This is a genomic window from Vibrio sp. CAU 1672, assembly GCF_029223195.1.
Taxonomy (GTDB): domain Bacteria; phylum Pseudomonadota; class Gammaproteobacteria; order Enterobacterales; family Vibrionaceae; genus Vibrio.
Window position 1 is genome coordinate 1 of the sequence record NZ_JARHUF010000010.1, and the last position, 57671, is coordinate 57671.

The 57671-nt window shown below is 49.0% G+C and carries 53 protein-coding genes and 1 other annotated feature (1 of these 54 running past the window's edge); of the genes, 22 read left to right on the plus strand and 31 right to left on the minus strand.

The window, feature by feature from the left end:
* Nucleotides 1–154 precede the first annotated feature (154 nt).
* The 3 genes from P2G85_RS11075 to P2G85_RS11085 all read right to left on the minus strand — a co-directional run bounded on the left by P2G85_RS11075 (nt 155) and on the right by P2G85_RS11085 (nt 2769).
* Entirely contained in the window at nt 155–247 is a 93-nt protein-coding gene (locus P2G85_RS11075) for a MetS family NSS transporter small subunit (protein WP_275864145.1), read from the minus strand.
* Nucleotides 244–1710, minus strand: coding sequence for a sodium-dependent transporter (locus tag P2G85_RS11080; protein ID WP_275864146.1), 1467 nt, complete (start codon nt 1708–1710; stop codon nt 244–246). The genes P2G85_RS11075 and P2G85_RS11080 overlap by 4 nt, the downstream gene beginning before the upstream one ends.
* Before the next feature lie 468 nt (nt 1711–2178).
* Nucleotides 2179–2769, minus strand: a complete 591-nt coding sequence (locus P2G85_RS11085) for an outer membrane beta-barrel protein (RefSeq protein ID WP_275864147.1) — start codon at nt 2767–2769, stop codon at nt 2179–2181.
* A 128-nt stretch (nt 2770–2897) separates the two neighbouring features.
* Between P2G85_RS11085 and P2G85_RS11090 the strand changes: the two genes are divergently transcribed.
* Nucleotides 2898–2990, plus strand: a complete 93-nt coding sequence (locus tag P2G85_RS11090) for a YnhF family membrane protein (RefSeq protein WP_275864148.1) — start codon at nt 2898–2900, stop codon at nt 2988–2990.
* 18 nt (nt 2991–3008) lie between these two features.
* Nucleotides 3009–4154 carry a patatin-like phospholipase family protein gene (locus P2G85_RS11095; protein WP_275864149.1) on the plus strand — a complete coding sequence of 382 codons (1146 nt, stop codon included), beginning with the start codon at nt 3009–3011 and terminating at the stop codon, nt 4152–4154.
* Nucleotides 4155–4280: 126 nt separating this feature from the next.
* On the opposite strand, the gene pyk is transcribed toward P2G85_RS11095, so the two are convergent.
* Complete coding sequence (pyk, locus tag P2G85_RS11100; protein ID WP_275864150.1) at nt 4281–5723, minus strand: pyruvate kinase; 1443 nt, start codon at nt 5721–5723, stop codon at nt 4281–4283.
* A gap of 324 nt (nt 5724–6047) precedes the next feature.
* Between pyk and P2G85_RS11105 the strand changes: the two genes are divergently transcribed.
* Nucleotides 6048–7265: an ROK family protein gene (locus tag P2G85_RS11105; protein ID WP_275864151.1), complete on the plus strand. Its 1218-nt coding sequence runs from the start codon at nt 6048–6050 to the stop codon at nt 7263–7265.
* Between the two features lie 199 nt (nt 7266–7464).
* Nucleotides 7465–8418 (plus strand): chemotaxis protein CheV, encoded by a 954-nt coding sequence (locus P2G85_RS11110; RefSeq protein ID WP_275864152.1) that lies wholly within the window; start codon nt 7465–7467, stop codon nt 8416–8418.
* A gap of 51 nt (nt 8419–8469) precedes the next feature.
* On the opposite strand, the gene P2G85_RS11115 is transcribed toward P2G85_RS11110, so the two are convergent.
* From P2G85_RS11115 to P2G85_RS11130, 4 genes are all read right to left on the minus strand, one after another.
* A complete protein-coding gene (locus tag P2G85_RS11115) occupies nt 8470–11544 on the minus strand; it encodes an error-prone DNA polymerase (protein WP_275864153.1) in 3075 nt (1024 codons plus the stop codon).
* A 6-nt stretch (nt 11545–11550) separates the two neighbouring features.
* On the minus strand, nt 11551–12954 hold the full coding sequence (locus tag P2G85_RS11120; RefSeq protein ID WP_275864154.1) for a DNA polymerase Y family protein: 1404 nt from the start codon (nt 12952–12954) through the stop codon (nt 11551–11553).
* 4 nt (nt 12955–12958) lie between these two features.
* Nucleotides 12959–13651 (minus strand): translesion DNA synthesis-associated protein ImuA, encoded by a 693-nt coding sequence (gene imuA / locus P2G85_RS11125; protein ID WP_275864155.1) that lies wholly within the window; start codon nt 13649–13651, stop codon nt 12959–12961.
* 118 nt (nt 13652–13769) lie between these two features.
* Complete coding sequence (locus P2G85_RS11130; protein ID WP_275864156.1) at nt 13770–14513, minus strand: YciK family oxidoreductase; 744 nt, start codon at nt 14511–14513, stop codon at nt 13770–13772.
* A 272-nt stretch (nt 14514–14785) separates the two neighbouring features.
* Between P2G85_RS11130 and sohB the strand changes: the two genes are divergently transcribed.
* The 8 genes from sohB to P2G85_RS11170 all read left to right on the plus strand — a co-directional run bounded on the left by sohB (nt 14786) and on the right by P2G85_RS11170 (nt 23690).
* Nucleotides 14786–15847, plus strand: coding sequence for a protease SohB (gene sohB / locus P2G85_RS11135; RefSeq protein WP_275864157.1), 1062 nt, complete (start codon nt 14786–14788; stop codon nt 15845–15847).
* Between the two features lie 208 nt (nt 15848–16055).
* Entirely contained in the window at nt 16056–16736 is a 681-nt protein-coding gene (gene cmk, locus P2G85_RS11140) for a (d)CMP kinase (protein WP_275864158.1), read from the plus strand.
* 109 nt (nt 16737–16845) lie between these two features.
* Entirely contained in the window at nt 16846–18516 is a 1671-nt protein-coding gene (gene rpsA / locus P2G85_RS11145; protein WP_275864159.1) for a 30S ribosomal protein S1, read from the plus strand.
* A 212-nt stretch (nt 18517–18728) separates the two neighbouring features.
* Nucleotides 18729–19010, plus strand: a complete 282-nt coding sequence (ihfB, locus tag P2G85_RS11150) for an integration host factor subunit beta (RefSeq protein ID WP_275864160.1) — start codon at nt 18729–18731, stop codon at nt 19008–19010.
* Between the two features lie 177 nt (nt 19011–19187).
* Nucleotides 19188–19472 (plus strand): lipopolysaccharide assembly protein LapA domain-containing protein, encoded by a 285-nt coding sequence (locus P2G85_RS11155; RefSeq protein ID WP_275864161.1) that lies wholly within the window; start codon nt 19188–19190, stop codon nt 19470–19472.
* Nucleotides 19473–19490: 18 nt separating this feature from the next.
* Entirely contained in the window at nt 19491–20666 is a 1176-nt protein-coding gene (lapB, locus tag P2G85_RS11160; protein WP_275864162.1) for a lipopolysaccharide assembly protein LapB, read from the plus strand.
* A 99-nt stretch (nt 20667–20765) separates the two neighbouring features.
* Nucleotides 20766–21464 (plus strand): orotidine-5'-phosphate decarboxylase, encoded by a 699-nt coding sequence (gene pyrF / locus P2G85_RS11165; RefSeq protein WP_275864163.1) that lies wholly within the window; start codon nt 20766–20768, stop codon nt 21462–21464.
* A gap of 387 nt (nt 21465–21851) precedes the next feature.
* The gene (locus P2G85_RS11170; protein ID WP_275864164.1) at nt 21852–23690 is read left to right on the plus strand and encodes an extracellular solute-binding protein; all 1839 of its coding nucleotides are present in this window, start codon (nt 21852–21854) and stop codon (nt 23688–23690) included.
* Between the two features lie 34 nt (nt 23691–23724).
* On the opposite strand, the gene P2G85_RS11175 is transcribed toward P2G85_RS11170, so the two are convergent.
* Nucleotides 23725–24255 (minus strand): hypothetical protein, encoded by a 531-nt coding sequence (locus P2G85_RS11175; RefSeq protein ID WP_275864165.1) that lies wholly within the window; start codon nt 24253–24255, stop codon nt 23725–23727.
* A 437-nt stretch (nt 24256–24692) separates the two neighbouring features.
* Between P2G85_RS11175 and P2G85_RS11180 the strand changes: the two genes are divergently transcribed.
* Together P2G85_RS11180 and P2G85_RS11185 are read left to right on the plus strand one after the other, a co-directional pair.
* Nucleotides 24693–25448, plus strand: a complete 756-nt coding sequence (locus P2G85_RS11180; protein ID WP_275864166.1) for a class I SAM-dependent methyltransferase — start codon at nt 24693–24695, stop codon at nt 25446–25448.
* 99 nt (nt 25449–25547) lie between these two features.
* On the plus strand, nt 25548–26090 hold the full coding sequence (locus tag P2G85_RS11185; protein WP_275864167.1) for an isochorismatase family protein: 543 nt from the start codon (nt 25548–25550) through the stop codon (nt 26088–26090).
* Here the strand turns inward: P2G85_RS11185 and P2G85_RS11190 are convergent, their stop codons facing one another.
* From P2G85_RS11190 to P2G85_RS11200, 3 genes are all read right to left on the minus strand, one after another.
* Nucleotides 26091–26990 (minus strand): 1-aminocyclopropane-1-carboxylate deaminase/D-cysteine desulfhydrase, encoded by a 900-nt coding sequence (locus P2G85_RS11190; protein WP_275864168.1) that lies wholly within the window; start codon nt 26988–26990, stop codon nt 26091–26093. It lies immediately after the preceding gene.
* A gap of 113 nt (nt 26991–27103) precedes the next feature.
* The gene (locus tag P2G85_RS11195) at nt 27104–28378 is read right to left on the minus strand and encodes a HAMP domain-containing sensor histidine kinase (RefSeq protein ID WP_275864169.1); all 1275 of its coding nucleotides are present in this window, start codon (nt 28376–28378) and stop codon (nt 27104–27106) included.
* Nucleotides 28375–29052, minus strand: coding sequence for a response regulator transcription factor (locus P2G85_RS11200; RefSeq protein ID WP_275864170.1), 678 nt, complete (start codon nt 29050–29052; stop codon nt 28375–28377). Before P2G85_RS11200 ends, P2G85_RS11195 begins: the two co-directional genes overlap by 4 nt.
* A 338-nt stretch (nt 29053–29390) precedes the next feature.
* On the opposite strand from P2G85_RS11200, the gene P2G85_RS11205 reads away from it, so the two are divergent.
* Complete coding sequence (locus tag P2G85_RS11205) at nt 29391–29786, plus strand: GtrA family protein (RefSeq protein ID WP_275864171.1); 396 nt, start codon at nt 29391–29393, stop codon at nt 29784–29786.
* Between the two features lie 35 nt (nt 29787–29821).
* Here P2G85_RS11205 and P2G85_RS11210 read toward each other — a convergent pair whose 3' ends face one another.
* Nucleotides 29822–32110 (minus strand): YgiQ family radical SAM protein, encoded by a 2289-nt coding sequence (locus tag P2G85_RS11210; protein ID WP_275864172.1) that lies wholly within the window; start codon nt 32108–32110, stop codon nt 29822–29824.
* A 163-nt stretch (nt 32111–32273) separates the two neighbouring features.
* Here P2G85_RS11210 and P2G85_RS11215 point away from each other — a divergent pair, with 163 nt between their 5' ends.
* The 3 genes from P2G85_RS11215 (at nt 32274) to P2G85_RS11225 (ending at nt 35868) form a co-directional block, all read left to right on the plus strand.
* Nucleotides 32274–34733: an EAL domain-containing protein gene (locus tag P2G85_RS11215; RefSeq protein ID WP_275864173.1), complete on the plus strand. Its 2460-nt coding sequence runs from the start codon at nt 32274–32276 to the stop codon at nt 34731–34733.
* Between the two features lie 100 nt (nt 34734–34833).
* Nucleotides 34834–35520 (plus strand): hypothetical protein, encoded by a 687-nt coding sequence (locus tag P2G85_RS11220; protein ID WP_275864174.1) that lies wholly within the window; start codon nt 34834–34836, stop codon nt 35518–35520.
* A gap of 153 nt (nt 35521–35673) precedes the next feature.
* The gene (locus tag P2G85_RS11225; RefSeq protein ID WP_275864175.1) at nt 35674–35868 is read left to right on the plus strand and encodes a DUF4250 domain-containing protein; all 195 of its coding nucleotides are present in this window, start codon (nt 35674–35676) and stop codon (nt 35866–35868) included.
* Nucleotides 35869–35887: 19 nt separating this feature from the next.
* Here the strand turns inward: P2G85_RS11225 and P2G85_RS11230 are convergent, their stop codons facing one another.
* A complete protein-coding gene (locus tag P2G85_RS11230) occupies nt 35888–36799 on the minus strand; it encodes a LysR substrate-binding domain-containing protein (RefSeq protein WP_275864176.1) in 912 nt (303 codons plus the stop codon).
* A gap of 253 nt (nt 36800–37052) precedes the next feature.
* On the opposite strand from P2G85_RS11230, the gene metE reads away from it, so the two are divergent.
* Nucleotides 37053–39335 (plus strand): 5-methyltetrahydropteroyltriglutamate--homocysteine S-methyltransferase, encoded by a 2283-nt coding sequence (metE, locus tag P2G85_RS11235; protein ID WP_275864177.1) that lies wholly within the window; start codon nt 37053–37055, stop codon nt 39333–39335.
* Nucleotides 39336–39402: 67 nt separating this feature from the next.
* Here metE and P2G85_RS11240 read toward each other — a convergent pair whose 3' ends face one another.
* From P2G85_RS11240 to P2G85_RS11310, 15 genes are all read right to left on the minus strand, one after another.
* Nucleotides 39403–39804, minus strand: coding sequence for a GspS/AspS pilotin family protein (locus tag P2G85_RS11240; protein ID WP_275864178.1), 402 nt, complete (start codon nt 39802–39804; stop codon nt 39403–39405).
* Between the two features lie 2 nt (nt 39805–39806).
* Nucleotides 39807–40103: a YciI family protein gene (locus P2G85_RS11245; RefSeq protein WP_275864179.1), complete on the minus strand. Its 297-nt coding sequence runs from the start codon at nt 40101–40103 to the stop codon at nt 39807–39809.
* 109 nt (nt 40104–40212) lie between these two features.
* Complete coding sequence (gene yciA / locus P2G85_RS11250; RefSeq protein WP_275864180.1) at nt 40213–40608, minus strand: acyl-CoA thioester hydrolase YciA; 396 nt, start codon at nt 40606–40608, stop codon at nt 40213–40215.
* 150 nt (nt 40609–40758) lie between these two features.
* Nucleotides 40759–41322, minus strand: a complete 564-nt coding sequence (locus tag P2G85_RS11255) for a septation protein A (RefSeq protein ID WP_275864181.1) — start codon at nt 41320–41322, stop codon at nt 40759–40761.
* A 123-nt stretch (nt 41323–41445) separates the two neighbouring features.
* The gene (locus P2G85_RS11260) at nt 41446–41688 is read right to left on the minus strand and encodes a hypothetical protein (protein ID WP_275864266.1); all 243 of its coding nucleotides are present in this window, start codon (nt 41686–41688) and stop codon (nt 41446–41448) included.
* A gap of 93 nt (nt 41689–41781) precedes the next feature.
* Nucleotides 41782–44325, minus strand: coding sequence for a hybrid sensor histidine kinase/response regulator (locus tag P2G85_RS11265; protein WP_275864182.1), 2544 nt, complete (start codon nt 44323–44325; stop codon nt 41782–41784).
* On the minus strand, nt 44318–45505 hold the full coding sequence (locus P2G85_RS11270; protein ID WP_275864183.1) for an acyl-homoserine-lactone synthase: 1188 nt from the start codon (nt 45503–45505) through the stop codon (nt 44318–44320). Before P2G85_RS11270 ends, P2G85_RS11265 begins: the two co-directional genes overlap by 8 nt.
* A gap of 223 nt (nt 45506–45728) precedes the next feature.
* Complete coding sequence (locus tag P2G85_RS11275) at nt 45729–46988, minus strand: dicarboxylate/amino acid:cation symporter (RefSeq protein ID WP_275864184.1); 1260 nt, start codon at nt 46986–46988, stop codon at nt 45729–45731.
* A gap of 337 nt (nt 46989–47325) precedes the next feature.
* Nucleotides 47326–48132: a tryptophan synthase subunit alpha gene (gene trpA / locus P2G85_RS11280; protein ID WP_275864185.1), complete on the minus strand. Its 807-nt coding sequence runs from the start codon at nt 48130–48132 to the stop codon at nt 47326–47328.
* A complete protein-coding gene (gene trpB / locus P2G85_RS11285) occupies nt 48132–49322 on the minus strand; it encodes a tryptophan synthase subunit beta (RefSeq protein WP_275864186.1) in 1191 nt (396 codons plus the stop codon). Before trpB ends, trpA begins: the two co-directional genes overlap by 1 nt.
* A 24-nt stretch (nt 49323–49346) precedes the next feature.
* Nucleotides 49347–50786, minus strand: coding sequence for a bifunctional indole-3-glycerol-phosphate synthase TrpC/phosphoribosylanthranilate isomerase TrpF (trpCF, locus tag P2G85_RS11290; protein ID WP_275864187.1), 1440 nt, complete (start codon nt 50784–50786; stop codon nt 49347–49349).
* A gap of 13 nt (nt 50787–50799) precedes the next feature.
* Entirely contained in the window at nt 50800–51798 is a 999-nt protein-coding gene (trpD, locus tag P2G85_RS11295; RefSeq protein WP_275864188.1) for an anthranilate phosphoribosyltransferase, read from the minus strand.
* Between the two features lie 11 nt (nt 51799–51809).
* A complete protein-coding gene (locus P2G85_RS11300) occupies nt 51810–52397 on the minus strand; it encodes an aminodeoxychorismate/anthranilate synthase component II (protein WP_275864189.1) in 588 nt (195 codons plus the stop codon).
* Nucleotides 52398–52403: 6 nt separating this feature from the next.
* Nucleotides 52404–53981, minus strand: coding sequence for an anthranilate synthase component 1 (locus P2G85_RS11305; RefSeq protein ID WP_275864190.1), 1578 nt, complete (start codon nt 53979–53981; stop codon nt 52404–52406).
* 125 nt (nt 53982–54106) lie between these two features.
* Nucleotides 54107–54209: a sequence feature (Trp leader region), on the minus strand.
* Complete coding sequence (locus P2G85_RS11310; RefSeq protein ID WP_275864191.1) at nt 54156–54281, minus strand: Trp operon leader peptide; 126 nt, start codon at nt 54279–54281, stop codon at nt 54156–54158. It overlaps the preceding feature by 54 nt.
* 95 nt (nt 54282–54376) lie before the next feature.
* Here P2G85_RS11310 and P2G85_RS11315 point away from each other — a divergent pair, with 95 nt between their 5' ends.
* From P2G85_RS11315 to rluB, 3 genes are all read left to right on the plus strand, one after another.
* Nucleotides 54377–55249 carry a PHP domain-containing protein gene (locus P2G85_RS11315; protein WP_275864192.1) on the plus strand — a complete coding sequence of 291 codons (873 nt, stop codon included), beginning with the start codon at nt 54377–54379 and terminating at the stop codon, nt 55247–55249.
* A gap of 37 nt (nt 55250–55286) precedes the next feature.
* A complete protein-coding gene (locus P2G85_RS11320) occupies nt 55287–55907 on the plus strand; it encodes an L-threonylcarbamoyladenylate synthase (protein ID WP_275864193.1) in 621 nt (206 codons plus the stop codon).
* Between the two features lie 241 nt (nt 55908–56148).
* Entirely contained in the window at nt 56149–57087 is a 939-nt protein-coding gene (rluB, locus tag P2G85_RS11325; protein ID WP_275864194.1) for a 23S rRNA pseudouridine(2605) synthase RluB, read from the plus strand.
* Between the two features lie 149 nt (nt 57088–57236).
* Here rluB and P2G85_RS11330 read toward each other — a convergent pair whose 3' ends face one another.
* Nucleotides 57237–57557 (minus strand): HI1450 family dsDNA-mimic protein, encoded by a 321-nt coding sequence (locus tag P2G85_RS11330; RefSeq protein WP_074191537.1) that lies wholly within the window; start codon nt 57555–57557, stop codon nt 57237–57239.
* 3 nt (nt 57558–57560) lie between these two features.
* On the minus strand, nt 57561–57671 hold the 3' portion of the coding sequence (gene yeiP, locus P2G85_RS11335) for an elongation factor P-like protein YeiP (RefSeq protein WP_275864195.1). 456 nt of this gene lie beyond the right edge of the window; only the last 111 of its 567 coding nucleotides appear in the window; its start codon lies beyond the right edge, outside the window; it ends in the stop codon at nt 57561–57563.

Genomic DNA, 57671 nt, shown 5'->3' on the forward strand with positions numbered 1-57671 from the left:
AGAGAGTTTTACCCTGCCGGAGAGAAGAGAAAGAAGCTACCCAAGAGCAGTAAAGAAAAGGCCTAGTCGCTATGCGACTAGGCCTCCAAAAAAGCGTTAAGTTATCTTAACTTACATGCATTAGGCAACATGCCGGCATTTTTTTTAGTTTGGGTTATTTGTCTATCGCTCGCTTAATACAGTATGCCGCGCCTCCCCAGGTAATACCCAAGCCGATGATCATCATGATAATTGCGCTAGTTGTCATTTTGCCTGCTCCTCACGGTTGATGGCATTGATGGCGAGGCCGAAAGTAAATAGTGCGCCAATCATGGCCCAGCCGAGGGTTAAGTCATAACCGCCATAGCCTTCGGTGAATAGGGTGGTTAGTTTGGTGGCTAAGATCACCGCCAGTATGGTTGGGGTGATAAAGCGTAAACAGACTTCAAACCATTGGCCAATAGTAAAATCTGACTTGGCGTTAACGTATTCTCTTACTTCCGGTACTTTATTGAGTAGCCATGCCATAAGTACGATTTCTACTAATCCACCGACTACAATGCCAATGTTGTTGGCAAAGTGGTCGACCAAATCAAGCAGTAGCAGGCCTCCGTTGGTGGCAAAGGCCATGGAAATAACCAAGCCGGTACCGATTACTACATTTGCGGCCTTTTTACGGCGCCATTTTAATTTATCAATGATCGCAGATGTGACAGCTTCCATGATGGAAATATGTGAACTTAAGCCGGCAACAACCAGGGCGAAGAAGAACAATGGACCCAAAATGTATGGCGCTGGCAGCAAGTTAATGGCGGCTGGCAGTGTGACAAAGGCGAGCCCGACCCCTGCAGAAACGACTTCTGTCAGTGGTTTGCCTTGTTCTTGTGCCATGTAACCCAGTACCGAGAAGATCATGATGCCGGACAGAATGGAGAAACCACAGTTAATCAATACCGTCATGAAAGCGTTGTTGGTAACATCTGATTTTTCAGGCAGATAGCTGGAATAGGCCAGCATGATCGCAAAACCGATACTTAAGGTGAAAAAGATCTGGCCATAAGCGGCGGCCCAAACTTTTACGTCCCAGATTTTGCTAAAGTCCGGCTCGAACATGTAGTTCACGCCATCCAACGCTCCAGGCAGGAAAGCCATACGTACAATCAAAAATAGCACCATTACAAACAGGATTGGCATCATGACTTTTGACGCGCGCTCAATACCTGAACTGACCCCCTTCGCGATCGCGATATAAGTGATCGCCCATGCGATCAGCATAGAAAGAGCGATTTTCCATTGAATACTACCTAAGTCAGTCGGGGAGTTATCGCCCAATTGAAGGTATTCGCTGAAGAAGAAAGCGTTCGTGTCGGCTCCCCAACCCTGGGTAAACGACAGACCAAAGTAAGAAATGGCCCAGCCGATCACCGCTACGTAATAGACCGCGATGACGGCGGCAACGCCGACCTGAAACCAGCCTAACCACTCAAATTTGGCGTGGATTTTGGCTAGCGTTGTTGGCGCTGAACCTCGGTATTTTTGTCCCATACTGAACTCGAGGATCATAAATGGGATACCTGCGGTGATCATGGCGAAAAGGTAAGGAATAAAAAAGGCACCGCCACCGTTTTCGTAGGCCATATATGGGAAACGCCAAATGTTACCCAGACCGATGGCCGATCCGACGGCGGCTAAGATGAATCCCGCACGGGATCCCCATTGTTCTCGCTTCATACTTGACTCCTATACAACTCCCTGCGGAATGAAGCTCTCTTATGCCCAACTTGTAACAATTCAACTAAAAGAAAAGGCTGCATGGTATCGGTTATAGCTAAACCATCTTCTAAAGTTTTATCTCATTGTAGTTATAAAAGCTGTGACCGAAAGAGTGGTTAGAATAAAATGTTAGTTATTTCGATGTGTGTTTGCGAAAGTTGAAATAATCATCTGCCGCATATCCTCAGACTAACGAGTTATCGGGTGTAACGCAATAGAATGTATATGTTAATCAACGGGGTGGGTGTGGTTTTAATGTTGTTAATTTTGCTCTTGTATGGAGCATTATTATGGTTTGATGACGTTTGGCTCGGCTTAATCTCTGTATAAGGGGTGTTGTATTAGTGATTTAATCTATTTTTTGTTTTCGGGGTGTATGGCTGTAATTCATACACCCGCCAGATGAAATGTCGATGAACCACAAGGTTAGAAGCGAAAGGTAAAACCGATATTGGACTGGAACTGATTCATCCAGTCAGTTTCGAACTTGATCACGCAGTTGGAGCCATCATTGGGTAATACGCACACCCCACTGGTATCGTTATCTACCACGGTACCCAGCCAGCGGATCTGAGCGGTTATGGCCATATTGTCGGAGAGCTCGTATTCCATCCCCGCAAATGCACTGGCAGAGAAACCGTATTTTTTATCTGCCCAGTCGGCATTGACGTAAGAGCCTCCGACACCGAGCCCGATGTAAGACGACCAGTGTTGATCCAGCGGGTAATAGACACTGCTCTGCAGTTGTAAATAATGTACGTCAGCAGAGTTGGCAATGGTTTCAAATTCGGTGGATTGATGGGAGTAGAACAGGCCTAATCTTCCAGACTCGTAGGGGGCTTCTACAGCGAGCGCAAGGTTTAGGGCGGGATCGAGGTTGTAGGTGTTTTTCTCCTCATCTTCAACCGCGCCTCCGCCGGTAAAGCCTAAGTATGGCGTGAGCAAAATCTGAGCATTCGTCGATACGCTGATGATTGCCAATATGTTTCCAATTATCCATCTAACTTTCTTGCTCATTTTCCTATCTCCCTATTATGATTAAGTTAATTGTGATGCCTTAGTCAAAATTGTGCGACTAAATTAGGCGTTTCTTGAACATATTTCACACCAGTGTTATTACTTTGTTACATTACAAGGAGGTGTTTATGGAACACGATCTAAAAATGAGCTTAGTTATCGTGGCGGTGGTTTTCGCTGTGCTGATCTCATTTGGTATGATTGCGATAACTGCGGCTTAACCAACTAAGGTTGAGCCAATGATACGTAATAGCGGGCTTATTACGCCTTATCATACTGAAATCGATTTGCCGGTTTACCGGCATTATTGGCAGGGCAAAACGGTTCTGGTGGCCCAAGGTGGTGGCCAAAGGGGCATTTTCACTGCCGGGGTGCTGGATGCGTTTTTGTTATCCAATTTTGACCCTTTTGAAGAATTTTACGGTACTTCCGCCGGGGCACTTAACCTTTGTTCATACTTATGCCGTCAGCATGGCATGGGTAAGGCTTTCATCACAGACCTCACTACATCAACCCACTTTTTTAATCTCTTTCGTTATATTCGTCATAACCAGTACCTTGGCCTGGACTGGGCATTAGAGCGTATTCAGCAGTACCCCTATAAGCTTGATATCGACTTGGGTCGCCGGGCGTTGGGTGAGCGGAGGGCGTTTGCCGCCGTGACAGACATAGACTCTCTGACGGATCATTACCTACCAATGTTGGGGGATAATTGGTTTCTTACCCTGGTTGCGACTTGTGCCATTCCCAAGCTTTATCAGAGCGCGGTTGAAATTGAAGGAATGAGGTATGTTGACGGCGGGGTGTCGGCTTCTATCCCTGTTCAGGAGGCGTGGCGCCAGAATGCGCGCAATATCATTGTGATCAGGACTGAGCCTTATTCAAAAATCGAAGCTCAGGCGCAGAGTATGTTGGGTGAGCGGCCATCAGAGTGGTACCGGGAATCGCTCAATTCAGTTCAGGATTCGTGGCACAGTAAAATCAGCCAGTGGAAGGAAGACTGGACGCAGTTTGTTCAGCAGAAGATCAGTAGTGCCGGACAAAGCAAACAGCCCGGTAGAAAGTTGCTCAATGGCGGGCGTTGGTTGTTTGGTGCTGAAAATCTGTACCGTTTGAGTCACATTATTGGTGAGAACTTTGACTCAGGCCTTGCTGATATGTTGATGATCCACTATCAGACTTATGAGTTAACCCAAGCTTTCCTGGCTGCCCCTCCCGACGATGCGTATGTTTTGCAAGTTGCACCTAAAGAGGAGCTGCAGTCCTCATCGTTACTGAGTACCCCAGAGCAACTTGAGCATGATTATGAGCAGGGGTTGCAAGCTGGGTATAACCTGGTCGACTTATATGATGGGCTTAAATCGGATGATCGCGAACGAGCATAGTTGCCTGTAAAAACATAGTTGCTTTTAAAAAAACATAGTTGCCCGCGAATAAGCATAGTTCCCCGGGAGCAGAAGGCTGGTGGGGTAACTAAGGGCTCTGGTGGAGAGCCCTTATGGTTTTGGTCATTACGCTGAAAGAATGCGCATGCAGTTGGTTGAGCCAACCACGTCCATGATATCTCCCTGGGTGATGATCACCAGATCGCCGTCACCTAATAACCCCTGTTCTTTCAGGCTGGCAATTGCTGCCTGGGCCGGTTTGAGGCCACTTTCACCTTTAGAATCGAAATAAACCGGCGTTACCCCCCGGTAGAGTGCAGCCTGATTTAGTGTGGTTTCATTGCGCGAGAGTGCAAAAATTGGCAGTCCTGAACTCAAACGTGACATCATCAGCGCCGTACGTCCCGATTCCGTTAATGCGACCATGGCACTGATCCCTCGCATATGGTTGGCGGAGTACATGGTTGCCATGGCGATGGTTTCTTCTGCGGTCTCAAACGTACGATCCATCCGGTAGGTGGAGTGGCTGGCTTCCGCCATCTTTTCCGCCCCGACACAGACTTCTGCCATCGATTTGACCGTTTCGATAGGATAAGCCCCGGCTGCGGTTTCACCGGAGAGCATCACTGCGTCTGTGCCGTCGAGTACCGCGTTTGCCACGTCCATTACTTCTGCACGGGTTGGCATCGGGTTGTTGATCATCGATTCCATCATCTGTGTGGCGGTGATGACGATGCGGTTCAGTGAGCGAGCCCGGTGGATCAGCTTTTTCTGGACCCCGATTAACTCGGGATCGCCGATTTCGACGCCCAAGTCTCCTCGCGCAACCATGACCACGTCTGAGGCGAGAATAATATCGTCGATGGATTCGTTGCTTTCTACCGTTTCTGCGCGTTCAACTTTCGCTACCAGTTTGGCTTCCAGCCCGGCGTCTCTGGCTAACCGGCGGGCATAATGCATATCTTCTCCGTTACGGGGGAAGGAAATGGCAAGATAGTCCACTTTGATTTCCGCAGCGGTGAGGATATCGGCTTTATCTTTTTCGGTCAGGGCATCGGCAGAGAGGCCGCCGCCTTTTTTGTTAATGCCTTTGTTATTTGACAGTGGGCCCCCAACGGTTACACGGGTGTGAACTTTGTTCCCGGATACGCTGGTGACCTGCAGTTGTACCCGTCCGTCATCCAGCAGCAGAATGTCGTTGGGTGTTACATCCTTAGGCAGCTCTTTGTAGTCAAGCCCGACCGCTTCTTGGTTGCCTTCTCCTTTCGCCAGGTCACTGTCTAGGGTGAACTTATCACCGACATTTAGTGTGACTTTGCCGTCTTTAAACGTTGATACGCGAATTTTCGGGCCTTGCAGATCGCCCAAAATAGCGATCTGGCGGCCCAGTTTAGCCGCGATAGCGCGGACTTTGCTGGCTCTCTGTTTGTGATCCTCACTTGAGCCATGGGAGAAGTTCATCCGGACGACATTGGCGCCCGCATTAATGATTTCTTCCAGGACATTATCCTGGTCAGTTGCAGGGCCAAGCGTAGTAACAATTTTGGTTCTTCTTAATGTAGGGGTCATAAGGTCTCCGAAGCATGTCGCTGTGGGAATGAGACTGGTTCATCGTGTTAGTGATTGTAATAAGTATATGCACACTCCCTATGGAATGTTGGTTTTTGGCCTAAATGGCGGCCAGGGCAGTAAAGTCTGATTAAGATACCTAATTTGGTTTGAAAAATAAGTGATTCGTTAGCCAAATTTGCGGCAGAGACATGTCGGATATTTGATTGAATACACAAACAAACGTGTTTATACGTGATGCTTGTCACGGAGATTTATCAATTCACTTCACAATTACTTCGCAAAGTAAAAAAATTGTGTCGTTATAGATTTTCGGAGTGCAAGATGTACATGGCTCAACCGGGCCATATTGATCATATCAAACAGGTCAATGCTGGTCGTGTATACAAACTAATTGACCTCAAAGGTCCCATTTCTCGAATTGATTTATCCAAGCAGAGTGAGCTTGCGCCAGCAAGTATCACCAAGATCACTCGAGAACTGATTGAAGCTCACTTGATCCATGAAACTACGGTGCAGGAAGCCACTAGTCGTGGCCGGCCTGCGGTCGGCTTGCAGGTGAATAATGAAGGATGGCAGTTCCTGTCTATGCGGCTTGGTCGGGGCTATCTTACTATTGCACTGCACGAACTTGGTGGTGATGTGCTTATTGATACGAAAATCGAGATCCATGAGCGTGATCAGGATGACGTGTTGGCTCGCTTGCTTTATGAGCTGGATGAGTTCTTCCAGACCTATGCTGATCAGCTTGACCGTGTGACCAGTATTGCGATTACGTTACCCGGTTTAGTCAACTCGGAGCAAGGTGTGGTGTTGCAAATGCCACATTATAATGTCAAAGATCTGGCGTTAGGCCCTGAGATCTACAAGGCCACAGGTCTGCCAGTGTTTATCGCCAACGATACCCGAGCGTGGGCTTTGGCGGAAAAACTGTTTGGTCATTCGCAGGATAACGAGAACTCCGTACTGATCTCAATCCACCATGGCCTGGGGGCCGGTATCATCCTGGATGGCCGTGTTTTGCAAGGACGGCACGGCAATATCGGTGAGTTGGGGCATATCCAGATTGATCCCAAGGGTAAGCGATGTCATTGCGGTAACCGGGGGTGCCTGGAAACCGTAGCGAGTTCGCAAGCCATCCGTGAAGAGGTGGTTGAGCGTATTGCCGCTGGCGAAGCATCGATTCTTGCGGAGCAAGAAGAAATGAGTATCGAGAGTATTTGTGAAGCCGCAGAAAATGGTGATCCGCTGGCGGTGGATGTGATTGAAAAGCTGGGGCGTTATCTGGGTTCCGCGATTGCGATCGTGATTAACTTATTTAACCCGGAAAAAATTCTTATTGGTGGTGTGATAAACCAGGCAAAAGAGGTTTTGTACCCGGCGATCCGCCGTTGTATCGAAGAGCAGAGTTTGCCGGTTTACCATCAGGATCTGGAACTGGTGGAATCACGGTTTTATAAACAGGCAACCATGCCCGGTGCGGCGCTGGTAAAACAAGCACTTTATGATGGCCAACTTCTGATGAAAGTCGTCGAAGGTTAAGCCAGTTTTCCTCTCCGTGACCTCTGGGTTCGTGGATTTAGTGATTTAGCTAAATCTACGAGCTTCTCTCCATTGCTATATCTAGCCTGTTAATGTACTTTGTTGCGATGTATGTCACTCATCTCAAAGGCTGAACGCTTTTTATAATTCATAAGTCATAAAGAGTGACAGGTTGTCTTTTTCGTATTTAGGTAGTGGTATGTCCGGAGTATTAAATACCGTTGATCAGCGCACCAACCTGGTTGGTGAAAACCGTCTGGAACTTTTGTTGTTTAGCTTAAACAGTCGCCAGTTGTTCGCGATTAACGTCTTCAAAGTGAAAGAAGTCATCAAACTTCCGCCGCTAACCAAGCTTCCCGGCTCTCACGTTCACATTCGTGGTGTCGCCTCGTTACGTGGTGACGCGGTTCCGGTGATTGACCTGCGGAGCTCGATTGGCTTTCCGCCTCTCCGAGGTGAAGTCGAGGAAGAGAATCTGATCATTACCGAATATAACCGCACGGTGCAGGGTTTTTTGGTTGGTCCGGTGCGTAATATCATCAATACCGCGTGGACCGAAATCCAGCCACCACCTTCTACATCCGGTCGTTCCACTTACCTGACGGCCATTACTCAGATTAAAGACGGTGATTCGTCACAAATTGTTGAAATTATTGATGTTGAAAAAGTGCTTGCTGAGATCGTTCACTATGATGTCACGATCTCAGAAGGTATTTTGGATCATGAGTTAGCCCAAGCCATGGTCGGGCGTAATGTTCTTATCGTCGATGACTCTTCCACTGCGCGTAATCAGATCCGCGATACTTTGTCGCAACTGGGGCTGAATATCATTGAGTGCCGTGATGGTCTGGAAGCTCTGACAGTACTCAAGCGTTGGTGCGATGAAGGCAAAGAGGTGGCTAAGGAGCTGCTGATGATGATCACCGATGCAGAAATGCCGGAGATGGACGGCTATAAGCTGACCCATGAAGTCCGAAGTGATCCGCGGATGGCTGAGCTGTTTGTCACTCTGAATACCTCTCTCAGCGGTAGCTTTAATGAAGCTATGGTACAAAAAGTCGGATGTAACCGTTTTATTTCTAAGTTTCAGCCTGATTTGCTGGTGGAAGTGGCTCAGGAGCGACTACGCCAGGTGCTGCAATCCGGCCGTTAATTTACAGCAGGGGAGGCCACGCCTCCCCTGCTGGTTTATGGACGTTGCTCGTTAATGAAAATCCCGCGATTTGCTCTGCAGTTGTGCCAGGTGACATGTGCAATCGATCAGTTTTCCGGCAATCACATGGGTGACATCCCCTTCGCGTTCTAAAATGCCTTTGACCATTAACACTTTCGCCGTAAGGTAAGCCTGCTTTTGTTCACGGGCAGTGGCACTCCAGACTACAACGTTGATGTTACCGGTATCATCTTCCAGAGTAAAAAACGTTACTCCAGCCGCAGTGCCAGGGGACTGTCTGCCAGTGACCACACCCACGACCGTCACCAATGATTTGTGCTCTTTTTCAGCCAGCTGAGTCATGCGGGTAAAACGCGGCAGTTTGCCTGCTTCTTCCAGCAAGGTAATGGGGTGACGCTGCAGCGAGAGCCCGGTACTGGCGTAATCTTCAATCAAGTTCTCGTACTCGGAAGGCTGAGTTTGATAACTCGTTACAGGCTCTTGCGTATGACTGAACAAGGGCAAATCTGAGAGTGAATCCATTGCTGCCCAGCGGGCGTTGTAGCGATTACCTGAAAGGATATGAAACGCATTGGCTGACGCTAATAATTCAATATCCCGACGGTTTCGCAGGATCTGCTTCACCTCTTGGATAGAGTGATAACCCGTTCTCGGGCGACGCTCGACCAATCGACTCGCACTTTCTGCGCTAAAACCTTTCACTAAACAAAATCCTAGCTGAATACCAAGATGATCATTAGGACGTTTGACTAAGTGGTGTTGGTACGACGAGTGGTTTACGCAGACAGGAAGGATTTCTACTCCGTGTCGACGTGCGTCCTGGACTAACTGTGAGGGGCTGTAAAATCCCATCGGCTGGCTGTTCAACAGTGCAGTGTAAAATTCTGCGGGGTAATAGTATTTAAGCCACGCCGAGCAATAGGCCAATACCGCGAAAGAGGCCGAATGGCTTTCCGGGAAACCGTATTCACCGAAGCCGCAAATCTGGTCGAAGATCCGCTCAGCAAAATCAAGCTCATAACCACGTTCACGCATGCCATTAATTAGTTTCGGCTTGAATTTGGCCAAATCGCCGTTTTTCTTCCAGGCGGCCATCGCACGACGCAACTGATCCGCTTCGCCTCCGGTGAATCCGGCGGCAACCATAGCCAGTTTGATCACCTGCTCCTGGAAGATAGGCACGCCCAGGGTACGTTCCAATACCTGCCGCACTTGTTCCGAGGGGTACTCAATGGTTTCTTCACCGTTACGCCGTTTAAGGAAAGGGTGTACCATGTCACCCTGGATTGGGCCCGGGCGAACAATCGCGATTTGAATCACCAGATCGTAATAGCAGCGGGGCTGAAGCCGTGGCAGCATGCTCATCTGGGCACGAGATTCTATCTGGAATACGCCAATGGTGTCTGCCTTCTGGATCATGCGGTACACATGGGGATCGTCCCGGCGTCGGGTGATCTCGGCAATCGAAAGTGAGCGCTGGTGGTGTTGCTCTACGAGCTGGAAGCATTTGCGAATCGCATTCAGCATGCCCAGTGCGAGCACATCAACTTTCAGTAATTTTAAGCTTTCTAAGTCGTCTTTATCCCATTGAATAATGGTGCGCTCTTCCATGGCGGCATTTTCCACCGGAACCAGTTCATACAACGGACCGGATGAAATTACAAAGCCACCTACGTGTTGAGACAAGTGACGTGGAAAGCCGATAATCTCATTTACCAACTGGATAAACTGCTGTCCTATAAGGGATTCAGGTTGTAAACCCAGCTCAATGAGCTGGGCTTGCCAGCCTTGGCCGCGATCCCGCCGGTTGACGTTTTTAATGAAAAAATCCAGTTGGGTTTCTTCAATGCCGAGCGCTTTGCCCACTTCCCGTACCGCGCTTTTAAAGCGGTAGCTGATCACCGTGGCGGCCAGGGCGGCCCGCTCGCGGCCGTATTTTTTGTAAATGTACTGGATCACTTCTTCGCGCCGCTCATGCTCAAAGTCCACGTCAATATCGGGCGGCTCATCGCGTTCTTTACTGATAAAGCGTTCGAATAGCACTGAAATCTGTCGCGGATCGACCGCAGTGATCTCCAGGCAGTAGCACACCACCGAGTTTGCGGCGGAGCCGCGCCCTTGATAAAGGATGCCCTGCTGCTTAGCAAACATCACAATGTCGTGAATGGTTAAGAAATAATACGGATATTCCAGTTCTTCAATTAAACGCAGTTCATTTTCAATGGTTTGATTAATCGCATCAGGCACACCTTCAGGAAAGCGTGTTTTTTTGCCGCGTTCGACGAGGCCGCGCAGGTAGGCCATCGGGGTGTGGCCGTCAGGTATTAACTCGGTAGGATATTCGTATTTGAGATCCGAGAGTTGAAATTCACACAAATCAGCGATGTATTTGCTCTCGGCCAGCCATTCTGGTTTATAGATGCGGACAAGTTTATGCAGCGGACGCAGGGCCCGCTCGGCATTGGACAGGCGCTCAAAGCCGAGTTTGTCGACACTGCAACCATGTTTCACGGCGGTGAGGACATGTTGCAAAGGAAGGCGCTCGACGGCATGCATAAGCACGCCACCGCAAGCCGTAATTGGTCGTTGCAGCTCATGAGCCAGCTTTTCACAGTGCGCTGTGTACGCACCATCATCGCCACCAAGGTGACGCTGAATCGCGATCCATAATCGACTGGCGTGATGTTGGTTAAGCCATCGCCCCCAGTAATGATCGCTCGCTTGGTGTGCCGGCAACCACAGTACTAAGCAATGGCTGATTGACATCAGATCCCATTCCGACAGCTGGTAATGGCCTTTTTTACAGCGTCTTCTGGCGTTGGTGATGATGCGGCACAGTTCGGCATACGCTTTGCGGCACGGGCAAAGCAGTACTACCTGACACTCATTATTGAGCCAAAACATGCTGCCGACGATTTGTTTGATATCCAGCTGGTGTTGCCGGATCGCCGTATGCGCCTTGACCACTCCGGCCACAGAACACTCATCAGTGATCGCGATGGCGTGATAACGATAAAACGCTGCTTGCAACACGAGCTCTTCTGCGTGCGAGGCGCCGGTAAGAAAAGAGAAGTTGGACTGACAAAAAAGTTCTGCGTAACTCATAATGATTTAACAAAAATACCCATGAAGAAACCAATGTTTGTGTTGATCGCGAAACACCCATAGCCAGCGACCTTGCCTGGAGTGGGCAATGTAGTAGTCGCGCATGACTTCATCCCCATCCCACCAGCCAGAGACAATCCGTTCCGGCCCGTGGATCAGCGACACCTGCTCTTGTAATCGGATAGGGGTGGGCAACTGCATCGCCGGTCGCAGCAGGGAAGGGGGCGAGGAAAGCGGGACATTCGGCTCATCGGCCGGGCGATATTGACTGGTTTTCTCTGGCCGTGGGTCACAAACGATATCTGGTTTGAGCACTGACGTTTTCCCCAGCCTGGCTTGTAATACTGACAGCAGTTCTAATCTATTCATTCGGCCTTGTTGACCGGCAAAGAGATCACAAGCGGTACTTAATGGTTCGCCCTGGCGAACCACTTGCAAGGTCAAACCAATGACCGGCCCTTTGAGAGTCAGTGATTCTAAGTTCAAACTGGCTAATTGCAGCCATCGCTGGCATAGATAATCACCTTGCGCAGAAGTGAGCTGAATATGCTGTTCTTGCTTGTCTCGCTGGTGGAGCGTTAGCTGTAACTCGAAAGCGACTTTGCCTCTCAGTCTGAGAAAGGTTTCAAGCTGGCGTAGTAACTTCGTTAAGGGCTCTTCCAGCCACTGCACGTTTTCGATCTCGAATAACAGTTCTAAATACACCCGGAACGCTTCAGTCGGATGATAAAAATCGACCGGATGCTTGAACTGACCAGTCAGGCGCCCGACATAGTTGACCAAATCAATGTCGAAGCGGCGGGCAATGTCTTGTAAAGGCAACTCAAGCAGCCCTTGTAACGTCGTTACCCCCACCCGCTGTAATTTATCGACGGTACTGTTGGACAGGTCGGTCAGCGTCAGGGGCAGGGGGCGGAGCGACTGCTGAATGAATTCTTTGTCTTCACTCAGTTGGTTACTGCCGGCAAGCGCCATCAGCTTTGCGGCAAAAGGAGAGCCGCCACAGCCAAATTGAAAACTCAGCTTTAAAGATGCCAGGTGAGTACTGATTTTGCGCCAGTAGTTTTGTAGCCCATCGTACAGGTTGAGCATTGGTGTCGCTTGTAGTAAAAGGCCTTGTTTTGGCATCAGCACGACATCAGAAGTGATCAGGTACAGCCACTGGGCAGTTTCTTGTAATTTGTGTAATTCTGTTTGCGGATGGTAAGGGTGTACCTGTAAGTCACGGCACAAGGAGGCCGCGCTACCCAGCCCCATATTGAGCTTAATACCGTGCCGCTCTGCGATGTCGTTACATTGAATAATCCGGCAGCGCTGGCTTTCTACTATCACCACGGGTTGGGTTTGGTTGTCACCAAACAGGGCATCCAGCTGCAGGCGGGGGAAATGCAAATAAATCCACAAAGCCATGCTGCTAACCCTGCCTGGCTATCGGGAAGTGCAGCACAGTCGAAGTAGGATGAGGCATGCTTGATACCACCAGTTGTGGGTAGTGGTGGTGGAAGTTAATCTCGACCTTGCCTTTGTTCCAGCCGCCTTTGCGCTTTAAGACTTCTACACTGATGCCTTGTTGGTGGCCTTGCAGCTTTAAACTGAGTGAAACTGGTAAAGGCAAGCGGTTGACTTGGGGGGACTTAAGTATAAACAGCGGGCAGGATCCTTGCTCACTGGCTACTTGCAGGCGTTTCACCTGGTGGATTTCGAGTTCGTCTTGCCACAGTAAGACATTACTACACACGCCACTTTTCAGGCACTGCTCTGCCGCCCAAAGCGTGTCACGCTGATGGTCTGGCGTGATGACCCAAACTTGGTTGAGATCCAGGCCGATACTGTGCAGAAACAGGGAGTTGATCAAAGCGGGTGGCTGGATGAATGCCGTGACCCCCGTGGACAGCGACGTTTTTAAATAAGGCCCCAATAGGCGCAGTTCGCCAATGCTGCCGATGGATTCCATTTCCACTACACCATGAGGTGGAAAACCTCCACCAAGCAGGGTATCCAGCTCAGGAAACCCTGAGCTGTTAAGCGACTGGTGCGGGTCAGCCTTGGTTAAATTGGCTTGCCAAACAAGCTGTTGGCTTTTTAAGTGCTGGATAATATCTTGCATAATAAATACCTGTATATTTATACAGTATATTTCTGTTATGGAAAGTCGCAAGATGTTTGTCGGAAGAAAAATGAAAAAAGGCAGCGTTTGCTGCCTTTTTAATCGGTCATGCTATGCGTTATCGTTTCGGCTGTGCGTCAATACACTGACCGTTTACATCGGTTACCGCCGGATCCATCAGGTGCAGGTAGAGTGGCATCAGGTCCAGTGGTGTTTTTAGCGTACTGGCATCTTCGCCCGGGTAGGCTTTCTCGCGCATACGAGTGCGGGTGGCGCCCGGGTTGATGGCGTTCACCCGTACTGGCGTATCACTCAGCTCATCGGCAAGAACCTGCATCATACCTTCAACGGCAAATTTGGAAATTGCGTATGGGCCCCAGAAGGCCCGGCCCGAATGGCCGACGGTGGAAGATGTGAAAATTATCCGCCCGGCGTCAGACTTACGCAGGATTGGCAGCAGGGCCTGGGTCATCAGAACTTCGGCTTTGACGTTGATTTGCATAAGATCGTCGAAGTCTTCCTCATTGATCTGTTCAAACGGGCAAAGCGCACTGAGAACGCCGGCGTTGTGCAGCAGGCCATCTAATCGGCCAAATTGCCCTTCAATGGTCTCAGCCATATCGATGTAATTCTGCTTTGTCGCCCCTTTGAGATCGAGTGGGATGATAGCAGCCTGCGGGTAACCGGCGGCTTCAATTTCATCATAAATTGATTCGAGATTTTGGACGTTTCTGCCGAGCAAGATCACGGTTGCGCCGTGCTTCGCATAAGAGAGGGCTGCCTGGCGGCCGATTCCGGCACCTGCGCCGGTAACCAGAATGACTTTACCTTTTAGGGCGTCTGTTGCAACGGAGTAGTTCACGGTGCTTCATCCTTATTATTGTAGGTGGTTCCAAGTAGTTGGCGTCAAAATTCACGCATTCCTTAACGGAAAATCTTGGTAATCGTGACAAGACGGTTACAATACACCAATTCATATGTTATACCAATTCCAGAGCTTGCACCGGGCATGTAATTCTTACCGCTATAACTGGTTTGGTTTTCTCCCGCCGGGATAACCCAATTCTTTTGCCTTCTGGCCGGGATTATATGATTTAGGTGTGCATCACTGGTATGAGATTAGAGGATTTCTGATTGGAATTTTTATTAGATTACGGCCTGTTCCTGGCCAAAATAGTCACTGTTGTGGCCGCAGTAATTGTACTGTTGGTGATCGCAAAATCTGCGGGTGGAAAATCGGGAGCGGCAAAGGGGGAGTTGGAAATCACCAACTTGTCAGAGCAACATAAGCAGGTGGTGGAAGAGCTGGAGCATCACCTGCATGATGACGCGTTTATCAAAGCACGTAACAAAGCGGTGAAAAAAGCAGAAAAAGAGAAAACCAAAAACCGCGAGAAAGAGATCAAACAAGCGAGCAAAGAGGGTGAGCTAGACAACAAGCGCGAGCCGCATCTATTCGTGCTGGACTTCAAGGGCAGCATTGATGCCAAGGAAGTGGGTTCGCTGCGAGAAGAGATCACCGCTGTATTGGCAGTCGCACGCGAAGGTGATGAGGTGCTGTTGCGTCTGGAATCTGGGGGCGGCATGGTGCATGGCTATGGCCTGGCGGCTTCACAATTGGATCGCGTTAAAGCTGCCGGTTTGCCATTGACGATTGCGGTGGATAAAGTCGCAGCCAGCGGTGGTTACATGATGGCTTGTGTCGCGGATAAAATTGTCTCGGCGCCGTTTGCGATCCTGGGCTCGATCGGGGTGATTGCACAACTGCCAAACTTTAATAAATTACTGAGAAAGCATGACATCGAATTCGAACAACTGACGGCTGGTGAGTACAAACGTACTTTAACCATGTTTGGTGAGAATACCGAAAAAGCGCGTGATAAGTTCAAACAAGAGCTGGAGGAAACCCATGTGCTGTTTAAAGACTTTATCCGTGAACGTCGGCCGGAACTCGAATTAGATAAAGTCGCCACTGGTGAACACTGGTTTGGCACCCAGGCTAAAGAACTGGGTTTGGTGGATGAGATCAGTACCTCGGATGATCTGGTTGTGGCGGCCTGCAAAGATAAAACGGTGCTGGCCATGCATTATGTGCAGAAGAAAAAACTGGCAGATAAACTGGCAGGCGTGGCGGCTAAGGTCGCGGACGGTGTTCTGCTCAAGCTTGTTGAGCGAGGCCAGAAGCCGATTGTGTAACCCGGTGGGCAATCAATCACCTTCAGGCAGCGAATGCAAAAGCGTTCGCTGCTTTTTTATGTCAGTAGGCTAATTGTGGCGGCCTGCTGGCAAGTAGGTGTAATGCTTTACACGACATTTTTCCTCGCCCCTCAAGGAGTTTATCCGTATAATACGCGCCTCGAAAACCGAGCAAATTGCTAAAAAGAAACTATAGGTGGAGAAGAACATGTCCTCTCAGACTCCGGTAATTACCGTAGATGGACCGAGTGGTGCGGGTAAAGGCACTTTGTGTATGCTGCTGGCTAAGAAGCTAGGCTTTCAACTCTTAGATTCAGGCGCTATTTATCGTGTGCTGGCACTGGCGGCGATCCACCATGGCGTGGATACTGAGTCTGAAGATGCGCTTGTCCCACTGGCGACTCACCTGGATGTTCAATTTGTTGCGGAAGGTGACCTGGTTAAAGTGATTTTGGAAGGCGAAGACGTATCGGGCGAGCTGCGCAAAGAAGAGACCGGTATGGCGGCATCCAAAGTGGCTGCGCTGCCACGTGTCCGTGAAGCATTATTGCGTCGTCAACGTGCGTTTGAAACGGCGCCTGGCCTGGTGGCGGACGGTCGCGATATGGGCACCGTAGTCTTTCCAACAGCACCAGTGAAAATTTTCCTTGATGCAAGTGCCGAAGAGCGTGCAAATCGACGCCTTAAACAGTTGCAAGAGAAAGGGTTAGATGTTAAATTTGCTGACCTTTTAAGCGAGATCCAAGAGCGTGACGACCGAGATCGTAACCGCCCAGTGGCGCCATTACGCCCTGCTGAGGATGCGCTTGTGCTAGATTCTACGTCGATGGGTATCGACGAAGTGGTAGAAAAGGCACTACAATATATCGAATCGAAGCTGGTTGGGTAATTTACCCGGTCAGGCTAAGAACGTTGGTCGCAAGGATGATGACCGGCGAAGCTAATAACCCCATGTGGTAGGACACCCGTGGACGTTTAATTTATTGAAGATTAAATAAATGACTGAATCTTTTGCTCAACTCTTTGAAGAGTTTCTAAACGAGACTGAATTCCAACAAGGTACTATCGTTAAAGGTACTGTAGTAGCTATCGAGAACGGTTTCGTTCTTGTTGACGCTGGTCTTAAGTCTGAGTCTGCAATCCCTGCTGAACAGTTCAAGAACGCTGCTGGCGAACTTGAAGTTGAAGTTGGTTCTGAAGTAGACGTAGCGCTAGACGCTGTTGAAGACGGTTTCGGTGAGACTCAACTTTCTCGTGAGAAAGCTAAGCGCCACGAAGCTTGGATCGTTCTTGAGAAAGCTTACGAAGAAGCTGAAACTGTTGTTGGTATCATCAACGGTAAAGTTAAAGGCGGTTTCACTGTTGAACTAAACGGTATCCGTGCTTTCCTTCCAGGCTCTCTAGTAGACGTACGTCCAATCCGTGACACTGCTCACCTAGAAAACAAAGAGCTAGAGTTCAAAGTTATCAAACTTGACCAAAAACGTAACAACGTAGTTGTTTCACGTCGTGCAGTTATCGAATCTGAGAACAGCGTTGAGCGTGACGAGCTTCTAGAAACTCTACAAGAAGGTTCTGAAGTTAAAGGTATCGTTAAGAACCTTACTGACTACGGTGCGTTCGTTGACCTAGGTGGCGTTGACGGTCTTCTACATATCACTGATATGGCTTGGAAGCGCGTTAAGCACCCATCTGAAATCGTTAACGTTGGTGACGAGATCCAAGTTAAAGTTCTTAAGTTCGACCGTGAGCGTACTCGCGTATCACTAGGTCTTAAGCAACTAGGCGAAGATCCATGGGTAGCAATCGCTAAGCGTTACCCAGAAGGTCACAAACTAACTGGTCGCGTAACTAACCTAACTGACTACGGCTGCTTCGTTGAAATCGAAGAAGGCGTTGAAGGTCTAGTTCACGTTTCAGAAATGGATTGGACTAACAAGAACATCCACCCATCTAAAGTTGTTAATGTTGGCGACGAAGTTGAGGTTATGGTTCTTGAAATCGACGAAGAACGTCGTCGTATCTCTCTAGGTCTGAAACAGTGTAAAGCTAACCCATGGCAGTCATTCGCTGAAGCACAAGCTAAAGGCGACAAAGTTACTGGTAAGATCAAGTCTATCACTGACTTCGGTATCTTCATCGGTCTAGAAGGCGGCATCGACGGTCTGGTTCACCTATCTGACATTTCTTGGAATGTTGCTGGCGAAGAAGCGGTACGTGAGTACAAGAAAGGTGACGAGATCTCTGCAGTTGTTCTAGCAGTAGACGCTGAGCGTGAGCGCATCTCTCTAGGCATCAAGCAAATGGAAAACGACCCATTCAATGCTTACGTTGCTGACAACAAGAAAGGTGCTCTAGTTAACGCTACTGTAACTGCAGTTGACGCTAAAGGCGCTACAGTTGAAATCGCAGAAGGCGTTGAAGGTTACATCCGTGCTTCTGAAGTATCTCGCGATCGCGTAGAAGATGCTTCTCTAATCCTGAGCGCTGGTGATGTTGTTGAAGCGAAGTTCACAGGTGTTGACCGTAAGAACCGCGTAATCAACCTATCTATCAAAGCTAAAGACGAAGCTGAAGAGCAAGAAGCAATGGCATCTATCAACAAGCAAGATGACAATGCATTCGGCAACGCAATGGCTGACGCTTTCAAAGCTGCTAAAGGCGAATAATTTACTCGCTTAAGCAAAAAAGGAGCCGTAAGGCTCCTTTTTTATATTTGCAATATGGATAGTAGTACTACTAATGGCAATAACTCCGGTCATTAAGCTGATTTTTTTGTTGAGCATTTTGTTGGAAAGTTGTCTAGAATTGATAGCAAGTGTTTGTTGGAATTAGTATTACTTACTATAATCAGTAATAAAGATACTCAAAGAGGGCAACTATGACTAAGTCGGAACTGATTGAAAGACTCTGCGCTGAGCAAACCCACTTGTCAGCTAAAGAGGTAGAAGATGCTGTAAAAGATATTTTGGAGCACATGGCTTCTACACTGGAAAGTGGCGAGCGTATTGAGATCCGTGGCTTCGGTAGTTTTTCTCTTCATTACCGCGAACCACGTGTCGGTCGTAATCCTAAAACCGGTGAAAAAGTAGAGCTGGAAGGGAAATACGTTCCTCATTTTAAACCAGGTAAAGAGCTTCGTGAGCGCGTGAACGCAAGCTAATACGGCTCGGAACTTTAAAAGCGGCATACTGTATTGTATGCCGCTTTTTTATGACCAGGCGTAAAGCTCTGTTTTCTCAAGCTAGAACCTGGAACTGACTTAGGTATAATAATCATGGTCTGAAAACGTATTTTCCTGCATAATCTTACCAACTTACTCCTCTAAGGGTGATGTACGATGAAAATTATAAAAATCATTGCTGTTTTAGCTCTCTTTTTAATCGCCTTGGCGCTAGGCTCGCAAAATCAAGACGTAGTAACCTTTAATTACCTGCTCGCAAAAGGTGAGTTCCACCTCTCAACGTTGCTTGGTGTAGTGTTTGTGGCCGGTTTTGGCTTGGCTTGGGTTATTTTTGCCAGCATCCAGTTTAAAACTCAGCTGCAAGTTCGACGTTTAAGAAAGAAACTGAAAAAGTATGAGCCGGCTGATGTCATCAAGCCCACCGCAGAAAAACAGGCATAAGGATAAGGCTCAACTTTAATGCTTGAACTACTCTTCTTGTTATTGCCAATAGCGGCTGCGTATGGCTGGTACATGGGGCATCGCAGCGCTCAGCAAGACAAGCAGAAACAATCACATCAAATCTCTCGCCAGTATATGACGGGTCTTAACCTGCTGTTGTCTGATCAGTCGGATAAGGCAGTCGACCACTTTATTGAATTGCTGCAGGTCGACAATGAGACGATAGACACCCATTTGGCGTTAGGTAACCTTTTCCGCTCTCGTGGTGAGGTAGATCGTGCCATTCGTATTCACCAGAACCTTATCTCTCGCTCCGGCCTGACCTTGGATCAGAAAAACCTCGCGTTGCAACAACTGGCTAAAGATTACATGGTCTCGGGTTTTTTAGACCGTGCTGAAAAAATCTTTGAGCAACTGGAAGAAGAGCCTGAGCACCGCGAAGGTGCGTTACAGCAATTAGTGACGATTTACCAGCAAACCCGTGAATGGGATAAGGCGATCCATTATGCCCACCAACTGGTCAGAATGGGTAAGAAGCATCAGCGGATGAGGGTTAACATTGCCCATTTTTGGTGTGAGTTGGCGATGTTAGAGCAAGCCGATGGCCACCGAAACAAAGCCATTCAATATTATAAAAAAGCCATGTCCGAAGATCCAAAGTGTGTCCGCGCCAGTATTGCCCTAGGAAAGCTGTATTTAGGGGAAGAAGATTACAAGCAGACACTGAAGTATCTCAAGCCGGTGCTGGAACAAGATAAAGATTTTGTCAGTGACGTTTTGCCTACCATTGCCGAATGTTACCACCATCTTGGCCAAGAAGATGAGCTGGTGGAGTTTCTGCGCTTATGTATCGGCAAGAAGGCCGGGGTATCCGCTGAGCTGATGTTGGCCCAACTGGTGGCTCACCATGACAATGTTGCTGCCGCGCAAGAGCTGTTAACCAAACAGTTACTGAAAAACCCGACCATGAAAGGGTTTTACCGTTTAATTGATTACCATATCGCCGAAGCTGAAGATGGCCGGGCCAAGGACAGTTTGTCGACTTTACAGGCCATGGTTGGTGAACAATTAAAAGTAAAACCACATTACCGATGTCGGAAATGTGGTTTCTCCACTCATTCCCTTTACTGGCATTGTCCATCTTGTAAAGGATGGGGGACGATCAAGCCAATCCGCGGATTGGACGGTGAATAATCTTAATGCAGCTGGCAGAGTTTCTGTCCGCTGCATTTTTTTAACCTTATGTTTAACAAGTAAAAAGCAATAAGCACCAAAAAATAGTTAGGAGATGAAATGATCGACCAAAAAGTTATTGTCGCCCTGGATTATGATAACCAAGCAGATGCGCTTGCATTCGTAGATAGAATTGATCCTGCGTCATGCCGCCTCAAAGTAGGCAAGGAAATGTTTACGCTATTTGGTCCTGATTTCGTACGTGAATTGCATAAACGCGGATTTTCTGTATTCCTGGATTTGAAGTTTCACGATATTCCGAATACCTGTTCCAAAGCGGTACGTGCTGCAGCGGAGCTAGGGGTCTGGATGGTCAATGTACATGCGAGCGGCGGTGAGCGTATGATGACGGCATCACGTGAAATTCTTGAACCTTACGGTAAAGACCGTCCGCTATTGATTGGCGTGACAGTACTAACCAGCATGGAGCAAAGCGATCTCGCGGGCATCGGCTTAAACGTTGCGCCTCAAGAGCAGGTTATTCGTCTAGCAACGCTGACTAAAAATTCAGGCCTTGACGGTGTGGTGTGTTCAGCGCAAGAGTCTTCTCTGCTGAAGAGCGAGCTGGGTAAAGAGTTTAAACTGGTAACGCCGGGTATTCGTCCTGCTGGCTCAGCGCAGGGTGACCAACGTCGTATTATGACGCCGGTAGAGGCGATCCAGGCAGGGTCTGATTACCTGGTGATTGGTCGCCCGATCACCCAGGCATCGGATCCTGCTGCGGTACTGCAAGCGATTAATGCCAGTCTTGCCAGTTGAGCATTCGTCATTAAGCAGTGAAAAGGTGAAGGCCTTAGTCCTTCACCTTTTTTTCACTTAAAGCCTGTTAAGGCAGAAAATTGCTCTGTAAAGATCACAATTTTGTAACATAAACAAATGTGTTGCTATTAAAATGCAAGCATATGCTGTTGATGGGTTGCGTTATAAATGCGCAGAGAATACTATGGCGTTGATGCATTCACTGCGTTGTAAGGTCTGGGATGACCTGGTGGAACTCGTTGATATCAATATAGAAGTAGGCAGGATGTCACTTCATATCAGATGCTATCCTTTCTTCTCTGCGAGTCTTTGCTCGCCGTCTTCGTGAGCTTCACTCACCGTCTTCCTGATCCCAGCCTCAGAGCGCAAATACAACAAGGAAGAAACATGACAAAAATACTGCCATTCTCGCTACTCGCTACAGTTACTGCAGTGAGTTTTCAACTGAATGCGGCAACACTTCCCGCTGACATAGAGTGGATTTCTAACAATAATGAACCGTTATTTGCTTCAGATGAGGCGGTACGAGGCGGCACTTATCGTGATTACATCCAGAGCTTTCCACAAACCCTGCGTAGTGTTGGCCCCGATGCAAACTCTGGGTTACGCCAATACTTGATGGATGGCGCACCTAAGCTCGCGCAGCGCCATCCGAATACGGGTAAATGGATCCCGCAGCTGGCTAAGGCGTGGGCGTTTGGTGACGACAATAAAACGGTCTATTTCCAGCTGGATGAAACGGCCAAATGGTCAGATGGTGAAAAGATCACCGCTGATGATTATGCCTTTATGATGAAGTACTACACCTCGAAAGACATCATTGATCCCTGGTACAACGACTTTTTCACTAACAGTATTGTTAGCATAGAGAAAATCGATGATTACACCATCCAAGTTAATCTGGCGGTGGCGCAAAGCCATGATTCATTGATGGTTTTGATCAACATGCCAAGTAACGGTTTCCAGCCACGCCCTGAGCATTTCTTTGCTAAGGAAAAGGATGCAAACAACGATGGCATGCCGGACAACTTTGTACGCAAGTTCAACTTCAAAGCGGAGCCGACCGCCGCGCCATACTATCTGGATAAAGTAAAGAAAGGTAAGAGCGTTACGTTCAAGCACGTCGGGGAAGACTGGTGGGGATACAATAACCGTTATTATAAGAACCGGTATAATGTCGATAAACTCCGTATTACCGTGATCCGCGATCCGGATATTGCCATGAAACACTTTGAAAAAGGCAATCTGGACTACTTTGAAATGGTGCTGCCTAACTATTGGCACGACAAAACCAGCAGCGATGTTTATAAAAACGGTTATATCCAGAAATACTGGGGCTTTAACCAGTCACCACAAGGAGCCGGCGGTCTGTGGATCAACACGGCTATGCAGATGCTGGATAATCTCGAAGTACGTAAAGGCATCATGGCGGCGACCGACTATGATGGCATGATCGACAACATCATGCGCGGCGATTATTCACGTAAACCGCATGGACTGGGTTTCGGTCATGGTGAATATGATGATCCCAGCAATACCCCGCCAAAATTTGATGCCGCTACGGCGATCAAGCACTTTGAAAAAGCCGGGTTTGACAAAGTTGGTGCAGATGGTATCCGGGTGAATGATAAAGGCCAGCGCTTAAGTTTTGCTATCACCTATGGTTACAATACCTGGACGCCACGTATCGCTTATCTGAAAGAACAGGCGAAACTGGCCGGGTTGGAATACACGTTGAACCTGGTTGATGGTTCTTCTGCGTTTAAATACATGCTGGAGAAAAAACATCAATTGGCGTTTTTGAACATGGGCTCGGGTGAGATCCCTGCTTACTGGGAATATTTGCACTCAGACAATGCGAATAAACCGCAGACGAATGCCCATACCAATTACAGTAGCCCTGAGTTAGATAAACTGATTGAAGCGTATGACGCCGAGTTTGATCAACAGAAGCGCTATGATTTGTCACACCAAATTCAGAAGTACGTGACGGAAGCCAACATCATTGTTCCGGGTTACATGGTGCCATATTCCCGCGTTGCTCACTGGCGCTGGGTGAAAATTCCCCACAATGGCATGACCAAGGCGACTGAGTGGGTCTTGCACCCGATGGATATTGGTAATTTCTGGATCGACCCTGAAGTGAAAAAAGAGACGAAAAACGCCATCAAGAGTGGCAAAACCTATCCGGAAACGACGGTCATTGATGATCGCTATAAGATGTAACCCTGTTAGCCCACCGACTGGTGGGCTTGTTATCTTATTTTCTGCTTCCAACAGGGATCATAATATGGGCGTAAGGTGTGCCTTTCCACATCACATATGGGCCACCGTAGTAAGGATCGGTGGGTAAAGACTCTAATAAAGCGTCATCAGGGGTGATGATCATTAAGTGCGGTCCTTCAACGATCCATTGGTTATCATCCGCTTTACCTTCAGCATATGGATCGATGTTACTGGCGCCACCATCTCCGGCCAGCATATAAGATATGCCGATGGTTTTTGCTTCAAACGGTTTTTTGTTCATCCAGGCATCAGCCCATTCCATCCAGGTTCCATCCATACACATCGGCGCAACGCCCTGTAACTGAGGTGGGGTCGGGAAGCAGGTGTATTGGTTTGAACCTTGTTGCAGCACGTTGTTGTTCCAGTCCATTACGGTTACGGCATCTCGCATGGTGGGAGGCGCTGCGCTCAGGGCATCTTCAAGCAAGGCTTTTGAATCGTCAGCAGCGAATACATTAGCCATTGCGCTGACAAGAAATAAGCTTAAACAGGGAGTCAATTTCATAACAACCTCAAGGTAATATCACAAGCAATTGACGGCACCTAATTATAGGGAGTGTTGATTATGATTATTACTCCTAGTGCTATTTAGTATGCGTTCTGTTTGCTATGTTGGTAATTACATGCGTTGCGCACTAAATGGTTTATAAATAATGAACAATTTATTTTTGGTGAGCACAGAGACTCATTTTATGGGGTGGGTTTAATTATGTGGATTCGCAAAAATAATACACTCACCTCCTCACAGTGATCGAGTGAACCACACCGCCTATACTGTGGATGATGACTGTCACGTTTGCTAACTGTCGAAGCTTGAGGTGACGTCACCGGAGTACGTGGCTGGTGGGATCACGCTGCCGGCTACGTGGGGCGTAATTTATTGCTGGCGCTTAAAAGAGTACCGGATTAAGCACCACGAGAAAGTAGTAGGAAGGAGTGCCGATGGATATTCAAGACTTGCGTGAATTTGCATCGGGCACCGAATATGATGCCCAATACGATCAATTGTATGAAGCGGCCGTCGATTTTATCCGCAGCCAAATTGAGTTAACTCAGGCCCGTAGTCTGTTAGATATATGCTGTGGTACCGGGATTGTAACTATTCCACTGGCTAAGCACTTAGATGATGTGATTGGGATTGATATCGCAGACAGCATGCTTGAACACGCGCGGAATAAGGCGTTACAGCTAGATAATCTGGCTTTTATCAATCAAAATGCCTGTCGGTTTGCATTGCACAGACAGTTTGATATTGCGGTGATGACTGGAAACTCCGTGCAGGCATTTTTGGATGATGAGATGCTTGAAAGCGTATTAGCTTCGATCGCTCTGCACTTGAAGCAAGGTGCCCGGTTTATCTTCGACGCGCGTATGCCTACTGCATACAACTTAGAGCTCGATAGTGACATGGCGTTATGGCAGAGTTACTCACTACCTGAGGTGGGTGAGGTTGAATATTTTGGCATGAGTGACAAGTATGACAGTGATAAAGGCATCTTATACTACAGAATTAAGCGCTGTTATCCTGACGGCTCGGTCAAACACTCCGGGATCGACCTTAAATTCCGTACCCTTGACGAATATACAACCTCTCTGCATCGTGCTGGCTTTCAGATTATAGAAAAATACAGCAGCTGGACTGCTAATCTCTATACCGAGGAGTCGGACAACTTGATCTGTATTGCGGAGAAGCTCTAATAGCAGAAGGTGGCGGTAGACAGGCTTGCAGGACATTTGGCTTTAGCGGAGAGTCGTGTTATTTGTTGCATATTGAGGTGAGCCAGTATAGGAATCATTATGCTATCAAAACAAACTACCGGCCTGGTTGTCGTGGATGTCCAGGGAAAGTTGGCGACACTGATGCATGAGAGCGAGTGTTTAATTGCCAACACCACCAAGTTAGTCAAAGGGGCGCAAGCGCTCGGTTTACCGATCCTCTGGCTGGAACAAAATGCTGAGCGGTTGGGACCGACGGTAGCGGATGTGCGTAAACCATTAGCCGAGAACCTCTCTCCAATCAATAAATTTACCTTTGACGGTTGTAAAGATGAGGGGTTCAAAGCCGCTCTGGAGAATACCCAAGTTGATAGCTGGCTGGTTTGTGGTATCGAAGCGCACATCTGTGTTTACCAGACGGCGATGCATCTGAGCACGTTGGGTTATCAGGTTGAACTCGTGACAGACTGCGTTTCTTCGCGGACCGCGGCCAATAAAGCGTTAGCACTGGATAAGCTGCAGGCCAATGGCATTGGGCTCACTGGTCTAGAGATGTGCCTGTATGAGCTGGTAGAGGATTGCCGCGCTGCGGAATTTAAGGCCATTTTAGCGCTGATAAAGTGATTATGGCTCAAACTGGCGTCGATATCTGGGCAACATCGATTCATTACCCAGTAATCCGCCTTGGTGGAGGTAAATAAGCACCTTGTGTGGGTTGTCTGCCAGCCAGGGAAGCAAACACTGCCACATGTACGGATCGTATAAAAGATCAAACTCTACATCAGTTTGTAAAGACAGGGCTTGCCAGGTTGCATAGTCACTGGCATACAAGCGGCCAAAGTGGTGTTTGTCTCTTTGCGTCAATATTGTCGGGTGGCTGTCTTCACCCAGTTGCTTAAACTGCTGAGTCAGGTAGTGTGCATCGCCGACACAGGGGCAAGTGAGTACCTCAATATCGTGTGGGCGTAGGTGTTTGTGTAAGTACAGCGCCGTGGTTCCGGTGCCGGATGGGAGGGCGACCACGAACTCCTTTTTCCCTTCGTAGCGCGTCCAGTCAATGATCTCCATCGCCAATTGTTTCACCCCAGCTTCGGCCAGCGGCAGGCTACCACCTTCCGGGACGAAATAGCTGGTCTCGTCAATGCCGCGAACTTGCTGAATATACTCACGGGGGTGTAGTACTGACCCTACTTCTTGCATTGAGGTGAGACGCATTCCCAAATCTAACGCGCCACGATAATTGCCCAGCGGCGAAGTTTTGAGCCAGGCTGGAATGTGCGATACGTAATATTCAAACGCCCAGCCTTTAATTTTTGCCAGTGCTGCCAGTGAATACATCGCATTCGACTGGACAGACCCATAACTGACTAACGTTTTGAGCGTCGGATCCTGCTCGTCCAGGATCGCCATAAACTTGCGCGCCTTATTTCCGGAAAAATGTGAGTGAAGTAAGTCATCTCGCTTGAGGAAAAAGGCGTGACCATGAAAATGGTGCTGAGTAATGGGGCTGTCAGTGAGTTTCATATCAGGTGCGCGTAACGGCCAGAATACGACGGTTTTATTGACTAAAGGGGGCGTATTCTACCCTCAATCGGAGCAGATAAAAAGCGCTCGATACGCTTTCGTGGTTTGAGGTTTTACGGTAATTCGCTGGTCAGGTCTATGATGGCCTCACAGCCGCTGTCCGGTGAGTTGTGGATGGTGAACTGCCAACCATAGCGGTGGCATAGATCTTCGACAATCAGCAGGCCTAGTCCGTGTCCGTTGGCATCCGGTGTGGAAGCCAGCCCTAAGCCCTGATCGGTGATGCGAATGGCAGTGTTGGTCATGGTGACCCGTATCGTACCGTCCGGCGTCGCGGCGATCGCGTTGCGAAGCAGGTTGCCTAATAAGATCGTCAATACGGCCGTGGTTGCACGAGTGTGAGGGGAACCTTCAATCCGGACTGAAACGTCAAGTTGCTTTTGATCCGCCTGGGCCTGGCTCTGGCGGACGATGGAGTACAACTCCTGTTCTGATATGGCTCGCCATGGCGCGTCATCTTGATTGCGCTCATAGCGGACTAAGCCCAGCAGGGCATCAACCATGGTGGACATTTGCAAGGTGGCATCCTGTATGCGTTTGATTTGACGCTTCTGGAACGGAGGGTTATCCCCTTTGGCAAGAAGGCTGCCTGAGCCTTGCATGATCGTCAGGGGTGTACGTAGTTCATGGCTCGCATAACGGGCAAAAGCTTGCTCACGTTTGATAAGATTGCTGACTTCCTGGCGATATTTGTTGAGCTCGCCTGCCAGGGTCTGGAACTCCTGCGCTGAGCCAGGAGGGACCGAAAACACCTGGCTTGGGTCACCCTGGTGCTGATCCAGCTGGGTCTGCAGGGTGTTGATCGGTTTTATCAGGCTCTGTGACAGACGCCGCAGCAGGCTGCCAAAGATCACGACCAGTACGGCGACCACGGCCAGCACCAGCGCAACGGCGAGAATAAACTCTTCACTGGTGATTTCGACCTCATCAACCAGGGAGACCAGGATGATCGGGTGTTCGACACCTTGGTGGAAATAAGTGCTCATGTAAATCATTCGAGAGTCGGTTTCATCACCGACTTCGTCGAGAAAGTGTTTCTGTCCTTCAAGGTAGTGACGGAATGGCTCCGGGACGACGCTGCTATTGTTGTATGCAGTAGTGAGCAAATCCAACTGAATTTGGTTTTCGCCCGGATGGGCTTGAAAGTACTCAATTGCCTCATTGCGGTCGATCATAATACGGCGTTCAGCAACGCGGTCTTCTGACCACAGCAGAGAGACGGTGATCAAGGCAAAGCAAAAAATTCCGATCACCACGGATACGAAAGTGAAAAACAGCGCCAGCCTGCCGGTCATGCTGTGGGTGTTGGTTAACAGGCGCGGGATCATACCTCCAGCTCCAGACGGAAGCCTACCTTCGGTACGGTTTTCAGTCTCTGGGTGGTAAAGGGTTTATCGACTTGATTGCGTAACTGGTAGATGTGACTGCGTAACACATCGTTGTTGGGGTCGTTCTCCTGCCATAACTGAAACGCGATCTCCTCACGGGTGACTATTTCCGGCGCACGGCGGACCAGCATCTCCAAAATAGTGTATGTGGTTGGGTTTAGCGCCAGTAACTGATTCTGACGATAGGCTTTACGGGTCTTCTGATCGATAGAGATATCGCCATAGTTTAACTGACTGGCCGCCACCGTCCCCCGGTAACGACGGATGAGTGCGCTCATTCGCGCATCGAGAATGTCGAGATCAAAGGGCTTAGTGAGATAATCATCTGCGCCATGCTGGAAACCGTTTAACATATCTTCGCGGCTATCGAGTGCGGTGAGCATCAGAATCGGAGTATTATTGCCGGCGTCACGCAGTCGGTTACATACGGTTAGGCCATCCATTCGTGGCAACATCAGATCCAGCAGGATCACATCAAAGTGGTTTTCCTGGGCAAGTTTCAGTCCGAGTTCCCCGTTGTCGGCGTAGTCTAACTCTGCTCCGGTACATTCAAAGTAATCAAACAGCATTCCGGCGATTTCACGATTGTCTTCCACCAACAGCACGCGCTTCATCGGTTTTTCCTCAGAGGGTTGATTGGGTAAAATGGACTGTCAGCCCCATCATTTGGCCAATATTATTCACTGCTGATGTGAAAAAATTGTCGATGACAAGGTTTTTCCCTGCGGCTCGGACTACGTCACTTTACCGTTAAAGTGCAAGAGTAACACGATGATCCGTGATGTTTACAGCGCGAGGTTAGTGAGATGGTTTGTCATTGTGGAGCAAACCGAAGCCTGCTGCTGCCGGGTGCTACAATAAACAATGATGCACCAATGAGTTAAGTCGATGAGTGTTTAGCTTGAGGTAGATATCGTCCGCGAGATGCAGCGCAATGGACTGATTCTGGGTAATGGGGAACAACGTGGAAAAATGGATAAAATTTGCCATCGTGGGCGGGATCGGCTTTTGCGTCGATACATTTGTGTTCACACTGCTGTTTTATGTCCAGGATCTGGACTTGATGATAGCCAGAATCCTGGCGTTTATGGTGGCGGCCACATCGACCTGGGCGGGAAATCGTTACCTCACTTTTGCCGGTGCGGATCGGCGTAATCCGTACCGGCAATGGCAGAAGTTTATCCTGTCAGCCACGATCAGTGCGCTACCCAACTTAGCCGTGTTTAAAATGTTAACCATACTGTTAGGTGAGCAGGGTATGATGGTGTATCTGGCGCTGGTGGCCGGGATTCTGGTTGGTATGGTCAGCAACTATCTGCTCAGTAGCCGATGGGTATTCGCAAAATAAAAAACGCAGCCAGATGGCTGCGTTTTTTGGTGTAGTTAACGGCGTTTTGGTTTGCGCTGTCCGCCCGGTTTACCCTGTTGGCCAGGACGTGATGAATGGGGGCAGTCCTGACCGTTTGAGCGGTTGCTCTGGGGCTGGTTTTTGCCACGATTTTTACCACCGGGTTGTTTGTCTTTCTGCTGACTACCGTCTGAACGTTTGTTCTGGTGTCCACCAAAACCGGGCTGGTTTTTGGTATGTTTGGTTGCAAAGCGATGCGCGCCATGGCGGCCCGATTTACGACGTTGAGCTGGTGTTTTAGCATCAATATCTTCTGCCGGAACCAGACAGTTTGGCTTGTCACCAATCAGGTGTTTTTTGCCCATGTTGAGCAGTGCTTCACGGATCAACGGCCAGTTGGCCGGATCATGGTAACGCAGCAGTGCTTTGTGCAGACGGCGCTGGCGTTCACCTTTCGCTACCGGGACCACTTCGCGGTTTTTGTACTTGACCCGCTTGAGCGGATTGGTTTCCGAATAGTACATCGAGGTGGCGTTACACATCGGTGACGGGTAAAAGTTCTGGACCTGATCACATTCGAAATTGTTCTTTTTCAGCCACAAGGCAAGATTCAGCATGTCCTCATCTTCGGTACCCGGGTGGGCAGAGATGAAGTAAGGAATCAGGTACTGCTTTTTCCCCGCTTCGGCGCTGTATTTCTCGAACATTTCTTTGAAACGGTCGTAGGTGCCCATACCGGGTTTCATCATCAAATCCAGCGGGTCTTTCTCCGTGTGTTCGGGGGCAATTTTCAGGTAGCCGCCCACGTGGTGGGTGACCAGTTCTTTCACGTACGCCGGTGACTCAATGGCCAGATCGTAACGTACGCCGGATGCAATCATCACCTTTTTGATGCCGTCGACTTTGCGGGCAGCCCGGTACAGGTCGATGGTGTGTTTGTGATCGGTATTGAGCTTGTTACAGATCCCCGGGAACACACATGATGGCCGGCGGCAGTTCGCTTCTGCTTTGGCATCGCTACAACCGAGGCGGTACATGTTTGCGGTTGGGCCGCCTAAGTCTGAGATCGTACCGGTAAAGCCCGGCACTTTGTCACGGATTTCTTCCAGTTCTGTGAGGATCGACTCTTGTGAGCGGTTTTGGATGATGCGTCCCTCGTGCTCAGTGATGGAGCAGAAAGAACAGCCGCCAAAGCAGCCTCGCATGATATTAACCGAGGTTTTGATCATGTCGTAAGCCGGAATTTTTGCCTTGCCGTATGAAGGGTGCGGCACACGCGCAAAAGGTAACCCAAATACGTAGTCCATCTCTTCCGTCGTTAACGGGATCGGCGCTGAGTTAACCCACAATTCACGATCGCCATGGCGCTGGATCAGGGCGCGGCCGGAGTACGGGTTAGTCTCCAGATGCATCACCCGGCTGGCATGCGCGTATAAGATTCGGTCGTTGTTAAGTTTTTCAAAGTGCGGCAGGCGAATTGCAGTGGTTGCCGCATCGTGGCGTGACGGGCGAATGGTGATCGGTTTTGCCTGTGTCTCTTCTGGTTTGGTCTCACACTGGGTTTCCACTTCATAAGGGTTAGGTGCAACAAATGCTTCCTTACGCGGTTTCTCAATACGAGAAGAATCGATAATGGTGTAACCTTCCGGTGCTGCCGGCAGGTTGACTGCCGTACCACGAATATTGGTCATGGTGGTGATGTCTTCACCCTCAGCCAGGCGATGGGCGACTTCAATTAATGCACGCTCCGCATTACCAAACAACAGAATGTCGGCTTTGGCGTCAAACAACACCGAGCGACGGACTTTGTCAGACCAGTAATCGTAGTGGGCCACACGGCGCAGGCTGGCTTCAATGCCGCCTAAGACGATAGGCACGCCTTTATAGGCCTCCCGGCAACGTTGGGAGTAAACCAGCGTAGCACGGTCGGGGCGTTTTCCGCCTTCGTTATTGGGGGTGTAGGCATCATCATGGCGTAGCTTACGGTCAGCCGTGTAACGGTTGATCATGGAGTCCATGTTGCCTGCAGTGATCCCAAAGAACAGGTTTGGCTTACCGAGTTGCATAAATGCGTCTTTGGTATGCCAGTCTGGCTGAGCAATGATACCGACGCGAAACCCCTGAGCTTCGAGCAAACGCCCGATGATCGCCATACCAAAGCTCGGGTGATCGACATACGCATCGCCGGTGACGATGATGATGTCACAGCTGTCCCATCCTAACGCGTCCATTTCCTTGCGGCTGGTTGGTAAGAATGGTGCGGTGCCAAAACACTCTGCCCAGTATTTTTTGTGCTCGTGTATTGGGGTGATGTTGTTGGTCATAAATTGCTCTCTGTTCCAGGGAGCGCGAATTATAGCGATTTGAGTATCAGGTATCCACAATTTGATACAAAGCAAGTTTACGAATACACAATCACATGCTTAATCGATTCATTAGTATACTCAGATTAAAACATAAGATGCGCTAGATGAGAGAGGTTAAGTGATGAGTGAGGTACTTAACATGGTGCACGAAGAACCATCGCTACGGAACAACGAAGCGAGTTTCATTAATTGGTCATACCGGATCGATACGCAAGAATTTGAATGTGACCAACAGGCATTAATGAACCAGTTTCGTTTGGATTCAGCGGTAGAAAGCATTGAGCAGTTGTTTGACTATATCGTGTTGGGGCAAAAAGACGACGCCAGAGCACGACTTAATAAAGTAAAAACACAGGGTGGTGATGACGTTTTTACCTGTTGCATTATGCCGAATGAGTCGACCCTGGTGCATGTGGAGTGTTGGTTTGAAAAAATTGACGCCACATATGTTCAGGGGACTTTAATTCCTCAACTGTCGGTGCGAGGGAGTGAAGAACTCGCCGGGATCATTGAAACCATATTTGAACTGCCTAATGTTGGTGTGTTAATTGCTGACGCGGATACCAAGATTCTGGGTTGTAATGCCGCCTTTGAACGTCAGATGGGTTATCAAAACTCAGACATTGTGGGCCTCAAAACCCAAATATTCAGCTCGGAACTGCACAGCAAAAGCTTCTACGACACCCTTTGGGCGCAAGTTGAAAGAGAAGGCTTTTGGCGCGGCAATTTGTTCAGTTTAAATGCGGCCGGTGAAGACCACGCACACCATTTATGCCTGTATAAGCTTGCGTTTGAGAGTGGCAGAGTGCTCTACCTTGGGTATTCTACCGACACGTTGGCTTCCTGGTATGGGTTATCAAACGGAGAAAGCGCCAGTTCACATTGGCTCCGGTTGCTGCCAAACAAAGCTGAATTTGAAAAATGTTTGACCGGCCTGTGCGGCAAAGCGGATCGGCATGACATAAAAATGGTGATAACCCTTGCCCCCAGATTCAAGCCGCAACTGTTGGTTGAGCAGCTACTGGGTTTCTCGGATTTCCTGATGCGTAGTCAGCACGTCAGCCTGGCGGGCCATTTGACGAAAAACATATTTACTCTTTGCATTGTTGCCCCAAAAAGCCGCCGGCTAAGCCCGTTAAGGTTGATTGACGTTGCGATCCGTAACTTTTTTGCCGAGCTCAGATCCGAGTTGGGGGAAGAGGTGCATGAGGCGGTGCTCTCCGGGAGAACCGGCGTTGCAGTTATGGGTTATGATACCAACAACCCGATTAAGGCAATGGTGTATGCAACTCAAGCGATGATTTCTGCCAAGTCTGGTGTGGAAAACGAGTTCAATTTTTACAACAGTGAACTGCATGCACAGTTGCTCAAAAGATTGCACCTGGAACGTTTTATTAAAGAGCAACTCTCGCAACATCATGTCGATGTGTATTATCAGCCGATTGTTGATGTCAAATCGGGCCGGGTGGCAGCGTTTGAAGCGCTTGCACGTTTTCAGTTTCAGGGCCAACAATATGAAACTTGGGAAATTATCACCGTCGTAGAAGATATAGAGCTGATCCTGGCGCTGGATGATTTAGTGTGCCAAAGCGCAATAGAGCAACTGCCACATCTGCAACAAGTGTACGGTGAACATATCGGTTTGAGTCTCAATCGTTCACTCAATACCCGGCAGGATTCCCTCCAGGGATTGCATCGTTTTTTGCAGTTCATTAAAGCCAGTTCGGTAGACCCGCGCAAGATTACGCTTGAGCTCAATGAAACCGTATTTTTTGAACAGGATGCAGAGCAGGCCATAGTACTGGATCAACTGAGGCAGCATGGGGTTGGTGTGGCGATTGATGACTTTGGTACCGGACTGACCTCTTTTGCCGGATTTAAAGCCGGGCAATTCGATGTATTGAAAATTGACAGGATCTTGGTCGAAAACCTCGAACAAGGCAGCATCACCTATAACATGGTGAAGTCGATCACTCAGTTAGCCCACGCCTTAGGTGCAAAAGTGGTTGCTGAAGGGGTTGAGACGGTTAGCGAACTCAACGCGTTATCGCGTATCGGTGTTGATTGTATGCAGGGTTATGTTTTCTCTGAAGCGCTCCCTCCCACCCAGTTAGATCAGCCGATAAGTTACCAGAAGATGTTTGCTGAGGCTTCCGGGCCGTGTGATCCGGATGCGACTGTACTCTCAATTTGTCATGCGAATGTGCACCATTTGGATCCCGGTGAACCACTTTCACTGGCTGTCGAGCTGATGAATCTGGATTCAAAATCTCCTTTGGTGGTGGTAAACGACAAGTTATGTGTCGGTATTGTGCTCAAAGAACACGTGAGTTTGCACTTAACCCCTTCGATGGGGACGGACTTAGAGACAGAAAGGGAGGCCAGAGTCTGGAAAAAACCGATAAATCAGGTAATGAGTACCAAGTTTCACAGTGTAGAAGCCAGTATGCAATTAAAGTTGATTCCCGAGCTTATACAGGCAGGGGTCGAGTTCCCCTGGGTTGTGTGTGATGAAAACCACCATTTTCGCGGACTCATTACTCAAGAGGACGTATTGTCTTATTTGGCAAGCAGAGAGTAGGGCGAAGACTCATTGTCTCATTGATGTGGCAGGGCAGTAGTCTGTAGGTAGACGATTTGTTATTATCGCCTGCCTCAATATCTTTAAGCCTGTATCTGACATGATTGAACAACTGCTTCTTACCTTTCCACCCATGCTGTTTGGCGCACAAGCGCTGTTGACCCTGATTCTGGTTAAGGGTGACATTTGTCCGGGACAGCGAGGTCGACTGCATCGGATGCTGCCGGCGATGGCGATCCTCTGGCTGGCTGTCGCGTCACTGCGCATTGAAGCCTTTATGGTCGTGTTCGCGTTGTTTTACTTTTATTCTCAGGTGCAGACCAATAAAACCCGGGAAAAGGGACCGCTATGGGTGATGCATCTGGCGAATGGCCTGGCATTTGCTTATCTGTCGATTCAGATCAGTGGACAGTCTCACTGGTCGGCGGGAGCCGCCATGGTGTTGATGGCCGGTTTTCTGGGAGCCGCTTTTGCCCACTTATTGCTGACTATTGCGCGTAGCCGTCTGCAGGCTTTTCATCGCATATTGCCGGTGGTGGGGGTGATCTCTGCGATGTTACTGGCATTCACGACGTTATTGTTTGCCTACCAACTGAATGAGTCGGCGCTGCAGAGCGGATTCAATGGCATCTTGTTAACGTTGGCGCTGCTGATTTCCACCATTGTAGTGTGGTGCTGGCATCTCTTTACTCATAAGGCGGCGCATAAAGGGCAGTTGACAGTGTCACTGTTGCTCGCTCTGGCATCGATGACGCATTTACAAGGTTTGTTTTCGCTGCTGGTTTAACGGCTGCAGAGTTAACTGCTGGGTCACATTTCCAGTCAAGTTTGGCCGTTGGGTGGGCATATGACGCTGGATTTAGATCAAGCTCACTTCCAAAACTTCAGATCCTAGCTACGCTTTCTGTATACCCGTGTAAGAGTGTATAGGAGTGAGCAGATGGACTTGAGCAATGTTGGTAATTTGGATGGCAACATTTTGTTGGGGATCGTCAACGAAAAATTGCGCCTGGAATGTGACAGTTTTGAAGAGCTTGTCTCTATGTATGAAATGGATGTCGAATCGGTAGTCGGTAAACTGGATATGCTCGGCTACCAATATGACCCTCTCACTAATCAATTTAAATCTGGCTGAGTCTGACCTGTTATTTATGTCAAGCCATCTTGATCCCGTCAAGGTGGCTTTTGCACTGAAGTTTTGCGGTGGCAAAAAATGCCTGCAAATAGCGCTTGTCTTTCTCTGCATTTCGAGTTGCCGCAAACAGGCGGCGCCATAGCCCCTGGCCCAGCGGTACGCTGCTGATCAAACCCTGACGGGAAAATTCTGCGATGGCCCAGTTCGGGAGAGCTGCAACGCCCAGTCCGGCCGACACCATTTGCACCAGCATCAGAGTATTGTCGGCTTGTTTCCACCTGGCAGGTTCTACCGCTGCCGGTTGCAGAAAATGTTTGACCACGTCCAAACGCTGTTTTTGTACCGGATAAGAGAGCATGGTCTGATCGGCGAGATCTGCCGGCTCAATCATGGCTTTTTGTGCCAAAGGGTGGTTGGTGGCAGTGATCAAGCGCATTTCAAAATCGAAGAGTGGCTCATAGTGGACTTCAGAGCGTGGCTGAATGTCTGAGGTGATCACCAAATCCAGCTCACCTGCGAGTAATGCCGGCAGTGGCTCAAAGCCAAAACCGGATGAAAAATCGAGCGTGACGCTGGGCCAGGATAATTGATACTCCTTCAACGCCGGCATAAGCCACTGGAAGCAAGAATGGCACTCTATCGCCATATGCAGGCGACCATTAACGTCTTCTTTCAGGCTGGCCAGGTCATTTTCTGCCTTGGCCAGTTTCGGCAGTATATCGTCGGCCAGCCGTAAGATGATCTCGCCTTCGGTGGTAAATTTCACCGGGCGTGTTTTGCGCAGAAACAACTGACCGCCAATGCGGGATTCAAGATCTTTGAGCTGATGTGAGAGGGCGGACTGAGTCAGGTGTAACGCAGTTGCGGTGGCGGTCAATGAACCAGTATCTCTTAATGACGTCAGTGTACGCAGATGTTTCAGTTCTATCATGAATCCCTCTCATCATTCAGTTCCTATCATGAACACTACTAACTTAACCACAAATTCCAGATATGTAAACGTCTAGACGTCTAAATATTCATAATGTGAGCCGAACTGAGTGGCATGATGAATTTTTCTAATAAACAAGTTGAATATTTGGATGTTGTTCAGCCGATGCCTCTGAGTGAATATTTAGCTATCCAGACATCTCAATTCTCTTGTTGAGGTGGCTAACAGAACAGAGACATAGAAGGAATTGGATATGGCAACGACTACTCATATTTTAGGTTACCCACGAATTGGCAAGCAGCGTGAACTGAAGTTCGCCCTCGAGCGCTATTGGCGCGGCGAGATTGATCAGGCGGAACTTCACGCGGTTGGGGCTCAGTTGCGCAATGACAACTGGGGGATACAAAATGAAGCGGGGCTGAGTTTTACGGTTGCCGGTGACTTTGCCTGGTATGATCACGTGCTCACCACCAGCATGTTGCTCGGCCATGTACCAAAGCGTCACGCTGGTGGGTTCCCCAATCTCGATACTTTGTTCCGGGTCGGCCGGGGTCAGTCACGCTCAGACTGTGGCTGCGGCGGCCATGCTGCTTCTGATATGACCAAATGGTTTAATACCAATTATCACTATATTGTCCCGGAGTTTAGTCGTGAGGACCGTTTTGAAGTCAGTTGGCCCCAACTGTTTGAAGAGATAAGTGAAGCTTCGCAGGCCGGTCATAATGTTAAACCCGTACTGCTTGGGCCATTGAGTTATCTTTACCTGGGTAAAGAAGTTGAAGAGGGCTTTGATCGTTTAACACTATTGCCGCGTCTGCTGACCGCTTACCAGGCGATTTTAGCTAAGTTGGCTTCATTGGGCGTCGAGTGGGTACAAATAGACGAACCGATCCTGGCTTTAGAGCTGGAAACCCGCTGGGCAGATGCGTTCAAACTGGCGTATCAGGTGATCCGCAGTGATGTCAAAGTGCTACTGACCACCTATTTTGATGCGATTACGGATAATTTGGATAAGATTGTTGAATTAGCGGTAGACGGCCTGCATGTCGACCTCTCTGCCGCGCCACAGCAACTTGAAGAGGTGGTAGCCAAGCTGCCGCTGCATTGGGTGCTTTCTGTAGGGGTGGTGAACGGGCGTAATGTCTGGCGCACGGATCTCAGTGCACAACTGAGCAAGCTGCAGCCTTTAAAAGCTCAGTTGGGGGATCGATTGTGGGTAGCCAGTTCATGTTCGCTGCTTCACAGCCCGGTCGACCTGGAGTTGGAGCCAGCGCTGAGTGATGAGGTGAAAAGCTGGTTTGCGTTTGCCAAACAAAAAGTGACGGAAGTTGCTTTGCTGGGAAAAGCGCTCGATGGCGACCAACAAGCAATCCTGGCCTGTGATACCTACAGTTTGCCGATTCAGGCACGTAAAACGGCTCAGCACGTTAACAAACCGCAGGTCCAGGCCCGGGTCAACGGGATCACTGAAGCTCTGACCCGGCGTAGTGTACCTTATGTGCAACGGGCTGCGTATCAGGCCGAAGTTCTCGGTTTGCCACTACTGCCGACCACCACGATCGGCTCTTTTCCTCAAACAGAGGTTATAAGGACTGAACGCAGCGCGTATCGCCGAGGTCAGTTGTCTGAAAGTGAATATGTGCAAAAGCTCAAGGGGCATATCGCTGAGGCAGTTAGGCGTCAGGAAGCGCTGGATTTAGATGTTCTGGTTCATGGTGAAGCAGAGCGCAATGATATGGTCGAATACTTTGCCGAAAACCTTGCCGGATTTCAAACGACTCAATTCGGCTGGGTGCAGAGCTATGGGTCCCGCTGTGTAAAACCTGCGATTGTGGTCGCAGATATTGAACGGGAAAAACCGATCACGGTGGAGTGGTCGAGGTATGCTCAATCACTGACGTCTAAACAGATGAAAGGCATGCTGACCGGGCCCGTAACCATTTTGTGCTGGACGTTCCCGCGTGAAGATATCACCCGTAAGGAGATCGCGCAGCAATTGGCTTTAGCGTTACGGGATGAGGTTGACGATCTGCAGGAGGCAGGTATCAATATCATTCAGATTGATGAGCCGGCAATTCGTGAAGGCTTACCGCTGAAGCGGCTTGATCACCAGGCATACCTGCAATGGGCGGTGGAGGCGTTTAAGATTTCCGCTGCCAGCGCAAAGCCGGAAACACAAATTCATACTCATATGTGCTACAGCGAGTTCAATGAAATTATTGACTCCGTTGCCGCGTTGGATGCTGATGTGATCACTATTGAAACGTCTCGTTCGAACATGGAGCTGCTTAAAGCATTTGAGGAGTTTAACTATCCGAATGAGATTGGTCCGGGTGTGTATGACATCCATTCGCCGAATATTCCGGCGGAAGCGTGGATTGAGTCTTTAATCAAAAAAGCGGCAGAAAAAATTCCGGTGCAGCGCCTATGGGTAAACCCGGATTGTGGGTTAAAGACGCGCAACTGGCCGGAGACGGAGGCGGCGCTGACTAACCTGGTGTCGGCAGCGAAAAAGCTGAGAGCAGAGTTGGCGTAACTGACGGGGATTGAGGATAAAAAATGGGGCGATATGGCCCCATTTCTAACACAATACTGTGTGATAATCAGCGTGGCTTCTGAATCGCTTCACAGCTTTGTTGTGATACCAGTTCATCGACGACCAACTGTCCGCGTGCATTGCGGACTTTAAAGCGATACATCAGGCCCATGTTAATTTGATCACGCACCTGTTCGGTATGACAGTATTTGTAAATACTGGTGCTCAGTACTTGATTCAGTGGTTTCGCATCGGGCGCATCCTGGTTATATATCATCATCATTTCCACCACGTTCTTGTTGGAAGAAATGCGCATAATCTTCAGTGGCCCATACTCCAGCGGCAAACCGGCGGAGAGCATGCCGGCACGGTTCGACGCCATTAACTCCAGTTGGCGTTGTTGGTCATCGTTTGCACTGCAGCCAGCCAGTGCAGTTACCGCCAGTATCAAACACAGTAATTTTTTCATAGTTAAAAGACTTTTTTGAACGGTTTGACGATCACATTTGCATACACACCGGCAGCGACATATGGATCCGCATCGGCCCATGCTTGAGCGTCTTGTTGTGATGAAAACTCAGCGATGACGGTTGAGCCGGTAAAGCCGGCCTCGCCCGGATTATCCGAGTCAATAGCAGGCATGGGACCTGCGGTTAATAGGCGTCCTTCATCTTGTAACTTCTGTAAACGTTCCAGATGCTGCGGGCGGACGCTCATGCGTTTTTCTAGAGAGTTCTCGACATCCTGAGAAAAGATGACATACCACATAACTTGATTCCTTAGCTGGTGGGTGACAGTAAAGCTCTAATTTAGCGCCTTTTTCTACTCAGTAACAAGTCTGCGGGCAAAAATGTGAGTGCATACTTGCCTGACGGCGTTACTTGGCGATTGGTCGAGGCTTTCCTTCGCTATCTATCGCGACATAATTAAAGGTAGCATCACAAACCATGAAGCGATCTTCAATACCATGTTCTTTGATTGGTTTAACCCAGACTTCCAGATCGATACTCATAGAGGTACGGCCAATTTTGGTACAGTCACCGTAGCAACACACTACATCGCCGACTTTGACCGGTTTTTTAAAAGTAATGCTGGAAACTGATACGGTGACAATTCGCCCGGCTGAGATCTCTTTTGCCAGGATCCCGCCGGCCAGATCGAGCTGGGACATGATCCAGCCACCAAAAATATCGCCGTTGGCATTGGTATCGGCTGGCATTGCCAGAGTACGGAGGAGGAGTTGGCCTCTTGGGGAGCAGACTTCTTTACTCATGTTGACATCCATTAACTCAAAGAAAGTGACGGGTTATGGTGCAAATAAGCACGACAAGCGATTGAAATAAGTCTTCCGCCACAACAATAAAACAGCGACCCGTAGGTCGCTGTGAAATTCATTCAGCCGGATTATAGCAAAAATGATTCTTTAATCATCAACCGAAACATCGGTGGAGTGATTATTCTGTTCCTTGGGCATGTGTTTATAGATGTAAAAACCGGTGGCAATCATGTAGCCGAAGGTTGCGATCAACAAACCAAACACTTTAAAGTTAACCCAAACGTCGAGCGGCATTTCGAATGCTACATACACGTTAAGGCCGGCACAGAAACTGAAGAAGCCGACCCAGGCCCAGTTAATTCGTGTCCAAACCGCTTCCGGCAAGCTGATTTCTTTTGCCAGCATGCCCTTTATTGCGGATTTACCCATCACATGGCTGACGGCCAGGCCGATGGCGAACAGCATATAAACAATCGTTACTTTCCATTTAATGAAGTTGTCATCGTGCAGGAAAATCGTCATGCCGCCAAAGATGGCCACCATTGCAAAGGTGATCAGCTGCATCTTTTCCACTTTCTTGTACAAAGCGTATGTGATGATGATCTGAAGGGCGGTGGCTACAATCAAAGCACCGGTTGCAACGTAAATGTCCTGCATCTTGTACAGGGCAAAGAAGACAATCAGTGGAATAAAATCAAGAATTTGCTTCATGTCGCAAAATATTACCTGGTTATTGAACTGCTGACAGTCTAACGCAATCTCAGCTAATGTGAATAGCCGGAGACAATTGGATACAAAAAACTGCCGCGATACCAGCAGCAGTTTGCGATGTTTTTATGCGACGCCCTGATAGCGGAAGATCAGTGATTTTACATCTTCCAGATATCCTTCACCGCGCAGATAGTCGACCGTCATCTCTAACTCATCTAGTGACATGGTGAAACAGGTTGACTTTCCTGTCATCAGTTTCAGGTACTGGTGATACTCATATTCGTTAAAGTGACCAACCCGGTCGAGTAGCAGCGTTTTAATGCCGTGATGGATTAAACCGTAGTATGTATGTCTGTGTATTAGCATCATGTATCTCCTGCAAGCTCCAGCGACGGGCATCGGGCTTGAGCTTATCCAATCAGTTACGGTAAAGATAACAACGCATAACAGATGCCAAATTTAATGTTCAACCACAGCTTCTTGTGGAGAAGGGGTGAAATTGAGCCATCGGTTCAAAACCTGTTTTAGGGCAGCGATGGTGGTCGGCTTGGCCAGCCTGTCATCCATTAAGGTTTGGATCATCGCTAACTCTTTCGGGCCAGACTCTCCCGACAGGGCGATGATGGGGATATCCGGCGCGATCGCTTTGATTTGCCGGCTGGCATCGAAGCCGTTCATCACCGGCATTTGGACATCCATCAGAATTAAATCAACCTGATTGGATTTAAACATGTTTAGCGCAGTTCTGCCGTTGTTGGCCTGAATACAGTTGACCCCAAGCTGGCTTAGATACATATCCACCAGAGTTCGCTGTACTTCTTTATCATCGACAATAAGCACCGTCGGAGAGTGGTGGTGAACAAGAACCTGCCGCCGGGGCTGCTCAGCAGGGCAAGGTGCGGTATCGAGCCGGGCGTTAACGGAAGCGTGCTGGGGATGCAGTTCACGGTGTATGTGTGATAGTGCCGGGAAGTAGAGGAGAAACTCTGTGTATTGGTTTTCGGCTGACCGGCATTCTATGCGTCCTCCGAATGAGCGCATGACTCGCTGGCAGTAGCCTAGCCCGAGACCGCTGCCACCGCTTTTCTGGTAAGAGAAAAAGTTATCAAAAATCCGATGGGCGATCGGTTCGGGGATGCCTGGCCCGGTGTCACGGAAGATCAATACGTTTTCGTATTGGCCTGTCAGTGTCTGAATGTCAATTTGACTGTCCGGATAGGAATCAAAATAGTAAATGGCGTTGCGAAGTAAATTGAAAATGACAAAGTTAAACAGGGTTTCATTAATATTTACCGCAAAGTCCGCTTGTGTCGGAAGTTGGACTCTTGAGCGAGTATCTGCGTTGTCAAAACCGTAGCTTTCTACGGCCTGTGTGATGGCTTTGTGGATGGATGTTATCGCTGTTGGTTCATGCTCCTGCGATGCATTGCTGACCTCCCGAAGAATAATATCGATCAGTTGGCGCCCTCTGCGGATAGCAGCATGACCGTTATCGATACCGTCCAGCAGTATAGTGTCCGGAGCGTGGCTATTAATATGTTGTTTTAGCGTTTCAAACTGCAGTTGTACCTGTGCTAAAGGGTTACGCATTTCGTGCGCTATTGAGTTGGCCAATGCCTGGCTCTGCCGCACTTTCCGATCGGCTTCTATGGTGTTCTGCACTCGTTGCAACAGTCGCTGCAGTGCCGAGATTTCTTCGTTGGAGAACACGCTGTTGTCGATTTTATGTGGTGATATCAGAAAGTGGGTAATGGATCTTTTGTTATTAAATAAAGGCAGAACCAAAGCAGCGTTGCTGGAGTTCATTTTATCATGCAGCTGTTTCAGCTGGCGGGCCTTTTGGTAGGAAAACCCGATTTGTTCGGTGAGTTCATCGTAGACCAGTGCAGAGCTGTTAGTCGGTAAATACTCGGCATACTGGATGTGATTGTAATTGCTGGTGACCAGACGTAACTTATCACAAGGAATATTAAGTAAACTTGCCAGCTGAACGATGGCACTGTCGATTGAGTGTTTGAAGTTCTCTTCAAGGGCTAAGATCTGCTCTACCGGCGTCAGTTTTTCGCCATAAATGATCAGCGATGCCACATGACTGACTTTTTGGTAAATCGGACGCCATGTAAGGCCGACCAGCGCGCAAATGACAGCAATGGCAAGTGGATGTGTCGTGTACGGTAGCGGGATGTCAATCAGCAGCAGAGATATTGAGTAGAGACCGGCAGTCAGCATGATGCTTATTGCAGCATAAGTCAGGTATTTAGCGCTGTAAAATCGTGAGGTCAGCAAAGCGTAACCGACAAATAGCATTTCACTGATCGATAGCGCAGGAGGCAACCAAGTCAACGAAAAATCGTTAAAAAAGAAAGTCATTCCCACCTGAATCGTGAGCGTCGACAACATGAAAATAACGATGCCTGCAATCATATAGCTAGAACGTACCTTCAGCAGGCGGAACTGCTGACTGCGGATATTAAGCAGGTTGTTCAGCGTTAAGATGATCAGGATAACTACCAGGCTAAAGAACAGGCTGGTCAGTGAACCAAACTGAATCACAAACTGGCTGGGAGCGGTTACGGCGACATCAACAATGGTTAACCCGGGGACGAGATTAATGCCAAATGTGAGGCTACTTAATACCCCAAGCAAGGCTTTTTGCACCAAGTTTAGTCTGGGTGTGTGTTCGTCGGCTCTCAGTTTACATGAAAATACATAGGCAAAGGCAAACGCGGAGTATGCGCAGAGATTGGAAATCGTTGCCATGCCAATCGATGCGCTGTGGCTAAGTTGCAACGGCAGCTCGGTATGGAAATAGGCGTTACTGATAATCCACGCACACAGGCTGAGCGAGTAACCGATGTAAAAGCGATGATAACCACGACCAACATCGTACTGTTTACGTTTAAAGGTATGAATGAAATAGCCTACCCAACCCAGAACAAACATTGCAGTGAGTAATAAGGTAACTGCCTTGGGGTAAGCGATTAGTGCAAAAATGTCAGTCATGGTTGTGTGATCTTAGTTGCTTGCGCTTAGCGGAGATGAGCCGGGTTTTGTAATCACGAAATCGAATGAACTCGAAATCTTCACGTACTGACGGCAGGTACCACATACCTTTGTAAACGATTTCATCGCCAAGCTGTAAGCGACTGAGCGCGATATAACTATCACTGGACAGAGTGGTGTAGAAATCCAGTAACGCGGGGTTTTGTGTCACGATGAACGCCACCATAAAGTGTTGCGCCTCCAGAAGGTAGGCGAGTTGTTTTTGGCTAAGATAAACAAAATATAGCCGCAGTGGCTTTGGGGCCGTGAGGGCTAAGCGAATGATTTCACAAATCTGTCCGGCGTGGGGGGAGGGTTGTCTAAGGTAATCTTCAAGGCTGCAATTAACAACAGAGAGCCCGGCAAAGAGACGGTGTTGCTTTAATATTTTGAGTGCGTGCGTGTTGTTCAGTTCTTGCCAGTGGGTTTGATTAAAAAATGGCTCATTATAGAGCCAGCCGGTTAGCGCGGTTCCGGGTTGAATTTTAGCGGATGCGAGCAGCAGTTTATGCCGGGAAGGGGTCGCGGGAGTGTACATAATGAAATGCATTTCACGGCTGGACAACTCGATGCTGAATAACATCTCATACCATTTCTCTTCTTTAACCAGCGTTTGTAAGTTGCTGATTAAGATTGCATCAGAAAGTGTCAGGGGCACCGGGCTGTAGGGCGTCAAAAAGTAATCTGCGGCGGTGCCGATATCGTCGATCAGTTCAGCCTGATAGTCTTCATCATTAAGAGACAGGCTACCAACCGTGAAGCCGGCTTGCAATTGGGTAACACCATATTTTTTCAGCAGCTTGTAAATCAGGAACTCGCACCAAAATTCCGCCCAGGAACTGAAGTGCAAATGGACTTGCTGTTCCAGTTCGTTCAGCTCTTTGGAGGCGTTGGCAAGTGGTTCTCTGATCGCTCGCTGGTAATTGTCAGAAGCTGTAATCGTACTGATGTTGGTTGCTTTTTTTCGGTTGAGGCTTTTCTCCAGAGCTGCATCCAGCCGTTGCTGAAAAATGTCGCTGATCGTATCCGGACCGTTAGTTGCCTCAAGCCGTACAAACTCTTCAAATAGTTTGTGCAGCTTGTTCCCTGAAATAGGATGCTCGTTTAGGCTCGACAGGGTGAGGGTTGAGTGATGTGCCATCCCAGCCTCTTATGACGTTGATTTTTTAATTAACTTATTCTTTATTTTATAAAGGTATAAGTAAATTTAGTTATGGCTTGTATACTAAACCTAATAACACTGGTTTCATAGCATGCGCATGAGCATGTGGAAGTGGTTTGACCAGAATGTGATTCGGATCTTGGAAAGACAAAAAAACCGGAGTGGCCTCCGGTTTTTGATGAGCAAAATATGAGTAGTGGACTTACGCCTGTTGCTTTTGCAGTTCTGGTTGTTCAGCTTCTTCTTCAACAAGGGCATCTACGATCACGGCACAAGCGGCATCACCGGTGATGTTCAGTGCGGTGCGGATCATGTCGAAGATACGGTCAAGTGCGAATAATAGAGGCAGGCCTTCAATTGGAATGCCAGCGGCCAGCAGAACGGCAACCACAAGGAAAGATGGACCAGGAACACCAGCCTGACCTACCGCACCCAGTGTAGACGTTATGATGATCGCGATGTATGCCCCCATGCCCAGATCGATGTTGAACAACTGGGCAAAGAAGATGGCCACCAAACCGTAGTAGATTGCGTTACCAGACATGTTGATGGTCGCGCCCAAAGGAAGTACGAAAGAGGCGGTTGAGTTTTTTACGCCCAGCTCTTTCTCACAGGTGTCCATTGTGACTGGCAGGGTTGCCATTGACGATGCTGTAGATAGTGCCACTGCTTGTGGTTTCTTCATCGCTGAGACAAATTTCTTGGCAGAAGTCTTAGTGAATACGTGGACCATAAGAGGGTACACAACAAAACCGAAAATCAGGATCGCAGCTGTGTATACAACGAAGAGTTTGAATACCACCATCAAAGCGCCAAAGCCGAAAGTACCTACAGCTTCCGCCATCAAACCAAATACGCCAATTGGGGCGATGATCATGACTTTGTTAATCATCCACACCATGGCATCAACAATGCAGTTTACGCCATTGATGATCGGCTCACGGCGTTCTTTCGCTTGCTTAGAAATCGCAATACCAAAGAACATACAGAATACTAAGATCTGCAGGATGTTCGCTTCGTTCAGTGACTGGAAAACGTTGGTTGGGATCATACCAGTGATGGTTGCCCAGAAAGTGGGTAGTTCACCTTTTGAAGCGTATTCAGCCGAGAACATGCCTTCTACGCCAGAAACGTCGATGCCCATGCCTGGTTGGAATACTTCACCCATGAATAGCGCCAGCGATACAGCCAGGGCTGATGTCAGGCCAAAATAGCCTAGTGTTACAAGGCCTACTTTACCTGCTGACTGGCTGTTGCCCAGACCAGCTGCACCTGAGATCAATGCGACCGCCACCAGAGGGATGACCAGCATTTTAATCAGGTTGATAAAGATAGCACCTAATGGAGCGAACACGGTCGCGCTATGACCCATGAAGGCACCCACGGCAGTACCTACGATCATTGCAATGACGACCTGAACGCCAATGTTGTTTAGCAAACTCTTCTCTTTTAACACTTCCATAACCTCTGTGCTAATTAATTATAAAATCCTAAAATTACCCACTAAGTTAAAATACAATTATGGATAATTATATCGATTTGTTTTTTACACTTATCCTTCACAATTGGCAATACAAACTCTGTACAAATTACCCTGCTACTTGCGACTTTTTTGATGGGTGATAATTTTTTAATCGATCGCAAACGGTTGCCATTGACTTGTGGTATGAATGTGACGCTTGGTATTGATAAGCTTGCTGGTTGATATTGGGGGAGACATGAGCGTGAGATGTAACGGAAATGATCGATCTCTCAGGTGTGATAAGAGATCGATCTGATACGTAAAGATTAGTAGTACGTTATTTTTGTGTTGCAGCTTTCATGGCAGAGACAAATTCGCCCAGTTTATCCAGCATGATTTGTGGCTGTTCAATGTTTGTTTCAATAAGCTTCACCACCGCAGATCCGGATATTGCACCGGCGGCACCCGATACCAGTGCTTGTTTCACTTGCTCTGGCTCGGAAATACCAAAACCGAGCAGCGCTGGTGGCGCGTCAAATTGCTTGAGTTTCTCCAGCATGTGACCGACCGGCATATTGGCTTTGGTTTCGGCGCCGGTTACACCTGCGCGTGAAAGCAGGTAAGTGTAACCACCGCTTAGTTCAGAGACTTGTTTTAAGGTCTCATCACTGGCTGTCGGAGGAGCGATAAAGATCGGGTGAATGCCAAACTTCTCCGCCGCTGCAACAAACTCGGCACTTTCGTTAGTGGGTACGTCAGCGATAAGAACCGAATCAATACCGGCGTTGGCACAGCGCTCATAAAAGTTCTCGATACCACCGGAGAACACCAGGTTAGCGTACATTAGCAGGCCAATCGGAAGGTCCGGGTATTTGGCACGGATTTTACCGATTTGCTCAAAACAGATTTCCGGTGTCGCCCCTGAATCTAACGCACGAATATTGGCACCCTGAATCGTTGGGCCATCCGCAAGCGGGTCGGAAAAAGGAATCCCCAGCTCCAGGGCATCAGCTCCTGATTCAACCAGCGTTTCCATGATCTGGTATGATTGTTCCGCGTTTGGATCGCAAACAGTGACGAACGGAACAAATGCACCTTGGTTTTTCTCATTCAGGCGCGCAAACATCTTCTCATAACGACTCATTAGATCACTCCTTTTTCTTCTAGGATGGCGTGCACGGTGAAGATGTCTTTGTCACCACGACCGGACAGGTTGACTACCAATAGTTGCTCTTTTTCCGGATTCTCCCGTGCCATGCGTAGCGCAAACGCTAATGCATGTGACGATTCTAATGCCGGGATTATGCCTTCATTGCGCGCAAGCTCCTGGAAGGCTTCCAGTGCCTCGTCGTCGGTGACGTTGCCGTATTCGGCCCGGCCAATCGCATTGAGGTGGGCGTGCTGAGGGCCGACAGACGGGAAATCCAGTCCGGCCGATACCGAATAAGACTCTTCAACCTGGCCATTTGGATCTTGCATTAACGGCGCCTTCATACCAAAGAAGATACCGGTTTTTCCATGCTTGAGTGGTGCTCCGTGTTGGTCGGTATCAATCCCTTTCCCTGCTGGCTCGACCCCGATCAGGCGAACGCTTTCTTCTTCAATAAAGTCGGCGAACATACCAATCGCATTGGAGCCGCCACCGACACAGGCGATCACCGCATCTGGCAGGCGGCCTTCACGCGCCAGGATTTGGTTTTTGGTCTCTTCGCCGATCATACGCTGGAATTCACGGACGATGGTCGGGAATGGGTGAGGCCCCGCCGCAGTGCCGAGCAGGTAGTGTGCGTCTTCATAAGTAGCCGACCAGTCCCGCAGCGCTTCATTGCAGGCGTCTTTTAGTGTGGCAGAACCAGAGTGAACCGGGATCACTTCCGCGCCCATCAGTTTCATGCGGAACACGTTCGGGCTTTGGCGCTCAACGTCTTTGGCGCCCATATAAACGCGGCATTTAAGACCAAGCAGCGCACACGCAAGAGCAGTAGCAACACCGTGTTGACCCGCGCCTGTTTCGGCGATGATTTCGTTTTTGCCCATGCGTTTTGCCAGCAGTGCCTGACCTAGTACCTGGTTGGTTTTATGTGCACCGCCATGAAGCAGATCTTCACGCTTGAGGTACAGTTTGGTTTTTGTGCCTTTGGTCAGGTTACGAGTCAGCGTCAGTGCCGTTGGGCGACCCGCGTATTCTTGCAGCAGCGTCATGAACTCGCTGCGGAATTCTGGGTCTTGCTGTGCGTCAATAAAGGCTTGCTCCAGTTGATCCAACGCCGGAACCAGAATTTGCGGAACGTACTGACCGCCGTATTCGCCAAAGTAGGCATTTAGTTTTGCCATGGTGATCTTCCTTTTCGTAAACTTTTAGTAGTTGCGAATTGCAGCAAAGGCTTGTTGCAACTTCTGTGAATCTTTTTTGCCTGGTGCGCTTTCGACACCGGAATTTAAATCTAAACCCAGACAGCCGAGTGTTGCGGCTTGTTGGGCATTGTCTGGCGTCAATCCTCCTGCCAGCATGATTTGGCTCGGATCGCCAATCAGGCTCCAGTCAAACACTTCGCCTGTTCCACCAGACTGGTTGCCAACCCGTGCATCAAGTAGATGACGGTCAATGTTTTCGCTCAGCAGGGCAGGTCGTGCCTCTTTGACGCCATACGCTTTCCAAATCTCGATACTGGCAGGCAGCTCGGCTTTTAGTTGATTCGCGTAATTTTGATCTTCCTCACCATGCAGCTGAATGGCTTTTAGGCCCAGAGAGGTGGCAACTGACACCACGAAATCAACCGGGTGGTTTTGGAACACGCCCACATAATCAAGCGGCGCACCACTCATGGTCAGGCGTGCGCTTTCCAAGTCCACCGCTCGCGGAGATTTTTCCACGAAAATCAGTCCACCAAATACCGCCCCCGCCTGGTACGCTTTGGCAGCGTCGTCAGGGTGGGTCAGGCCACATACCTTGTTTTCTCCCAGCGTAATTTTGCGGACAGCCAGTTCGAGGTTGTGTTCTGCCATTAGCGAGCTGCCAATCAGAAAGCCATCCGCGTATTCAGCCAGTTCACGCACCTGCTGGTGGGTGTAAATGCCGGACTCTGAAATCACCGTTGCGTCAGGCGCGAGTTGACGAATTGTCGGTGCAAGCTGTTTGGTTCGGTTGAGGTCGGTGCTCAAATCACGCAGATTGCGGTTGTTGATGCCAATAACACGAGCCTTCAGTTTAACGGCCCGCTGAAGTTCTTCTTCGTTGCTGACCTCCGTCAGGATGCCCATATTCAGGCTGTGCGCTGCTTCCGCCAGAGCGTGGTACTGGTCATCATTCAGTACCGACAACATCAGCAGTACGGCATCGGCACCATAATGGCGCGCAAGATAAACCTGGTAGGTATCGATCATAAAGTCTTTACACAAAACCGGTTGGCTTACCTGGCTGCGCACTTGCGGAATGAAGTCGAAGTTACCCTGGAAATATTTCTCATCAGTCAGCACAGAAATAGCATCAGCATGACGGTTATAAACCGATGCGATGTAATTTAAATCGAAGTCATCGCGGATCAGGCCTTTTGATGGCGAGGCTTTTTTGCATTCGGTGATAAACACGGTGTTGTCACCACTCAGGGCGTCATAAAAACTGCGTTCAGAGGGCTCTAATTCGGACTGGAACGTACTCAGATGCTGCAGTGCTTTGCGTTCTGCCACCCATTGGTATTTATCGCGAACAATCTTGGCCAGTACTTCTGCCATTTCAGCTTCTTGTTTTGAAACGTGTTCAGACAGGTTGTCAGCTTGTTGCGTGTTGAAGTCAGTCATCTGCATCATTTCCTTAAGCGTGTGCGGCGAGTCGCTGTACCAACTGGTAAGCCTTGCCGGAATTCATGGCATCAATCGCTTGTTGCGCATTGGCTTTCAAATCTTCATGGCCAAACAGACGCATCAGCAAAGCAACGTTAGCGGCAACGGCACCAAGTTGAGCCTCGGTTCCTTTACCCGTGAGCATGTTCGTGATGATGGCTTTGTTCTCTTCTGGATCGCCACCTTTAATCGCTTCCAGCGGGTGTGCTTGTAAGCCGAAATCTTCTGGGCTCAGGGTGTATTCAGTGATCTTGCCATCTTTTATTTCCGCAACCGTGGTCGGGCCGTGAATGGCGACTTCATCCAGCCCGCTACCGTGTACCACCGCGGCGCGTTTCATACCCATTTGTAGCATGGTTTCAGCGATAGGACGAACCAGTTCTTCACTGTAAACCCCCATTAATTCAATGTTGGGACGCGCAGGGTTAATCAGTGGACCAAGAATGTTGAAGATAGTACGCGTTTTCATGGTCTGACGAACTGGCATCGCGTGGCGCACTCCGCCGTGATATTGCGGCGCGAACAGGAACGCTACCCCGATATCATCCACCGCTTTGCGGGTGTCTTCGGCACTCATGGCCAGATTGATGCCAAAGGAGTCAAGCAAGTCGGAAGAGCCGGATTTGCTCGACACGCTGCGGTTACCGTGCTTGGCCACTTTCAGGCCACACGCTGCCGCAACGAATGCTGCTGTGGTCGATATATTAATGGTGTTGTGGCCGTCCCCCCCGGTGCCGACGATGTCGGCAAAATCGTAATCCGGGCGTGGAAACGGGTTGGCATTGGCCAGCAGTGCTTTGGCCGCGCCGGCGATTTCATCCGGCGTCTCGCCTTTGATTTTCAGTGCGGTCAGTGCTGCGGCCATCAGAATCGGGTCGAGCTCACCGCGGATAATGGTGTCAAATAACTGTTGGCTTTCTTCCTGAGTCAGCGATTGTTGCGCGTATAACTTATTGATGATCTTTTCCATGATGATTCTCCTTACTCAGCCTTCTCAAGCGCCCATGCAATGGCATTGGTTAACAGTGTCGCGCCATAGGTGGTCATAATCGATTCCGGGTGGAACTGGAATCCGCACACTTTATCTTGCTCCTGTACCACCGACATCACCAAGTTATCCACCTCTGCGGTGACAGTCAGGCTTTCCGGGACTTTGGTCGCCACCAATGAGTGGTAACGGGCAATCGCCAGTGGTGACGGCAGATTGGTGTAGGTTGCGTGATTCTGGTGCGCCATCATCGAGACTTTTCCGTGTACGATTTCTCCCGCTCCGGCAACGGTGCCGCCGTAGGCTTCGACAATGGCCTGGTGGCCCAAACAAATTCCGATCATCGGCACTTTGCCTTTTAAGCGCTGGATCAGCTCGGGCATCGAACCTGCCTCAGATGGTGCCCCGGGCCCCGGTGAAAGCAAAACAACCGGGTTTTCCAGTTTGTTCACTGCGTGTTCAATGGTTTCGGCTGGAATGTGATTGCGGTAAATTTTGACTGAGTGGCCCAGTGAACGGAACTGAGCTACAAGGTTGTAGGTAAACGAGTCAAAGTTATCGATAAATACGATGTTGGCCATGAGCTGCTACTCCTTATGTGCCGATTGCAGATGAGCTGATTGAATCGCGGAAATAACCGCCTGTGCTTTTCCGCGGGTTTCATCAGCTTCTGCCTGGGGGTCAGAATCGAATACCACCCCTGCGCCTGCTTGTACTTGAGCGATGCCGTTTTCCACATACGCTGAGCGGATCACGATACAGGTGTCCAGCGTACCTTCGCCGGTCAGGTAGCCGACCGCACCGCCATAGCTGCCGCGGCGGGCCCCTTCCACGTCTCGGATCAGCTGCATGGCACGAATCTTCGGCGCACCAGTAAGAGTGCCCATGTTCATACAGGCTTGGTAAGCGTGCAGCGCGTCCAGATCGCCACGCAGTTGACCAACCACGCGAGATACCAGGTGCATCACATGGCTGTAACGGTCTACTTTGAGCAGGTCTGCGACATGCCGGGTACCAGCTTGAGAGATACGTGCCACGTCGTTACGCGCGAGGTCAACCAGCATCATGTGCTCGGCGTTTTCCTTTTTGTCCGTACGCAGTTCAAGTTCGATGCGGCTATCTAGATCAAAATCGATTTCGCCGTTTGGACGCTTACCCCGACGGCGAGTGCCCGCAATGGGGTAGATCTCGATTTGGTTGGTCGCGGTCTCGTATTTCAGTGCACTTTCGGGTGAGGCGCCAAACAGGGTAAACAGCTCGTCCTGCATGTAGAACATGTAAGGGCTGGGGTTGCTCTGTTTCAGTTCTTTGTATGCTGCTAACGGTGAAGGACACGGCAGGGTGAAACGGCGAGAAGGCACCACCTGGAAAATATCGCCCTTTACTACATACTCTTTCAAATCGCGAACGATCTGGCAGAAATCTTGATCGGAAATACTTGGTTGAGCGGCAACATTGGCAACTTGGGTCGCACCTGGCAGAGGCTTTGGTGAAGCACATTGCGCGCTAATATCAGCAATGCGAGTCTCTAACGCTGCTTTCTGTGAATCATCAACAAACAGGGTTGCCTGCAACTGGCAAGATTCGGTCTGGTGATCGATAACAAGTAAGGTTTCTGCTACGTAGAACACGTAATCGGGACATTGACTGGCCGGTTCTGCGTCGCCCAGCGGTTCGAAGCTGGCGACTAAATCATACGCAAATAATCCCCCCAGGAAGATCGCGTGTTTGTCTTGCTGGGAAAGATCGAAACTGTGCTGAACCAGACGCAACGCATCGAATGAAGACGCTTCACTCAGTCGGGAGTCTTCATCCAGCGTGTCGCATGGCTGAGTGAATTCCAGTGTCAGGGTCTGACCATCAAACTGGCTGCTGATTTTACTGCGTACATTTTGATTCAGGTGTGCGAGCAAGTTCCTACCGTTTTCCGTCAGGGCTTGCATGCGAACTGTATGACCGTGGCACACGATGCGCACGGCCGAATCGACAATTAACAACGATTTTAGGTTTTGCTTGGAATCAATTTCTGCTGATTCAAGCAATAAGCTGTCGGTTTTGTTCTCACACAGGGTATGGAACAAGCGGGTTGGATCTGAAGCATATGGCACGGCAGCTGTTAGCACTTCGAGTTGTCCGAGATTCTTAATTTGTATGGCCTTGTTCACAAGACCTCCTTGTAGCTGTTTACATCGTCCTGTCGTACATAGTCGCACAAAGCAAACGTTCACCCAATGGCGTTTTGGCCTGATTCGCTGAATGTTTAAGCAATTAACTGTGAGATAAACGACAAATTAAAAAGCCCGCTTTGGAAGCGGGCTTTGCGAATTTAGATTCTTTAATCAGAAATGCACTGGTGCCCACCCGGATGTTTTCCAAGTACGCCACCAAGACAGATCCGCGGAATGCGCCTGATTCAGATGAATCGCAATTTTCGCTTTCTGCTGGTAGTTAAACTCTTGTAACATGGTGAGCCTTAATTCATGTGTTTTGTATTTGTGTACTAGTTAACTAGTGCAAGGGTGAAAAGTCAACCCCAAAACCGCACTAAATTACGAAAAATATGAGAATAGATTTACACAGCCATACCACCGCTTCTGACGGAAGGTTTACACCGCAAGAACTGGTCGACCGCGCGTTGAGCTTTGGTGTTGAGGTTTTGGCCATCACGGATCACGATACGCTGGATGGGCTGATGGTCGCGAAAAAGTACATCACCGAGAAGCAGCTGCCATTACAATTAATTAATGGTATTGAAATTTCGACTGTGTGGCAGAATAAAGACATACATATCGTGGGATTAAACGTTGATCCGGATAATGCGACGCTCAATACTTTGATTGCACAGCAACAACAGCACCGTATTGCCCGGGCTGAACTCATTGCCCAGCGGCTGCAAAAAGCAACCCGGGAAGGGGTGTTGGCCGAGGTGCAGCAAATTGCCAACGGTGCCCCGGTGACACGTGCGCATTTTGCTAAGTGGCTGGTGGACAGCGGCTATGTGAAAAACATGCAACAGGTGTTCAAAAAATACCTGACGCGTGGAAACCCAGGTTATGTTCCGCCCAACTGGTGCTCGATGAATGATGCCATCAATGCCATTCATGCAGCAGGAGGCCAGGCAGTGCTGGCGCATCCCGGTCGCTATCAACTAACCGCGAAGTGGCTGAAACGCCTGTTGACCGCGTTTGTTGAGGCCGGGGGCGATGCGATGGAAGTGTCGCAACCACAACAAGCCCCACAAGAAAAGCGCAACTTGGGCGATTATGCTATACAATACAAACTATTAGCTTCCCAAGGTAGTGATTTTCATTATCCATCCCCCTGGATGGAATTGGGAAGAAACCTCTGGTTACCCGCAGGTGTCGAACCAGTATGGAAAGATTGGGGGATTGAGCCATCTCTGGCTGTAACAGCTCAGGATGACACTCCATAGAATATAGAGCCGAGAGGCTCGATAACGAGGAATTATAATGAGCCAGTTTTTTTACGTTCATCCAGAAAACCCACAGGCTCGCTTGATCAATCAAGCCGTAGCAATCATTCGTAATGGCGGGGTGGTGGTCTACCCGACTGACTCTGGCTACGCGTTGGGATGCCAGCTGGAAAACAAACAAGCCCTGGAGCGTATCTGCCAGATCCGCCGCCTGAATGATAAACACAACTTTACGTTATTGTGTCGTGATTTGTCGGAAATATCGCTGTATGCGCGCGTCGATAACACTGCGTTTCGTTTGCTGAAGAACAATACTCCGGGGCCTTATACCTTTATTTTTAAAGGCACTAAAGAGGTACCGCGTCGCCTGATGAATGCCAAGCGCAAAACCATTGGTATCCGTGTACCTGATAACCGTATTGCACTGGACTTGCTTGAAGCACTGGGCGAGCCGTTAATGTCGACGTCACTTATCCTGCCGGGTAATGAAGTTACAGAATCCGATCCTGAAGAGATCCGTGACAAGCTGGAACACGCGGTAGACGTGATTCTCAATGGTGGTTATCTGGGTGAGCAGCCGACCACTGTCATTGATTTCAGCGATGATCAGCCGGTATTGGTGCGCCAAGGTGCCGGTGACCCGTCACCGTTTGAATAACCCGATTTACTCAGGAGGCATAATGCCTCCTTTTTTAGCGCCGGAGCATGGGTCTGTTAGCGTGTTTGCCAGCCCGGTTGCAAAGGTGAATTACGGTAAGTGGAAGTGGCGACGATTTCACTTACATTGGCTACGATTATCTCGTATAATGTCCGACCGAAAAAATCCCAGGTCGTTGGGTAAAGCATAATGTAGGCCATTCCGGTCTAGACGTCTGTGAAGACGACACATAGGTAGATAAATGAGCGAAAAGTTACAAAAAGTCTTAGCACGTGCTGGTCACGGTTCTCGTCGAGAGATCGAATCGTTAATTAAATCCGGTCGCGTAAGCGTGAACGGTGTGGTAGCTAAACTTGGTGAAAGACTGGAAGACGAGAGCAGTGTCGTTCGTATCGATGGTCACATTGTATCTGCGAAGGTTCAGGAAGAAGTGATCTGTCGTGTACTTGCGTACTATAAACCGGAGGGTGAACTGTGTACTCGTCATGACCCTGAGGGTCGTCGTACGGTTTTCGACCGTCTGCCAAAAATTCGCGGTTCTCGCTGGATTTCAGTTGGTCGTCTGGATGCGAATACATCTGGTCTGCTGCTTTTCACTACGGATGGTGAGTTGGCAAACCGCCTGATGCACCCAAGCCGCCAAGTTGAACGTGAATACCTGGTGCGTGTGTTTGGTGAAGTAACCGAACAAAAAGTTCGCAATCTGGTAAAAGGTGTTGAGCTGGAAGACGGTATGGCTCGTTTTGAAGACGTCGTATATGCTGGCGGTGAGGGCATGAATCACACTTTCTACGTTGTGATCAACGAAGGCCGTAACCGTGAAGTTCGTCGTCTGTGGGAATCACAAGAGTGTACGGTTAGTCGTCTGAAACGTGTACGTTATGGTGATATCTTCCTGGATAAGAAGCTACCTCGTGGTGGGTGGATGGAACTGGATCTGAAAGAAGTCAATTACCTGCGAGAGCTGGTAGAACTTCGTCCAGAGAAAGAAACCATGCTGGACCTGAGCAAAGACAATACATCACGCAAGCGTGAACGTGCCCGTAGCCAAAAAATCCGTCGCGCCGTTAAGCGTCACGAAGAACGTGTTAACACGTCTAAAGGCCGTAGTAACAATCCTGCTCGCCGTAAGCCAAAGAAAAATGCCGGTGAACAAGGTGCACGTAATAAGCATCGCTAATTGAGCGTAAACATCAGAAAGGCTTGCCATGAGGCAAGCCTTTTTCTTATCTGGCTATCCTTTCAGCCTGCAGATACGGTGACAGTTCATACCCGAGATAAAAAACACCAGCGTAAGGCTGGCGTTTTTAATGCATGATTTGGGCAGCGTTAGTCACGCTTCCAAAGCATATGACAGAACTTATGCTCAGGGTCCCGGCTGATTAGCATACGAGCGAATACGTCATCTAACACGTCATTTTCTTCGTTCACTAAGCCGATTCGCACTTCTGCATACACTTCTTTATCAATTTCGAAGCCTACATGCTCAACCCAGTCATCACTGGTTTCGACAAGCTCTGCAGCACCACGATCTTCAAATTGTGCGGTAAACAGAATGACATCGGCGGGCTCCAGGTTATCCGGTGCCATTTCGAGAAAAATGTCATATGCCGCGTCAATCACGTCATCGTAAGAAATCAAATCAGACATGGTTTAAGCTCGGCTCATGTATTTACGTTCTGCGGTGTTAATGATCACGCGGTCGCCGGTTGCAATGTATTCCGGAACCTGAACCACCAGACCAGAAGCAAAGCGGGCCGGTTT

Coding starts and splice junctions, on each gene's coding strand:
- P2G85_RS11210 (WP_275864172.1), bottom strand. CDS start 32,110: ATGACCAACAACATCACCCCAATACACGAGCACAAAAAATACTGGGCA.
- P2G85_RS11120 (WP_275864154.1), bottom strand. CDS start 12,954: ATGGCTTTGTGGATTTATTTGCATTTCCCCCGCCTGCAGCTGGATGCC.
- P2G85_RS11270 (WP_275864183.1), bottom strand. CDS start 45,505: ATGGCACATCACTCAACCCTCACCCTGTCGAGCCTAAACGAGCATCCT.
- pyrF (WP_275864163.1), top strand. CDS start 20,766: ATGATCGACCAAAAAGTTATTGTCGCCCTGGATTATGATAACCAAGCA.
- P2G85_RS11240 (WP_275864178.1), bottom strand. CDS start 39,804: ATGAAAAAATTACTGTGTTTGATACTGGCGGTAACTGCACTGGCTGGC.
- P2G85_RS11215 (WP_275864173.1), top strand. CDS start 32,274: ATGAGTGAGGTACTTAACATGGTGCACGAAGAACCATCGCTACGGAAC.
- P2G85_RS11110 (WP_275864152.1), top strand. CDS start 7,465: ATGTCCGGAGTATTAAATACCGTTGATCAGCGCACCAACCTGGTTGGT.
- P2G85_RS11190 (WP_275864168.1), bottom strand. CDS start 26,990: ATGAAACTCACTGACAGCCCCATTACTCAGCACCATTTTCATGGTCAC.
- P2G85_RS11275 (WP_275864184.1), bottom strand. CDS start 46,988: ATGGAAGTGTTAAAAGAGAAGAGTTTGCTAAACAACATTGGCGTTCAG.
- P2G85_RS11105 (WP_275864151.1), top strand. CDS start 6,048: ATGTACATGGCTCAACCGGGCCATATTGATCATATCAAACAGGTCAAT.
- P2G85_RS11255 (WP_275864181.1), bottom strand. CDS start 41,322: ATGAAGCAAATTCTTGATTTTATTCCACTGATTGTCTTCTTTGCCCTG.
- ihfB (WP_275864160.1), top strand. CDS start 18,729: ATGACTAAGTCGGAACTGATTGAAAGACTCTGCGCTGAGCAAACCCAC.
- P2G85_RS11200 (WP_275864170.1), bottom strand. CDS start 29,052: ATGAAGCGCGTGCTGTTGGTGGAAGACAATCGTGAAATCGCCGGAATG.
- P2G85_RS11085 (WP_275864147.1), bottom strand. CDS start 2,769: ATGAGCAAGAAAGTTAGATGGATAATTGGAAACATATTGGCAATCATC.
- cmk (WP_275864158.1), top strand. CDS start 16,056: ATGTCCTCTCAGACTCCGGTAATTACCGTAGATGGACCGAGTGGTGCG.
- P2G85_RS11180 (WP_275864166.1), top strand. CDS start 24,693: ATGGATATTCAAGACTTGCGTGAATTTGCATCGGGCACCGAATATGAT.
- P2G85_RS11115 (WP_275864153.1), bottom strand. CDS start 11,544: ATGAGTTACGCAGAACTTTTTTGTCAGTCCAACTTCTCTTTTCTTACC.
- P2G85_RS11090 (WP_275864148.1), top strand. CDS start 2,898: ATGGAACACGATCTAAAAATGAGCTTAGTTATCGTGGCGGTGGTTTTC.
- trpD (WP_275864188.1), bottom strand. CDS start 51,798: ATGGAAAAGATCATCAATAAGTTATACGCGCAACAATCGCTGACTCAG.
- imuA (WP_275864155.1), bottom strand. CDS start 13,651: ATGCAAGATATTATCCAGCACTTAAAAAGCCAACAGCTTGTTTGGCAA.
- P2G85_RS11170 (WP_275864164.1), top strand. CDS start 21,852: ATGACAAAAATACTGCCATTCTCGCTACTCGCTACAGTTACTGCAGTG.
- P2G85_RS11220 (WP_275864174.1), top strand. CDS start 34,834: ATGATTGAACAACTGCTTCTTACCTTTCCACCCATGCTGTTTGGCGCA.
- trpCF (WP_275864187.1), bottom strand. CDS start 50,786: ATGACTGACTTCAACACGCAACAAGCTGACAACCTGTCTGAACACGTT.
- P2G85_RS11080 (WP_275864146.1), bottom strand. CDS start 1,710: ATGAAGCGAGAACAATGGGGATCCCGTGCGGGATTCATCTTAGCCGCC.
- yciA (WP_275864180.1), bottom strand. CDS start 40,608: ATGAGTAAAGAAGTCTGCTCCCCAAGAGGCCAACTCCTCCTCCGTACT.
- trpB (WP_275864186.1), bottom strand. CDS start 49,322: ATGGCAAAACTAAATGCCTACTTTGGCGAATACGGCGGTCAGTACGTT.
- rluB (WP_275864194.1), top strand. CDS start 56,149: ATGAGCGAAAAGTTACAAAAAGTCTTAGCACGTGCTGGTCACGGTTCT.
- P2G85_RS11320 (WP_275864193.1), top strand. CDS start 55,287: ATGAGCCAGTTTTTTTACGTTCATCCAGAAAACCCACAGGCTCGCTTG.
- P2G85_RS11330 (WP_074191537.1), bottom strand. CDS start 57,557: ATGTCTGATTTGATTTCTTACGATGACGTGATTGACGCGGCATATGAC.
- P2G85_RS11175 (WP_275864165.1), bottom strand. CDS start 24,255: ATGAAATTGACTCCCTGTTTAAGCTTATTTCTTGTCAGCGCAATGGCT.
- P2G85_RS11155 (WP_275864161.1), top strand. CDS start 19,188: ATGAAAATTATAAAAATCATTGCTGTTTTAGCTCTCTTTTTAATCGCC.
- P2G85_RS11300 (WP_275864189.1), bottom strand. CDS start 52,397: ATGGCCAACATCGTATTTATCGATAACTTTGACTCGTTTACCTACAAC.
- P2G85_RS11245 (WP_275864179.1), bottom strand. CDS start 40,103: ATGTGGTATGTCATCTTTTCTCAGGATGTCGAGAACTCTCTAGAAAAA.
- P2G85_RS11195 (WP_275864169.1), bottom strand. CDS start 28,378: ATGATCCCGCGCCTGTTAACCAACACCCACAGCATGACCGGCAGGCTG.
- P2G85_RS11265 (WP_275864182.1), bottom strand. CDS start 44,325: ATGACTGACATTTTTGCACTAATCGCTTACCCCAAGGCAGTTACCTTA.
- P2G85_RS11095 (WP_275864149.1), top strand. CDS start 3,009: ATGATACGTAATAGCGGGCTTATTACGCCTTATCATACTGAAATCGAT.
- P2G85_RS11185 (WP_275864167.1), top strand. CDS start 25,548: ATGCTATCAAAACAAACTACCGGCCTGGTTGTCGTGGATGTCCAGGGA.
- P2G85_RS11230 (WP_275864176.1), bottom strand. CDS start 36,799: ATGATAGAACTGAAACATCTGCGTACACTGACGTCATTAAGAGATACT.
- metE (WP_275864177.1), top strand. CDS start 37,053: ATGGCAACGACTACTCATATTTTAGGTTACCCACGAATTGGCAAGCAG.
- P2G85_RS11075 (WP_275864145.1), bottom strand. CDS start 247: ATGACAACTAGCGCAATTATCATGATGATCATCGGCTTGGGTATTACC.
- pyk (WP_275864150.1), bottom strand. CDS start 5,723: ATGACCCCTACATTAAGAAGAACCAAAATTGTTACTACGCTTGGCCCT.
- P2G85_RS11310 (WP_275864191.1), bottom strand. CDS start 54,281: ATGTTACAAGAGTTTAACTACCAGCAGAAAGCGAAAATTGCGATTCAT.
- P2G85_RS11260 (WP_275864266.1), bottom strand. CDS start 41,688: ATGCTAATACACAGACATACATACTACGGTTTAATCCATCACGGCATT.
- P2G85_RS11225 (WP_275864175.1), top strand. CDS start 35,674: ATGGACTTGAGCAATGTTGGTAATTTGGATGGCAACATTTTGTTGGGG.
- rpsA (WP_275864159.1), top strand. CDS start 16,846: ATGACTGAATCTTTTGCTCAACTCTTTGAAGAGTTTCTAAACGAGACT.
- lapB (WP_275864162.1), top strand. CDS start 19,491: ATGCTTGAACTACTCTTCTTGTTATTGCCAATAGCGGCTGCGTATGGC.
- P2G85_RS11205 (WP_275864171.1), top strand. CDS start 29,391: ATGGGGAACAACGTGGAAAAATGGATAAAATTTGCCATCGTGGGCGGG.
- P2G85_RS11315 (WP_275864192.1), top strand. CDS start 54,377: ATGAGAATAGATTTACACAGCCATACCACCGCTTCTGACGGAAGGTTT.
- trpA (WP_275864185.1), bottom strand. CDS start 48,132: ATGAGTCGTTATGAGAAGATGTTTGCGCGCCTGAATGAGAAAAACCAA.